General features: G+C 55.7%; 56 protein-coding genes and 2 riboswitches (1 of these 58 cut by a window edge). Of the genes, 25 read left to right on the top strand and 31 right to left on the bottom strand.

The genetic code is table 11. The annotated features are described in order from the left end of the window. Positions 1-111: 111 nt before the first annotated feature. From BLU89_RS09190 to glyA, 5 genes are all read right to left on the bottom strand, one after another. Positions 112-534 (bottom strand): universal stress protein, encoded by a 423-nt coding sequence (locus tag BLU89_RS09190; protein ID WP_074736540.1) that lies wholly within the window; start codon positions 532-534, stop codon positions 112-114. A gap of 78 nt (positions 535-612) precedes the next feature. Further along, on the bottom strand, positions 613-1,986 hold the full coding sequence (locus BLU89_RS09195; protein WP_074736542.1) for an alanine/glycine:cation symporter family protein: 1,374 nt from the start codon (positions 1,984-1,986) through the stop codon (positions 613-615). Between the two features lie 25 nt (positions 1,987-2,011). Next, on the bottom strand, positions 2,012-2,956 hold the full coding sequence (gene lipA, locus BLU89_RS09200) for a lipoyl synthase (protein ID WP_074736543.1): 945 nt from the start codon (positions 2,954-2,956) through the stop codon (positions 2,012-2,014). 13 nt (positions 2,957-2,969) lie between these two features. Then, positions 2,970-4,349: a dihydrolipoyl dehydrogenase gene (gene lpdA, locus BLU89_RS09205; protein ID WP_074736545.1), complete on the bottom strand. Its 1,380-nt coding sequence runs from the start codon at positions 4,347-4,349 to the stop codon at positions 2,970-2,972. Between the two features lie 11 nt (positions 4,350-4,360). Beyond that, positions 4,361-5,614, bottom strand: coding sequence for a serine hydroxymethyltransferase (gene glyA, locus BLU89_RS09210; protein ID WP_074736547.1), 1,254 nt, complete (start codon positions 5,612-5,614; stop codon positions 4,361-4,363). A gap of 147 nt (positions 5,615-5,761) precedes the next feature. Here glyA and BLU89_RS09215 point away from each other — a divergent pair, with 147 nt between their 5' ends. The 5 genes from BLU89_RS09215 (at position 5,762) to BLU89_RS09235 (ending at position 9,964) form a co-directional block, all read left to right on the top strand. Next, on the top strand, positions 5,762-6,364 hold the full coding sequence (locus BLU89_RS09215; RefSeq protein WP_074736548.1) for a helix-turn-helix domain-containing protein: 603 nt from the start codon (positions 5,762-5,764) through the stop codon (positions 6,362-6,364). 254 nt (positions 6,365-6,618) lie between these two features. Beyond that, positions 6,619-7,578, top strand: a complete 960-nt coding sequence (locus BLU89_RS09220) for a dihydrodipicolinate synthase family protein (RefSeq protein WP_074736549.1) — start codon at positions 6,619-6,621, stop codon at positions 7,576-7,578. After that, positions 7,569-8,501: a 4-hydroxyproline epimerase gene (locus BLU89_RS09225; protein ID WP_074736550.1), complete on the top strand. Its 933-nt coding sequence runs from the start codon at positions 7,569-7,571 to the stop codon at positions 8,499-8,501. Before BLU89_RS09220 ends, BLU89_RS09225 begins: the two co-directional genes overlap by 10 nt. 209 nt (positions 8,502-8,710) lie before the next feature. Further along, positions 8,711-9,394 carry a GntR family transcriptional regulator gene (locus BLU89_RS09230; protein WP_074736551.1) on the top strand — a complete coding sequence of 228 codons (684 nt, stop codon included), beginning with the start codon at positions 8,711-8,713 and terminating at the stop codon, positions 9,392-9,394. A 99-nt stretch (positions 9,395-9,493) separates the two neighbouring features. Further along, positions 9,494-9,964: a putative molybdenum carrier protein gene (locus BLU89_RS09235; RefSeq protein ID WP_074736552.1), complete on the top strand. Its 471-nt coding sequence runs from the start codon at positions 9,494-9,496 to the stop codon at positions 9,962-9,964. Here BLU89_RS09235 and BLU89_RS09240 read toward each other — a convergent pair. Genes BLU89_RS09240 through thiB form a run of 3 tightly spaced genes read right to left on the bottom strand, consistent with a single transcriptional unit; the run spans position 9,952 to position 13,134 of the window. After that, the gene (locus tag BLU89_RS09240) at positions 9,952-10,644 is read right to left on the bottom strand and encodes a thiamine ABC transporter ATP-binding protein (protein WP_074736553.1); all 693 of its coding nucleotides are present in this window, start codon (positions 10,642-10,644) and stop codon (positions 9,952-9,954) included. The genes BLU89_RS09235 and BLU89_RS09240 overlap by 13 nt on opposite strands. Then, positions 10,631-12,178, bottom strand: coding sequence for a thiamine/thiamine pyrophosphate ABC transporter permease ThiP (locus BLU89_RS09245; protein WP_074736554.1), 1,548 nt, complete (start codon positions 12,176-12,178; stop codon positions 10,631-10,633). The genes BLU89_RS09240 and BLU89_RS09245 overlap by 14 nt, the downstream gene beginning before the upstream one ends. Further along, complete coding sequence (gene thiB / locus BLU89_RS09250) at positions 12,154-13,134, bottom strand: thiamine ABC transporter substrate binding subunit (protein WP_074736555.1); 981 nt, start codon at positions 13,132-13,134, stop codon at positions 12,154-12,156. The genes BLU89_RS09245 and thiB overlap by 25 nt, the downstream gene beginning before the upstream one ends. Before the next feature lie 32 nt (positions 13,135-13,166). Then, positions 13,167-13,272, bottom strand: a riboswitch (TPP riboswitch). Positions 13,273-13,438: 166 nt separating this feature from the next. On the opposite strand from thiB, the gene BLU89_RS09255 reads away from it, so the two are divergent. Beyond that, positions 13,439-13,669: a type II toxin-antitoxin system CcdA family antitoxin gene (locus BLU89_RS09255; protein WP_074736556.1), complete on the top strand. Its 231-nt coding sequence runs from the start codon at positions 13,439-13,441 to the stop codon at positions 13,667-13,669. After that, positions 13,669-13,968, top strand: coding sequence for a CcdB family protein (locus tag BLU89_RS09260; protein WP_074736557.1), 300 nt, complete (start codon positions 13,669-13,671; stop codon positions 13,966-13,968). Before BLU89_RS09255 ends, BLU89_RS09260 begins: the two co-directional genes overlap by 1 nt. A gap of 73 nt (positions 13,969-14,041) precedes the next feature. Here BLU89_RS09260 and BLU89_RS09265 read toward each other — a convergent pair whose 3' ends face one another. The 4 genes from BLU89_RS09265 to BLU89_RS09280 form a co-directional block, all read right to left on the bottom strand. Next, complete coding sequence (locus BLU89_RS09265; protein ID WP_074736558.1) at positions 14,042-14,449, bottom strand: universal stress protein; 408 nt, start codon at positions 14,447-14,449, stop codon at positions 14,042-14,044. Positions 14,450-14,462: 13 nt separating this feature from the next. Continuing rightward, positions 14,463-15,770, bottom strand: coding sequence for a TRAP transporter large permease (locus BLU89_RS09270; RefSeq protein ID WP_074736559.1), 1,308 nt, complete (start codon positions 15,768-15,770; stop codon positions 14,463-14,465). Positions 15,771-15,930: 160 nt separating this feature from the next. Further along, complete coding sequence (locus BLU89_RS09275; RefSeq protein ID WP_083347716.1) at positions 15,931-16,980, bottom strand: TRAP transporter substrate-binding protein; 1,050 nt, start codon at positions 16,978-16,980, stop codon at positions 15,931-15,933. 67 nt (positions 16,981-17,047) lie between these two features. Continuing rightward, the gene (locus BLU89_RS09280; RefSeq protein WP_176797688.1) at positions 17,048-17,542 is read right to left on the bottom strand and encodes a TRAP transporter small permease subunit; all 495 of its coding nucleotides are present in this window, start codon (positions 17,540-17,542) and stop codon (positions 17,048-17,050) included. Between the two features lie 824 nt (positions 17,543-18,366). Here BLU89_RS09280 and BLU89_RS09285 point away from each other — a divergent pair. Beyond that, entirely contained in the window at positions 18,367-19,836 is a 1,470-nt protein-coding gene (locus BLU89_RS09285; RefSeq protein WP_245709724.1) for an aminotransferase-like domain-containing protein, read from the top strand. Between the two features lie 57 nt (positions 19,837-19,893). Here the strand turns inward: BLU89_RS09285 and BLU89_RS09290 are convergent, their stop codons facing one another. The 8 genes from BLU89_RS09290 to BLU89_RS09325 all read right to left on the bottom strand — a co-directional run bounded on the left by BLU89_RS09290 (position 19,894) and on the right by BLU89_RS09325 (position 27,071). Further along, positions 19,894-20,109: a hypothetical protein gene (locus BLU89_RS09290; RefSeq protein ID WP_074736562.1), complete on the bottom strand. Its 216-nt coding sequence runs from the start codon at positions 20,107-20,109 to the stop codon at positions 19,894-19,896. 34 nt (positions 20,110-20,143) lie between these two features. Beyond that, positions 20,144-21,418: a hypothetical protein gene (locus tag BLU89_RS09295; protein ID WP_074736563.1), complete on the bottom strand. Its 1,275-nt coding sequence runs from the start codon at positions 21,416-21,418 to the stop codon at positions 20,144-20,146. Between the two features lie 45 nt (positions 21,419-21,463). Further along, positions 21,464-21,706: a hypothetical protein gene (locus tag BLU89_RS09300; RefSeq protein ID WP_074736564.1), complete on the bottom strand. Its 243-nt coding sequence runs from the start codon at positions 21,704-21,706 to the stop codon at positions 21,464-21,466. Between the two features lie 145 nt (positions 21,707-21,851). Continuing rightward, the gene (locus BLU89_RS09305; RefSeq protein ID WP_074736565.1) at positions 21,852-23,084 is read right to left on the bottom strand and encodes an AGE family epimerase/isomerase; all 1,233 of its coding nucleotides are present in this window, start codon (positions 23,082-23,084) and stop codon (positions 21,852-21,854) included. 213 nt (positions 23,085-23,297) lie between these two features. Further along, positions 23,298-24,329: a YeiH family protein gene (locus tag BLU89_RS09310; protein WP_074736566.1), complete on the bottom strand. Its 1,032-nt coding sequence runs from the start codon at positions 24,327-24,329 to the stop codon at positions 23,298-23,300. Between the two features lie 70 nt (positions 24,330-24,399). Continuing rightward, positions 24,400-25,407, bottom strand: coding sequence for a phosphate acetyltransferase (gene pta, locus BLU89_RS09315; RefSeq protein ID WP_074736567.1), 1,008 nt, complete (start codon positions 25,405-25,407; stop codon positions 24,400-24,402). Positions 25,408-25,659: 252 nt separating this feature from the next. Then, entirely contained in the window at positions 25,660-26,370 is a 711-nt protein-coding gene (locus tag BLU89_RS09320; RefSeq protein ID WP_074736568.1) for an aspartate/glutamate racemase family protein, read from the bottom strand. Then, positions 26,367-27,071 carry a GntR family transcriptional regulator gene (locus BLU89_RS09325; RefSeq protein WP_074736569.1) on the bottom strand — a complete coding sequence of 235 codons (705 nt, stop codon included), beginning with the start codon at positions 27,069-27,071 and terminating at the stop codon, positions 26,367-26,369. The genes BLU89_RS09320 and BLU89_RS09325 overlap by 4 nt, the downstream gene beginning before the upstream one ends. Before the next feature lie 111 nt (positions 27,072-27,182). Between BLU89_RS09325 and BLU89_RS09330 the strand changes: the two genes are divergently transcribed. Beyond that, on the top strand, positions 27,183-28,877 hold the full coding sequence (locus tag BLU89_RS09330; protein WP_074736570.1) for a thiamine pyrophosphate-binding protein: 1,695 nt from the start codon (positions 27,183-27,185) through the stop codon (positions 28,875-28,877). Here BLU89_RS09330 and BLU89_RS09335 read toward each other — a convergent pair. Then, on the bottom strand, positions 28,838-29,758 hold the full coding sequence (locus tag BLU89_RS09335) for a LysR family transcriptional regulator (RefSeq protein WP_074736571.1): 921 nt from the start codon (positions 29,756-29,758) through the stop codon (positions 28,838-28,840). The two genes, BLU89_RS09330 and BLU89_RS09335, sit on opposite strands and share 40 nt — an antisense overlap. A gap of 97 nt (positions 29,759-29,855) precedes the next feature. On the opposite strand from BLU89_RS09335, the gene BLU89_RS09340 reads away from it, so the two are divergent. The 7 genes from BLU89_RS09340 (at position 29,856) to BLU89_RS09370 (ending at position 37,885) form a co-directional block, all read left to right on the top strand. Next, on the top strand, positions 29,856-30,989 hold the full coding sequence (locus tag BLU89_RS09340) for an enolase C-terminal domain-like protein (protein WP_083347717.1): 1,134 nt from the start codon (positions 29,856-29,858) through the stop codon (positions 30,987-30,989). Further along, entirely contained in the window at positions 30,986-32,236 is a 1,251-nt protein-coding gene (locus BLU89_RS09345; RefSeq protein ID WP_074736572.1) for an NAD(P)/FAD-dependent oxidoreductase, read from the top strand. Before BLU89_RS09340 ends, BLU89_RS09345 begins: the two co-directional genes overlap by 4 nt. 52 nt (positions 32,237-32,288) lie before the next feature. Then, positions 32,289-33,266: a TRAP transporter substrate-binding protein gene (locus BLU89_RS09350; protein WP_074736573.1), complete on the top strand. Its 978-nt coding sequence runs from the start codon at positions 32,289-32,291 to the stop codon at positions 33,264-33,266. Between the two features lie 71 nt (positions 33,267-33,337). Beyond that, the gene (locus tag BLU89_RS09355) at positions 33,338-33,871 is read left to right on the top strand and encodes a TRAP transporter small permease (protein ID WP_074736574.1); all 534 of its coding nucleotides are present in this window, start codon (positions 33,338-33,340) and stop codon (positions 33,869-33,871) included. 4 nt (positions 33,872-33,875) lie between these two features. Further along, on the top strand, positions 33,876-35,189 hold the full coding sequence (locus BLU89_RS09360; RefSeq protein ID WP_074736575.1) for a TRAP transporter large permease: 1,314 nt from the start codon (positions 33,876-33,878) through the stop codon (positions 35,187-35,189). Positions 35,190-35,195: 6 nt separating this feature from the next. Continuing rightward, positions 35,196-36,128, top strand: a complete 933-nt coding sequence (locus BLU89_RS09365; protein ID WP_074736576.1) for a hypothetical protein — start codon at positions 35,196-35,198, stop codon at positions 36,126-36,128. A gap of 170 nt (positions 36,129-36,298) precedes the next feature. After that, on the top strand, positions 36,299-37,885 hold the full coding sequence (locus BLU89_RS09370) for a BCCT family transporter (RefSeq protein ID WP_143030549.1): 1,587 nt from the start codon (positions 36,299-36,301) through the stop codon (positions 37,883-37,885). A 66-nt stretch (positions 37,886-37,951) separates the two neighbouring features. Here BLU89_RS09370 and BLU89_RS09375 read toward each other — a convergent pair whose 3' ends face one another. The 9 genes from BLU89_RS09375 to BLU89_RS09415 form a co-directional block, all read right to left on the bottom strand. After that, the gene (locus tag BLU89_RS09375; RefSeq protein WP_074736578.1) at positions 37,952-39,283 is read right to left on the bottom strand and encodes a UDP-glucose dehydrogenase family protein; all 1,332 of its coding nucleotides are present in this window, start codon (positions 39,281-39,283) and stop codon (positions 37,952-37,954) included. A 273-nt stretch (positions 39,284-39,556) separates the two neighbouring features. Next, positions 39,557-40,654, bottom strand: coding sequence for a M56 family metallopeptidase (locus tag BLU89_RS09380; RefSeq protein WP_074736579.1), 1,098 nt, complete (start codon positions 40,652-40,654; stop codon positions 39,557-39,559). Beyond that, the gene (locus BLU89_RS09385) at positions 40,641-41,036 is read right to left on the bottom strand and encodes a BlaI/MecI/CopY family transcriptional regulator (RefSeq protein ID WP_074736580.1); all 396 of its coding nucleotides are present in this window, start codon (positions 41,034-41,036) and stop codon (positions 40,641-40,643) included. Before BLU89_RS09385 ends, BLU89_RS09380 begins: the two co-directional genes overlap by 14 nt. A gap of 66 nt (positions 41,037-41,102) precedes the next feature. Continuing rightward, positions 41,103-41,504, bottom strand: a complete 402-nt coding sequence (locus tag BLU89_RS09390; RefSeq protein WP_074736581.1) for a DUF2160 domain-containing protein — start codon at positions 41,502-41,504, stop codon at positions 41,103-41,105. 8 nt (positions 41,505-41,512) lie between these two features. Beyond that, on the bottom strand, positions 41,513-42,310 hold the full coding sequence (locus tag BLU89_RS09395; protein WP_074736582.1) for a carbohydrate ABC transporter permease: 798 nt from the start codon (positions 42,308-42,310) through the stop codon (positions 41,513-41,515). After that, complete coding sequence (locus BLU89_RS09400; protein WP_074736583.1) at positions 42,307-43,170, bottom strand: carbohydrate ABC transporter permease; 864 nt, start codon at positions 43,168-43,170, stop codon at positions 42,307-42,309. The genes BLU89_RS09395 and BLU89_RS09400 overlap by 4 nt, the downstream gene beginning before the upstream one ends. Beyond that, positions 43,170-44,243, bottom strand: a complete 1,074-nt coding sequence (locus BLU89_RS09405) for an ABC transporter ATP-binding protein (protein ID WP_074736584.1) — start codon at positions 44,241-44,243, stop codon at positions 43,170-43,172. Before BLU89_RS09405 ends, BLU89_RS09400 begins: the two co-directional genes overlap by 1 nt. A 1-nt stretch (position 44,244) precedes the next feature. Then, on the bottom strand, positions 44,245-45,294 hold the full coding sequence (locus BLU89_RS09410) for an ABC transporter ATP-binding protein (RefSeq protein WP_425441376.1): 1,050 nt from the start codon (positions 45,292-45,294) through the stop codon (positions 44,245-44,247). Between the two features lie 60 nt (positions 45,295-45,354). Then, positions 45,355-47,094 carry an ABC transporter substrate-binding protein gene (locus tag BLU89_RS09415; protein ID WP_074736586.1) on the bottom strand — a complete coding sequence of 580 codons (1,740 nt, stop codon included), beginning with the start codon at positions 47,092-47,094 and terminating at the stop codon, positions 45,355-45,357. Positions 47,095-47,135: 41 nt separating this feature from the next. Between BLU89_RS09415 and BLU89_RS21245 the strand changes: the two genes are divergently transcribed. From BLU89_RS21245 to BLU89_RS09440, 6 genes are all read left to right on the top strand, one after another. Beyond that, entirely contained in the window at positions 47,136-47,372 is a 237-nt protein-coding gene (locus BLU89_RS21245; protein WP_143030550.1) for a hypothetical protein, read from the top strand. A gap of 64 nt (positions 47,373-47,436) precedes the next feature. After that, positions 47,437-47,958 carry a ClbS/DfsB family four-helix bundle protein gene (locus tag BLU89_RS09420; protein ID WP_074736587.1) on the top strand — a complete coding sequence of 174 codons (522 nt, stop codon included), beginning with the start codon at positions 47,437-47,439 and terminating at the stop codon, positions 47,956-47,958. 38 nt (positions 47,959-47,996) lie between these two features. Continuing rightward, positions 47,997-48,204, top strand: a riboswitch (cobalamin riboswitch). Between the two features lie 102 nt (positions 48,205-48,306). Then, positions 48,307-48,663 (top strand): DUF1636 family protein, encoded by a 357-nt coding sequence (locus BLU89_RS09425; protein ID WP_074736588.1) that lies wholly within the window; start codon positions 48,307-48,309, stop codon positions 48,661-48,663. Then, positions 48,660-49,445: an ABC transporter ATP-binding protein gene (locus BLU89_RS09430; protein ID WP_074736589.1), complete on the top strand. Its 786-nt coding sequence runs from the start codon at positions 48,660-48,662 to the stop codon at positions 49,443-49,445. The genes BLU89_RS09425 and BLU89_RS09430 overlap by 4 nt, the downstream gene beginning before the upstream one ends. Positions 49,446-49,463: 18 nt before the next feature. Further along, positions 49,464-50,411: an ABC transporter substrate-binding protein gene (locus BLU89_RS09435; protein WP_074736590.1), complete on the top strand. Its 948-nt coding sequence runs from the start codon at positions 49,464-49,466 to the stop codon at positions 50,409-50,411. 1 nt (position 50,412) lies between these two features. Further along, positions 50,413-51,426 (top strand): FecCD family ABC transporter permease, encoded by a 1,014-nt coding sequence (locus tag BLU89_RS09440; protein ID WP_074736591.1) that lies wholly within the window; start codon positions 50,413-50,415, stop codon positions 51,424-51,426. A gap of 63 nt (positions 51,427-51,489) precedes the next feature. On the opposite strand, the gene BLU89_RS09445 is transcribed toward BLU89_RS09440, so the two are convergent. Continuing rightward, positions 51,490-52,383 (bottom strand): LysR substrate-binding domain-containing protein, encoded by an 894-nt coding sequence (locus tag BLU89_RS09445; RefSeq protein ID WP_074736592.1) that lies wholly within the window; start codon positions 52,381-52,383, stop codon positions 51,490-51,492. Between the two features lie 270 nt (positions 52,384-52,653). Here BLU89_RS09445 and BLU89_RS09450 point away from each other — a divergent pair, with 270 nt between their 5' ends. From BLU89_RS09450 to BLU89_RS09460, 3 genes are all read left to right on the top strand, one after another. Beyond that, positions 52,654-55,107: a GcvT family protein gene (locus BLU89_RS09450; RefSeq protein WP_074736593.1), complete on the top strand. Its 2,454-nt coding sequence runs from the start codon at positions 52,654-52,656 to the stop codon at positions 55,105-55,107. Between the two features lie 15 nt (positions 55,108-55,122). Beyond that, positions 55,123-56,643, top strand: coding sequence for a trimethylamine methyltransferase family protein (locus BLU89_RS09455; protein WP_074736594.1), 1,521 nt, complete (start codon positions 55,123-55,125; stop codon positions 56,641-56,643). 61 nt (positions 56,644-56,704) lie between these two features. Further along, a protein-coding gene (locus BLU89_RS09460) for an Ldh family oxidoreductase (protein WP_083347730.1) crosses the window boundary here: on the top strand, positions 56,705-57,115 show its beginning. The gene runs 603 nt beyond the window's last position; only the first 411 of its 1,014 coding nucleotides appear in the window; it begins with the start codon at positions 56,705-56,707; its stop codon lies beyond the right edge, outside the window.

Raw genomic sequence — 57,115 nt, forward strand, 5'->3', positions numbered from 1 at the left:
TACTGCACAGGCATCTCCCAGCCCGCAAAATCAACCAACTTACCCCCCAACTCAACATGAAGGGAGTGCAACGGCGTGCGTTTTATGGATGTCATCAACTTAACCTTTCAATCAGCGGGATTGGTCGCGAACGACGGTCACGGTGCAATGTGCGTTACGCACGACACGTGACAGGTTCGGACCAATCTCATAATTCGGGAAGTCGCCCTTGGTCGAGGCCATCACGATCAGATCGAAGCCTTCCTTGTAGGCGAGCTTCAGGATTTCGCGGTAAACGCTGCCTTCTTCAATGTGAACCTGCACGTCACTGGCGTTACCGTGATCAAGAATGGCTTGAAGCGCGCTACGCACATGTTCCTTGGCACCCGCGCCGTAGTTGGCGGGCAGGTTGGGCAGTTGGATGATCTCGGGGATGACGGCGACTGCGTGCAGCTCAGCGCCATAGAACTTCGCTTGTTCTTGTGCAAGCGGCAGGGCGTTCTTCCACGAACGGTCGTCGGTGTGATCAATCGGCAGCAGGATTTTCGTGGCCATCACGTCTCTCCTCGAGATATGGAATTCTGTTTTGAAGTCGAGGGGCCAGGATGGCCCCCCGTATTTTTTTGATCGAGATTATTCGGCTGGTGTGCTGCCCGGTTCTTCGGACTTGCCACCCGATGCAAAGAACTCTTTCGTCAGCTTGAAGACGATCGGGCTCAGCAGTGCCAGGGCGATCAGGTTCGGAATGGCCATCATAGCGTTCAGCGTGTCAGCCAGCAGCCAGATGAAACCCAGATCCGCAGTTGCGCCGAAGTAGATCATGACGATCCACAGAACACGATAGGGGATCAAAGATTTGACGCCCAACAGGAACTCGACACATTTCTCGCCGTAGAACGACCAGCCCAGAATGGTGGTGAAGGCAAAGATCGACAGGGCGATAGCGATCAGGTAGCCACCGATACCCGGCAGCGACAGTTCGAACGCATGGCTGGTCAGTGCAGCGCCAGATTCACCCGAAGTCCAGGCACCCGACGAGATGATCGCCAGACCGGTGATCGAACACACGATGATGGTGTCAATGAACGTGCCCAGCATCGCGATCAGACCCTGGTTTACCGGGCCTTTGGTTTCGGCTGCTGCGTGTGCGATCGGAGCGGAGCCCAGACCGGCTTCGTTCGAGAACACGCCGCGCGCTACGCCGAAACGGATAGCGGCCCAGACAGCTGCACCCGCAAAACCACCTTCAGCGGCGGAGGGGGTGAAAGCGTAGGTGAAGACCAGCGACAGAGCAGAACCGATATTGCCGATATTGATCAGCAGAACCAGCAGGCCGGCGACGATGTAGGCAATTGCCATGAACGGAACCAGTTTACCGGCAACCGCACCGATGCGGGTAATGCCACCCAGAATAACGGCTGCAGTCAGAACCATCAGAACAACGCCGGTAACCGAAGTATTCAGACCGAAATTGGCTTCCAGAACCTGAGCGACACCATTCGCTTGCACACCGTTGCCGATGCCGAAGGCTGCAACCGCGCCGAATAGAGCGAACGCAATGCCCAGCCAGGCCCATTTCGCACCCAGACCGTTCTTGATGTAATACATCGGGCCGCCAACATAGTTGCCGAGCTCATCTTTTTCCCGATATTTCACGGCCAAAACAGCTTCGGCATATTTGGTGGCCATGCCCACCAGGGCGGTCATCCACATCCAGAACAATGCGCCCGGACCGCCCAGGAAGACAGCAGTGGCCACGCCGGCAATATTACCCGTACCGATGGTCGCCGACAGCGAGGTCATCAGCGCGTTGAATGGGCTGATCTGGCCATCACCCTGACCTTCACGTCCCGCAAACAACAGCTTGAAGCCGGTGCCTACTTTCAGGATCGGCATGAATTTCAAACCGACCTGCAAGAAGAAGCCGACGCCAAGAATGAGAACCAGCATCAGCGGCCCCCACACGACGCCATTGATGGCTCCTACGATTGAATTTAACGCTTCCATGGATTTCCTCCCAATTGCGTTTGGATTATGCCCCTTTGGCAATCGCCCGCTGGCGGGCTTGCTTAAGGGCGGCAAAGTCTTCGTCCGCGTGGAACGACGAACGGGTCAGCGGGGTTGCTGACACGTGCAAGAAGCCCTTGGAACGCGCGATCTGTTCCAGTTGGGCAAATTCTTCCGGTGTCCAGAAACGATCAATGGGGTGATGTTTCGGGGTCGGCTGCAGGTACTGACCAACGGTCAGGAAATCGACATTGGCGGCACGCAGATCATCCATCACCTGCCGCACATCGTTCAGGCTTTCGCCCAGACCAACCATCAGGCCGGATTTGGTAAATATCTCAGGGTCCGCGCGTTTGGCATCGTCCAGCAGGCGCAGAGATGTATAATACCGCGCACCCGGACGGACCGTCGGATATAGATGTGGCACAGTTTCTAGGTTGTGATTGAAAACATCCGGTGCCGCGTCAAATACGATATCTGAGGCAGCGCCTTTCCCAAGAAAGTCCGGCGTGAGAACTTCGATTGTAGTGCCTGGGTTCTGATGGCGCACGGCACGGATGGTCTGAGCGATATGCTCGGCCCCGCCATCTGCCAAATCATCACGGTCGACCGATGTGATCACAACATGACGCAGGCCCAGCTTATTGACCGCTGCCGCAACGCGGCCGGGTTCAAATACATCCAATGTATCGGGACGACCGGTCGATACATTGCAGAAGGAACAACCGCGCGTACAGACCTCACCCATGATCATCATGGTCGCGTGGCGCTTGGACCAGCATTCGCCAATATTAGGACAGGCAGCTTCTTCGCAAACAGTCGCCAGATTGTGGTCGCGCATCAAGCGGCGAGTTTCGTAATACTCTGGCCCTTCGACTTTTTTCTTCCGAATCCACTTGGGTTTACGCGGGATAACACTGTCGGTCTTTTTGGCCTTTTCCGGGTGACGAGGACGAAGCTGGATGGTCATCTGGCAGTTCCCCTTACGCGTGAATGGCGCGGCCCATGGCGTCGAGGCAGGCTTCTTTGACCGCCTCTCCCATCGCCGGGTGTGCATGACAGGTTCCTGCAACTTCGGATACAGTTGCGCCCTGGGTCAAGGCCAGAACCAGCTCGGCGATCAAATCACCGCCATGAGCACTGCAGATATGCGCGCCCAGAATTTTTCCGTCCGGGTCTGCAAGAACCTTGACCGCGCCGTCGGTTTCCCCCGTCGAGCGTGCACGGGAGTTTGCCATAAAGGCGAACTTGCCGACGGAATATTCGGTTCCGGCTTCTTTTAGCGCTTCTTCTGTCTGACCGACCGAGGCGACTTCGGGATCTGTGTACACCACGCCGGGAACGCTATTGTAATCGACATGTCCGGCCTCGCCTGCCAGCAATTCCACACATGCCACGCCGTCTTCTTCGGCTTTGTGTGCCAGCATCGGTCCGGGAACGCAATCGCCGATAGCATAAACACCGGGAACGGATGTTTGGAACGTGCCATCAACTTCGATGAACCCGCGCGGGTTCACGACGACGCCTAGTTCTTCCAGACCCAGACCACGTGTGACAGGGCGGCGGCCAACGGCGATCAATACCTTGTCGGCCTCGATCACTTCTTCTTTGTCCTTACCGACCCGATCCACAGTTAGCGCCAGACCGGCATCAGTTTTGTCGACAGATTTCAACGCCCGGCCTAGCTGGAATTTCAGGCCACGCTTTGACAGCGCACGTTGCGCCAGCTTGGCGATCTCTCCGTCGATGCCCGGCAGCACACGGTCCAGATATTCGACAACGGTAACCTTGGCCCCGAGACGAGCCCAGACCTGCCCGAGTTCCAGCCCGATGACCCCGGCGCCGATGACCACCAGATGCTCAGGCACGCTTTCGAGTGCAATCGCCCCGGTCGAGCTCAGGATATTCTGCTCGTCAATCTCGATCCCCGGCAACGGGGTAGGCTCGGAACCGGTAGCGATCAGGATGTTCTTCGCCTGGTGGATCTCGTCCCCGACTTTGACTTGACCGGCAGCAGGGATGCTTGCCCAACCTTCGATCAGATCAATACCGTTTTTCTTAAACAGAAAGGCGATGCCCTTGGTCAGGTCACCCACGATCTTGTCCTTACGACCCATCATCGCGCCCAGATCGATGCTGGCCCCCTCGACCGCAATACCGTGGGAGGAGAGATGTGCAAGTTCGGCATATTTGGCCGAGGAGGTCAGCAACGCTTTGGAGGGTATGCACCCCACATTCAGGCAAGTTCCGCCAAGGGCGCTACGGCCTTCAACGCAAGCGACTTTCATGCCCAGCTGGGCAGCGCGGATTGCGGCGACATAGCCGCCCGGTCCACCGCCGATAACAATGAGATCGTAAGTCATTTGGGCTTCTCTCAGTAGATCGGGCAGCTTGCGCACATGGCACGAACTTTTTCGCGGGTTTCTTTCTCGATTGTCTCATCGCCTTCGGGCGATTGTGCCAGCGCGTCCAGAACATCACCAATCATGTGGCCGATCTGCTTGAACTCTTCCGGACCGAAGCCACGGCTGCATCCTGCGGCGGTGCCCAAACGGATGCCGCTGGTGATGGTCGGTTTCTCCGGGTCACCCGGCACGCTGTTTTTGTTGCAGGTAAATCCTGCACGTTCCAGCGCGGCGGCGGCATCCTTGCCGGTCACACCGATCGGGCGCAGGTCAACCAGCATCAGGTGGTTCTCGGTGCCCCCAGAAACGATGTCGCATCCGCGTGCCATCATCACGTTTGCCAAGGCCGAGGCGCTGTCGACGACGCGCTGCATGTAGTCCTTGAATTCGGGTTTCAGCGCCTCACCAAATGCAACGGCCTTGCCTGCGATCACGTGCATCAAAGGGCCACCCTGCAAGCCAGGGAAGACTGCCGAATTGATCTTTTTTGCAAGCGCTTCGTCATTGGTCAGAATGACCCCGCCGCGCGGTCCACGAAGGGTCTTGTGCGTGGTTGAGGTGACAACATGCGCGTGCCCAATGGGGGACGGGTGCAGGCCGGTCGCAACCAGTCCAGCGATATGAGCCATGTCGGCCAACAGCCAGGCTCCGACCTCATCCGCGATCTGGCGGAAACGGGCAAAATCGATCTTCTGAGAATACGCTGATGCGCCCGCGATAATCATCTTTGGTTTTTCGGCTTTCGCCAGCTCTTCAACCTGATCATAGTCGATCAGCCCGGCATCGGTCAGACCATACTGGATCGGGCGGAACCACTTGCCGGACTGGGCAGGCTTGGCGCCGTGGGTCAGGTGACCACCGGCATCCAGCGACATCCCAAGGATCGTGTCACCGGGGCTGAGTAGCGCCAGCTTAACCGCGCCGTTTGCCTGCGCACCGGAATGCGGTTGAACGTTTGCAAATTCACAGCCGAATAGTTTTTTCAGCCGGTCAATGGCTTCGGCCTCGACTTCATCCACATATTCGCAGCCACCATAATAGCGGCGACCGGGATAGCCTTCGGCGTATTTGTTCGTAAGTACGGAACCTTGTGCATCGATCACGGCCTGCGAGACAATGTTCTCGGACGCAATGAGTTCGATCTGCTCCGCCTGACGCTTGCCTTCACGTGCAATCGACGCAGCGATAATTGGATCAGCTTCTATGAGCGACTTAGTAAACATTGTATCCTCCAGTAATCTCGAATCCTGAGAACGAAACTTTGTTTCCTATAGTGGAAATAGTGCGCACATGGCAACAAAAATCTTGAAACAGCGAAGTTGTTTAACTCAGGGGAAACCGGTAACCTCTCATAAAACAAGGAGATTCCCATGTCTGATGATAGCCGGAATGATGGTGGCGGGCCGGAAGATCAGGGCGAAGGGGCGGCACTGGGCCGTTCAATCCGGGATGCGCGCCGCGTAAAAGGCTGGACTTTGGAAGAGGCTGGGCGCGCTGCGGGAATCGGTCGCTCCACGCTTTCGAAGATCGAAAACAATCAGTCACGCCCAAGTTTCGAGATCGTTCGCCGCCTAACGCAAGCATTGGACATGAACACACCGCAGCTGTTCTTGCAGTCGGCCCAGTCCGGGGTTTCGGGGCGCCGCGACTTCACTCCAAAAGGAACAGGCGAGATCAGAAATACGCCGACCTATATGCACGAGCTGTTGTGTTCGGAACTGACAAGCAAGCGGATGCTGCCCTATATCGCAACGATCAAAGCACGAGACATATCAGAGTATGACAACTGGATCAGGCATTCCGGCGAAGAGTTTATGTATGTGATCAGCGGAGAGCTGATTTTTGTTTCCGAACATTACCGTCCATTATCCATGAAGACTGGGGACTCGCTGTATTATGACAGTGGTATGGGGCATGGTTGCGTCTCAACCAGCGAGGAAGATGCCAAGGTGCTATGGGTCTCGCTTGAATAGGGCCGGGCTGCGCACCGTTTGAAATTGTTATCTCGATTGGGCGACTGACGCCGACGCGGGCAGGCGGATCATCAGTTGAGTTCGAGATGGATATTGGATACAAAATTTGTTATACCGGTTTCCAACACAATCTCAGGGAAGGTGATCTGATGTAGTGAAGGGCTCTTCCGCGGACTTTTATGCGCAGTGCTCCCTTCTTGGCAGAGCAAGGCGGACACTCATCAAGCAGCAAATGGCAACAACAGTAGTACCCCATGACACAAAACATTTTCACAGGCACGATGCCCGCCCTAATGACACCCTGCAAGACTGACCGGACACCGGATTACGATGCTTTGGTGAGGAAAGGCAAAGAGATGATCGCGGCCGGCATGACCGCTGTTGTCTATTGTGGCTCGATGGGTGATTGGCCGCTTTTGACGGATGCCGAACGGATGAAGGGCGTGGAAAGGCTGATCGCGGCTGGACTGCCGGTGATCGTTGGCACAGGGGCTATCAATTCGAAATCCGCTGTGGCCCATGCGACCCACGCGCAAAAGGTTGGCGCATCCGGTCTGATGGTCATACCTCGGGTTCTGTCGCGCGGCTCATCTATCGCAGCCCAGAAAAATCACTTCAAAGCGATCCTGTCGGCAGCACCGGACGTGCCCGCTATCATTTACAACAGTCCCGTTTATGGTTTTGCCACGCGCGCGGATTTGTTCTTTGCACTGCGCGCCGAGCATCCGAACCTGGTCGGTTTCAAAGAATTCGGCGGCAAAGCCGATCTGCGCTACGCCGCAGAACACATCACGTCACAGGATGATCAGGTCACGTTGATGGTTGGTGTCGATACCGAGGTTTATCATGGTTTTGTGAACTGCGGGGCCACGGGCTCGATAACCGGGATCGGGACGGCGCTTCCAAAAGAGGCGTTGCTGCTTGCGGCGCTGGCACAAAAGGCGGCAGAGGGAAACGCCGAGGCACGCCTGCGCGTTCGCGAACTGGACGAGGCAATCAGTATCCTTGCCAGCTTTGACGAGGGCACGGATCTGGTTCTTTACTACAAGCATTTGCTGGTGCTGAACGGAGAGGAAGAATACCGCCTACATTTCAACGAAACCGATGAGTTGACCGATGCCCAGCGAAACTATTGCGAGCAACAATACAGCCTGTTCCGATCCTGGTTCGCAGACTGGGCCGGTCAAGGCGGGGTCATTGCGGAATGCATGTGATTGACAGCCATACCGGCGGAATGCCTACGCGGGTCATTCTGGACGGAGGGCCTGATCTGGGGACTGGGTCGCTGGCAGAACGTGCGCAGCTTTTGGCAACCGCGCACGAGCAATTCTACAAATCGGTCCTGCTGGAGCCACGCGGCCAGCCCGGCATGGTGGTCGCCCTTCTTGTAGAGCCAGACAATGCCGCCTGCACGACAGGTGTCATCTATTTCGACGCGGACGCGGTGTTAGGTATGTGCGGTCATGCGACGATCGGGCTTGGTGTGACACTTGCACATCTGGGTCGGATTGATTCTGGTGTGAACCGGATCGATACCCCAGTGGGTCTGGTCACGATTGACCTTAAGGATGCCAACACGGTTCAGGTTACCAATATCGAAAGCCGCTGCGTTCACCATGCTCTGACGATTGAAACAGCAGAGTTTGGCCCGGTCACTGGTGATGTGGCTTATGGCGGGAACTGGTTCTTTATCATCGAACCAAGCCCGATCCTGGTTGTGCCTGAGAACATCCGCGCTCTGACCGATATGGCGATTGTTATTCGCGAAGCCTGCATTGCACAGAAAGTTGGCGGTGAAAACGGCGAGCCGGTTGATCATGTCATCTTTCAGTGTGCTTCGCCGAATGACGGGGTTCATAGCCGGAATTTTGTTCTGTGCCCGGACAACGACTATGATCGCTCTCCTTGCGGCACCGGCAGTTCGGCGCGATTGGCCTGTCTGGCCGCAAGCGGGCGGCTGCCTGCCGGAGAGGAAATCATACAGGAAAGCGTAATTGGAAGCAGATACCGGTTGTCTTATCAGACTAGTCAAGGCAAAGGCATCATCCCACGATTGACTGGTCAGGCGCACATCATGTCAGAGAGCAGGTTGATCTTTGCCGAAAATGATCCGTTTCGAATGGGCATCCGGCGGTGATGCGCGCGGATAGAAAGATTCATACCCGCAACTGGCGGTTCGGTTCGCTTTGGTTGCAAGGTAATCTCACGCACGGCAGTGAACCGTTCATGTGATCTCGGCCCATCCCGAGGGTAGCGAGGTTGCCGAAGTAGGTGTGACGCCACAGGCAAGAGAAACAGTGCACAAGAGACGTTTATATCCAACTTCCAGCAGAGGTTCAGCCTGACATGGCAACCAATCGTGCGATAAAAAAGCAAAGTCTGCCCGATGTCATCGCCGATGATCTTCGTGAGCGTATTCTGAGTGGTGAACTCGCCGAAGGGGAAACGATCCGACAGGAGGCGTTGGCAGATGAGTATGATGTCTCTCGTATGCCGATACGCGAAGCGTTGAAACGCCTCAGTGCTGAAGGTCTGGTGCAGTGGGCCAATAATCGCGGAGGTTCTGTAATCAAACACTCGCTGTCCGAGATCGGTGAGATATTTGATCTTCGGATGTTGATCGAGGTGGATCTGTTTCGCAGGGCGATACCCGAGATGACCTCTGGCGACTTCGCCCGGTGCGAGGACATATTGCAGCAGATGGAAGTCTCTTATGACAAGGATGATGTCGGCCGATGGGGCGCGCTCAATCATGCATTTCACTCGGCACTTTATGCGGCGTCCCGGCGCAACCTTACCCATGAACTGCTGGATCGCGTAAGCCTGCAAGCCGACCGCTACATTCGTATGCATTTGAGTGTGATGAAGCAGCGTGAGCCTGCCAGAAAAGAGCATCGGCAGTTGCTGGAGTTGGCGCAAATCGGTGATGCAGATGCAGCGTGTGAGTTGTTGTCGCGGCATATCCGGCGGTCGAAAGAGCAGTTGCTTGAAATGATTGCCGCTAAGAGGTTGGGGGAAGGAACGTCGTGAGTTCCACCAGCGCGAACGGGGCTTTCGGTTTGCGGAAACGCTGCGTTGAAGTTAGAAATTAGGCCGTGCAAATCACCAATTGCGATCGGGTGCCCGGATATGAAAATTGTGACTGGCGGACAAACTGGCGTCGACATGGCTGCGTTGGAATTTGCGCACAGGAACGGTATCCTCTATGGCGGTTGGGTGCCGAAGGGCAGAACCAATGAGGCCGGTCTTATCCCCGACCACTTTGGTGGGCTGATTGAAACGAATTCCGAAGATGTGGCGGAACGAACAAGGCTTAATGTCAATTCCAGTGACGCCACGCTTGTTATTGTGGACGGATCATCCAGCCCCGGAACGCGGCAAACGGTTGCTTTTGCCGCCGAGGCCAAAAAGCCGCATCTGGTGCTCGATATCAGACAAGGTGTGGCCACGAGCGCGCTGCAGGTAGTGGCGTGGTTGGAGGTGAATCCTGTTTCCGTGCTGAATATTGCCGGCCCGCGCGCCTCCGAAGCCCCGGGGCTTGCTCCTCAGGTGCAACAGGTGCTTGAGGTCTGTCGGAATCAGTTCATTCAACCCAGATAGTCGCGCAATGCTGGCGGCGGGTTTTCGAACAGCTGCGCTGTAGAGACAGGCGGATGTGCGATTTGATCCGCAACCAATACCGTCTGTCGGGTTATGCGAAGCGCATCCTGAGGATCGTGGCTGACCATGAGCAACGTGGTTCCAGACTCTGCCACCAGGCTCGCAACCAGATCCAGCATCTCAGCCTTCAATGCCGGGCCCAATGCAGCGAAGGGTTCGTCCAGCAACAGGACCTGCCGCTTTTGTACAAGAATTCTGGCCAGCGCCACTCGACTTTGTTGTCCCCCCGACAACTCGGCCGGTTTTCTGGCCCCCAAATCCGGCAGGCCGACGCGGACAAGTGCGGATTGTACGTGTTGGTGTTCGTCCTGAGACAGACCTCCGTTCGGGCGCAGTCCCAACGCGACATTCTGCGCAGCACTCAGGTGAGGAAACAGGTTCCCATCTTGAAACAGCATCGCCAGAGGTCTTTTGCCCGGTGGCAAGGTCGTCAGGTTTTTACCCTTCCAGAATATCTGCCCGCCTTTCAGATCCCGAAAACCGGCGATGGTTTCCAGAAGTGTGGATTTTCCGGCGCCAGATGGGCCAATGATCGCAATACTGGACCCGGCTTCGATTTCAAGATCGGCACGGAGCAGGAAGTCGCCGCTTGAAATGGTGCAGTCGTCAAGCTTCAACATGCCAGCGGCCTCCGCGATCCAGAATCCAGAATACACCCATCGACAGTATCAATAACAACAATGCGCCACCCGCCGCCGCTTGCATCTGATAGGCTCCCATCAAGCGGTAGATCTGTAGCGGAAGTGTTGCGATCTGAGCATCCGCAAAAAGGGCGATCACCCCAAGATCTCCCATGGAAAGAGCCGCCGTCAGACCTGCCGAAAAGCCGATCTGGGGGCGGAGGCGTGGAAGCATCACGCGCAGGAAGAAAGACCAGTTGTTCATGTTCAGCGACAGCGCCAGACGCCCGTGCCGCTCCAGCGTATCGCGTGCCGCCGGGACCAGGATCCGAAGCGCGAATGGCAGCGCCATGATCGCGTTGACAAGTGCCGTCACTGGCAGTGCGAGTGTTGTGGGATTTGCCAGCGGCCGGATCAGAATAAACAGGCCCGTACCAATGACCAGAGGCGAGGCCGCCAACCCAAGTAGGCCGCCCAGCTCTACGATCCCGTATCGTCCGGTTGCGATGGCAGTGGCCATAGGCAGCGCAAGCAGCAGAAGGACTACGGTACTGGCCGCAGCAACAAAGATGGAGATTACTGCCGCGCGGAACACCAATGCGGGCATTTCGAAAAGCCCCGCGATACCTGAAATTGTGACCGAAGCCAGGGGTAAAAGCAGGAAAGCGGCCGCGGCGATGATCCAAAATGCATCCAGCACAGGGGTCCCACCGTCCCAGCGCCGGATTGCCCGGTTCAGTCCGGTCCCGAAACCTTCGCCTTGTGAGAACCGCAGTGCAGCCAATGCGGCGGTTGCGGTCAAGACCAGCTGTAGCGCAGACAAAAGAGCAGCACGCCCGAGATCGAAATCGTATGTAAATGCCTGATAGATGGCGAGCTCGATCGTGGTTGCACGAGGGCCACCGCCCAGAGTCAGGGCCACGGCAAAGCTGGTCAGGCAGATGGCAAAAATCACGGCCAGAACGCCGGGCAGGATACGGCGCAGCATTGGCAATTCGATCAGCCGAAACATTGCCAGCCCCTCGCACCCGAGCTGCGCGGCCAGCCGAAACCGCTCGGCAGGGATTTCCTGCCATCCTTGCAGGATCAGGCGCGTTGCCAGGGGCAGGTTGAAGAAGACATGGGCCAGAACCACTCCGTGCAGGCCATAGATCTGAATGGGTGGGAGGCCAAGAATACCCAATGCCTCTGATACCCATCCCGCGCGACCAAAGACGTGCAGAAGCCCGAGAATGGCAACGATGACCGGGAGGATGAACGGTGCACCCAAAAGCGCGATCAAGGCTCGTCTGCCGGGGAATCTGCGACGGGCCAATGCTCGGGCAACCGGTATGGCAAGGCCTGCGCTGAGCAACGCGGACAGCGTGGCCTGCAACAGCGTAAATCGCAGGGCGGACCAGTCTGCGGGGCCAAATCCGCCGCCCGCTTCTGCGCGCAGCGCCACCATGAACAGCGTGCCCAAAATCAGCGCGGCCACGAGAACTGCCGCGCTGACTCCGGGGAGTGGGTTTATTGGCTGAGTGTGCCCAGCCATTCCGCAAGTGCCTGTTCCCGCGCTGCCGCGGCTTTGTCTTGATCAAAAAGCAGGGCTTTCTGAGGGGTAATGAGGGTTTCGAAACCTTCTGGCAGGCCGGAAGACGGTGTTACGGCCGGGTACATCCAGTTGGTCGTTGGAATGATCGTCTGGAATGCGTCAGACACCATGAAGTTCAGAAATTGATCGGCCAGCTCGGGCTGATCTGTATTGGCCAGCTTGGCAGCCACTTCGACCTGCATGTAGTGACCTTCGTCAAAGGGTGCCGCTGCTTTGCTGGCATCTTCCTCGGCGATCAAGTGATAGGCCGGTGAAGTCGTATAGCTGAGAACCATGTCAGCCTCACCTTCCAGGAACAGCCCATAGGCCTCGGACCAGCCCTTGGTCACCGTCACGATGTTGTCCGCAAGGTCTGCCCAGATACTCGGCGCATCATCGCCATAGGAAGCCTTGACCCATAACAGGAGACCCAGGCCCGGAGTTGACGAACGCGGGTCCTGTATGATGATCTTGGCGTCCCCATCCGCAAGTTCACGGAAACTGGTGGGCGCAGGGGCATCGGCGTTGTGCACAAAGGCAAAGTAACCCCAGTCATAGGGGACAAAAACTGTATCTGTCCATTCAACTGGCAACGCGTAGTCGGCAGTAATGGAATGCGGGCCGAACAGGCCGGTTTCCTTGGCTGCTGAGATCAGATTGGTGTCCAGCCCCAACACAATGTCGGCCTCGGTGTTTTCGCCTTCAAGCCGAACACGCGACAACAGCGCGGCACCGTCTTCGACACCGACCAGGTTCAGGGTGCAGTCACACTCTGCCTCGAACGCCTCTTTGACTTTCGGGCCTGGCCCCCAGTCCGAGACAAAGCTGTCATAGGTGTAAACGGTCAGTTCGGGTTTATCGGCGGCCACAGCCGATGTAGCAGTCAATATTCCCGCAGCAATTGCCAGATGCTTCATTTCATCCTCCAATGCGGCGAGAGGGCAAGGATGGATGAAACCGTTACCTTTCCCTCCGCCGGTTCTAGCCGGTTCAGGTTCAACGGGTTTGCCAGTTGGCATCTCAGCGCAGTCTTGAGCGCACCCCGAGGTAAAACTGTGATTAGGGAGGTGCGAGGATAATTTCAACCGAAATCCTGCAAATACAGAGGTGATCGGCAATCAAATGACATTTGCTGATATGGCAGGAACATTGCTGTGAAACATGCGCATGTTTGACGCGCATGGAATGTGTGACTATTCTTACCTAAACGGAGGCGCCCGAATGAACGCACAACCACGGAAACCGACCAATCTGTCGCTTGACAGCGCTTTGCTTACCGAGGCGAGGGCGCTGAATGTAAATCTTTCCCGCGCTGCTGAGGAAGGGGTGCGCGCAGCTGTTGCTGCGGCCAAGGCCGAGCAGTGGAAGGCCGAAAATGCTGAGGCGCTGCAAAGTTCTAACTCTTATGTTGAACAGCACGGGTTGCCTCTTGAAGGTTTTCGCCAGTTCTGATGCCGAAATACGATGTCTTTCCCAATCCATCCGGTGACGGCTACCTGCTGGATGTTCAGACCGATCTTCTGAGCGATCTGAACACTCGTGTTGTCGCACCCTTGTTGCCGAAGGCACACGCTCCAAAGCCTGCAGCCCGGCTGAACCCAGAGTTTCGGATCGAAGGCGAACAGGTTGTAATGGTGACACAGTTTCTGGCTGCAGTTCCCACAGGGATTCTCAAATCTCCGGTATGCAATCTGAAGGGTGATTTTGAACGGATCACGGTCGCCGTCGATATGCTGATGCAGGGCTTTTGAAAGAAAATGGCCAGCCCGCAGGGCCAGCCATCAGTTGCATCAAAATCGAGTCAGGGGTTGAGTTCGATTTCTACTATCCCCGAAGCACCACAACACTGCACTGCGCGTGCCTGACAACGCGCGCCGCAGTCGAGCCGATCAGATAGTCCGAAAGGCCCGGCTGGTGTGACGCGACGATGATGCAATCCGCCTTGTGCTTTTCTGCCCAGTCCAGGATCGAATTCGTCGGATGCCCGGTGACCACATGGGTGCTGATTTTCGCGGACCCCATGACGCTGCTCAGCCGTTCTTCAAATTCGGAAACGCTTTTCTGCACCTGATCGGGCGGAAAATACGAACCGATATACGAGGGAAGTTCTTCCAGAACGGATAGAACCGACACTGTACCACCTTCCGCCAGCAGGCGGCTTGCGGCATCCAGAGATGTGGAGCAGTCGTTGATGTGATCAGGGGCGACTGGAACGAGAATATGGTTGTACATCTGTACCTCCGGATTATTTTAGGATGCTGGGCAACCAAGTGGCGATCTGCGGGAAGATGAAGATCAGAGTCAGACCCACGAACTGGAGCACCACGAACGGCCCGACTGAATTGTAGACATCTCCCATGCTGACATCTTTGGGCAACACCCCTTTGATCCAGAACAGAACGAAGCCGAACGGAGGTGTCAGATAAGCGATCTGGATGTTCACGATGAACAGTGCGCCAAACCACAGCTTGTCGATGCCCAGTTCGTCCACGATCGGAATGAACAGCGGCGTACACAGCATGATGATAGCCCAATCGTCCATCACCATACCCAGCACCAGGATGATCAGCATCATCATCAGCAGGATGCCGGTGCTGCCGCCTGGCATGGAAAGAACCAGATTGGTCAGCAGGTCCTGGCTGCCCAGAGTGTTGAACACATTCAGGTAGACGGTCGCGCCTATCAGGATCCACAAGCCCATGCCGCTGAGTTTAAGCGTGGAAACGAGCGACTCGCGCAACACGCCCCAGGTGAGCTTTCCGTAAATCAGGTTGATGACAAATGCGCCTGCAGCACCAAATGCAGCAGCCTCCGCCGGAGTTGCAATGCCGCCCCAGATGACTCCCAGCACAATGGTGATAAGCAAAGCGAACGGCCAGATGCTGAGAACAGCGGTCAGTTTTTCAGCGCGGGTGAATTTCTGATCTGCCGGAAGGGCAGGGCCCAGTTCAGGCTGAATCCTACAGCGAACGCCGATGTAGATTGTGTAGAACGTTGCCAGCATCAGTCCCGGCAACAGGCCCGCCATGAACAGATCACCAATCGAAACCTTGGCCAGCAGTCCATAGAAGATGAAGGGAACGCTTGGCGGGATCAGAGCGCCCAAGGCGCCGCCTGCCGCAATACAGCCAATCGCGATACGGCGATCATATTTATAGCGCATCATCGAGGGGTAGGCGATCTGCCCCATGGTAGTGGTCGCCGGAGGTGTGATGCCAGTGATGGCAGCAAACACAGTACAAACTTGAACTGTTCCCATGGCAAGACCGCCATGAATGTGGCCAATTAGTTTGTAGACCGCGTCATAGGCGGTCTCTGCTATCCCGGAAAATCGTATGAGTGATCCCATGAACAGGAACAAGGGCACCGTCACCAGAACCGAGTTCCAAGGTGTTGAATAGAAGGCGCTTGGTACCGAAAGCAGTGCGCGCGGTTCAAAAATCAGTGCAAACAACACCGCTGTTCCACCCAGACCGAACGCTACTGGTAGCCCCATGAAAAGGATACCAAAAAGTATTAAGAAATACAGCGCTGTAATAAGTTCGAGGCTCATGATCTTCAGTTTCCTTACCTAGTGGCCGTTCGCGCGGTCTTTTCGGGTTGCCTGTCAACGGTCTTGAGAATGCTCACATGCGCCCATCTGATCCACTGGCCCGAATGTCGGGCCAGTGGAGGTATCGTTGGCAATGCGTAAAGCTTCACGCGGCGCGGAATTATTGCGCGCTTGCCTTGTCTTCCAGGAACTTCTTGAAGATTTCTACGCCCTTGGCATTGCCATCGGATGCGGCTGCAACCTGAGGCCACACATCGGCAATGGACTTCTCACGCATACGTGCAACTTCTTCGTCGCTAAGCATGATCACTTCACCACCGGCATCCCGCAGGATCTGCAGTGCCTCTTCAACACCTTCCGCATGCAAGCGGCTGGTTTCAAAGTAGGTCTCTTCAAAAACACCATCAATCTTTTCACGCTGCCAGTCGGTCAGAGCGTTCCAGCTTTGCAGGTTGATAAAGATCTCCTGGTGCTGAGCAGGGTTCCAGCCGGGCATGATCGCATAGTCGATCACTTCGTGGAACGACATGTCGTCGATGCCACCGGTATCCCAGTAGGTGCCTTCGATCGTGCCCAGTTTGATGGCTGTATAGATTTCACCGCCATTCATCGAAACCGGTGCACCGCCCATGGTCGAATGGAAGATGGCCTGAGGTCCACCAGCACGCATTTTGTGCCCTTCGAGATCTTCCATCTTTTCGACGCGGAACTTGGTGAACATCGCGTTCGGGCCCTGGTTGGTCCAGCCAGCCCAGTGCAGGTTGCGCGCATGTGCCGCTTCCTGAACGATGTCACCTACGCGGTAGTCCGGGTTGCCCCACATGACTTCCCAGGCTTCGTCAGTGTTGTTGGCACCCATGGCCATACCGAATGCCAGCATGCCTTCTGGCATATCGCCACCATATACCGATCCCCAACCGGCATAGCCGTCGGTCAGGCCAGCTGCAGCAGCACCAAAAGCTTCTGCACCGCTGACCAGTGCCCCGGCGGGTTCAACGCGGATTTTCACAGTGCCTTCGGTCGCTTTTTCAACGGCTTCAACCCATGGGATCAGGCCGTTGTCCCAACCGGCATCTGTCTGGTCAAACGCGGGCTGGAAAGTCCACTCGGTAACCTCATCCGGCGGGCCATCCTGGGCGACGGCAATGCTCGCGGTCACTGCGATGGCGCCTGCCCACATAGTTGTGTGCATAAACCTGTTTGGTTTCATGTTAGTTCCTCCTCGTTAGTGGATAAGTTTATGTTCGTAAGAGTTTGAGGTGGTCAGGCCGCTTGACCTAGCTGCCCCCAAAAACGGTTTTCAGATCGCGGAGCAAGTGCTTCAGGACAACCAAAAGAACCATGAAACCGCTCAGCGGAATGGCAAACTTGATCGGATAGATCGGAATAGGAATGGACGTTGGCGTTTTCTGGTTGAGCATCAGGGAAAGCGAAGCCGCCTCGTAACCTTTCCAGATCAGCGCACCTAAGAACAAGATTGCGATGGGGGCTGTCAGCACGTCCAGAATTGCTTTTGATCGCTTGCTTGCGCTGGCATAGAACAGGTCAAGCTTGACAAAACTGTCATGCTGCAGCGCGTAGACGCCGCCGGTACAGGCCAGCAACACCATTGCAGCCTGAAGCGTCGTACCAATCCATTGGGACGGCGCATTCATCACGTAGCGCAAGAACACATCCGACACACCAAATGCCATGCAATACAAAATCAGGAACCAGCCGATACGGCCCATGACCTCGGAAATTGCGCTTGTCAACTTTTCCAACCCGCGCATCACCATCCTGCCCTCACTGTGTTCTTCATGGACCCAAGTTCTCCCTTAAGTTGTCTGTGCGCCAAGTAGGATTTACCGTTTCTGCAGAAGCAGAGATTTGGCCGGGCATCAGAGATCATTCGATGAAATACGTTCCGCTGCAATCACAACGGTCTGAATCCGCTTTGCTTTTGGGTGCCGTCGATCCGGCACCGGTTCAGCATAGCCTATTCTTTCCGCGTCGTGCAAAAACTGTTCGGAAGCTGCGCAAAACGAGGTTTTGACTATCGCAGCCGGACTGGATGTAACAGCGAACGAACGCGTAGACCAAATAGCCCTCGCAAAAGATCGACGCGAATGTAACTCCTCCAAAACCATGCGAATGGTCTCCCTCCCTAATCGCATCGAACGATCCGGGTGATCCATTGATGAGCATGGACCGTTCCGGATCGCTACAGCAAACGCTAACAAATTCGACTGAGAAAGATACAGTTGCCTGAAACAATGGGTACAGATTCTTTTCCATCGAAAATCTGACTGACCTCCCAATCTGATCCGGGCAGGGTCAGTGTAGCCGCGGAAGCGCTCAAAGCCGCGCGGTGACGCTGTGCATCTCAAACTCATAGAAAGCGCGTAATTACAGGTAGTTAAGTAGATTTCAGACGGTGCTGAAATTACTGGCTGAACCAGTCATGGTTCCTGCGTGAAACCTGTCGGTGCCAATGGGCTTTTTCTGGTATTTGGCTTTTTGTCGCCTATACTCGGACCACTTGAAAACAAGGATACAGTTTGCAATTCGCGCCACAGAATTTGCGATCAGGGCTCGCCACAGTATGACACAAAGATTGAGTATCGATAAATCTCTATCGAGCGGCCTGCGCGACCAGATTGTCTCGCAGATATCGCGACTCATTTTTGAAGGGTTGATGCCGTCTGGATTGAAGCTGTCTTCGTGCAGGGAACTGGCAAAGGATCTTGATGTTTCGATCAATACGGTTGTAGCGGCGTATCGCAAGCTTGAGGAAGAACAACTGATCGAGGCCAGACCGCGCTCGGGTTACTTTGTCTGTTCCGATGTGGGTGTGCGTACCGACAGCGATGCGGCCGGCAGATCCGACATCAAGCTACGCGCGCCGATCAGCATGAAGCTAAACAAGCTGCGCCGCACTGAAGAGATTGAGACCATCTCTCGCCCCAACGACTGGTACAGGTACGACTATCCATTTGTTTGCAACCAAATCGATGATGGCGCATTTCCGGTTGCGGACTGGCGCGAATGCACACGGTTGGCCCTGAACCGGAAAGACCTAAAGATATGGTCTGCGGATGGGCTGTATTCCGACAGCTTCGAATTGATCGAGCAGGTTCGGCAACGTATTCTGCCGCGTCGTGGCATTTTCGAACCCAATGAGTCGATTCTGATTACTCTGGGTTCGCAAAACGGGTTGTTCATCACCAGCCTGCTGTTTGGTGGCCGCGACCGAACTGCCCTAATGGAAGACCCGGGATATCCGGATGCCCGCAAAATTCTCCAGGCAAATTTTGGTAACGTGAACTTTCAACCCATTGATGAAGAGGGTCTGATTGTAGACGAACGTTTGCGCGATGTTGATCTAGTTTTCGTAACCCCCAATCGTCATCATCCCACGACTGTCACGATGTCCGAGCGGCGTCGACGCGCGTTGCTGCAGGCTGCAGAAGAGTATGATTTCTACATTGTCGAAGATGACTACGAATGTGATGTGGATTATCGGCACTCGCCATTGCTGCCGCTTCGCAGCCTGGATGACACCGACCGTTTGATTTATCTGGGGAGCCTCTCCAAGGGGCTCTCACCGGGTTTGCGCCTTGGATATATGGCTGCTGCACCTGAATTTATTGATGCTGCGCGCGACTGCCGGGGCATGATGATGCGCCACCCGCCGATGATCTTGCAGCACACGGCTGCCGCTTTTATCAGATTGGGATATTATGATGGATTGTTGCGCAGGGTGCGCCAGAACTATGAGCAGCGCTGGCATTTGGCTGACACCACAATTCGCGAGAAACTGCCCGGCTTTCTGAGTGCCGGAGAATTTGGCGGAACGGTTTTTGTCCTTGCCGATCCCGAAGCCCAGCTGGATGCGTTGACCATCTGTCAAGCAGCCCTGAAGCGCGGCGTTATTGTGGAGCCCATCAGGCCCTGTTTCTCCGATGCGGTTGAGGGAAAGTTTCACTTCCGTCTTGGTGTCTCGTCAATTCAACCGGGTTTGATCCGGCAGGGAATAGAGGTGTTGTCCGACGTTGTTTCAGAATTGCGCGCTGCACATCTTTAGGGAGTTAAATCAGGGTGCGAACGGACCATGTTCTAGTCCGTGACCATGTGCCGTGGGTTAGTCATTGAGCGCCGATTTTTGCTCACCCAACAGGCGTGAGATCAGACTAGATAACAGGCTCAGGACATACCAGGTCAGCAGAAAGCCGACACATTCCAGGGCAAATGAACCCCATTTGTAGAACAGGTCAGCAATGACAAAGGAAATCAATAGCCACGGCCCTTCCTGACGTACGAATGCTTTGACACCTTGTGACTTAATGGCTCTGTGCATGATGCTGATCCTCGATTTCTAGTAATGTAATGGGTTAAACAATAACAAGGGGATGACGCCGCGGTACGTCATAACGCTGCTGCGCGAACCAGGTCATCGTCGGTTCAATATCGCTTTGGGTGTTTCCACCTTGCAGCGTGTAACCGGCGGCCAGCCAGGTGAAGCCGTCATCGGTTACCTCAGCGCAGTTCGTGTAATCGCCCCATTTCCCCAAGCCAGGGGTATCGGTGCCCTGTCGTGCCAGGGCCAACCGCCAAATCTGATCAATGTCGTCATACGATCCGACAACATGGCTCGGGTGCAGATTGCCTCCGCCCGCGAAGACCGACAGGCCGACATCGCCAAACCGGTTGACCGCAGTCGATGGGTAGGCAAACGCAATCTGGTTGTTCCAGATATCGGGCTCGTCGATCAGTGACATGGTAGTTTCGTCAATGCGCACGGTTCGAATAAATGGGCGAGGCCTGTTCGCCTGTCGGTTGGCCGTCCACATGAAACCCAGCACACCGCGCCCCAGCCATCCGGCGGTTATGCGTGGGTCGGTGCGTGACATCCAGTCCCCGGTGGTGGTTTGTGAAGAGTAATTGCCAGCAAACCAGGGTGTGATTTCAATGTCGAACTCGTCAACGTCCGGAGAGTTTTCGGGCCATCTAAAAATGCGAATCTGCGAGTTCGTGTTGTGACTGGCAAAATACATAGCATTGCGCGCGCCCTGAACACAGCGCAGGGAAAAGTTGTCTTCCGTTTCGAATATGTCGAAGGATAACGCGGCTGCGGCTGCGAGTTCGTCCAGTGAAATCCGCAGGATGACCGAACGCGCAAAAAGGTTGCTTCCGGCCGAGAACACGTTTGTGCCCGCGTACACATAGTTCTCGGACAGTGACACGTGGTTGTAATCGAACCACTCATTGCTCCACGTTGGATCGATCCCTGCGGGTGTGAAATCCCAAAGGTTCCATGTGTCGTTGCCAAGGGTGCGACCTTGCTTGACGGCGACCCTCAGCGTGTTGGTGCCGCCCTGTTCAATATATTGAAGCAGCCAGATCAACAGATCCCGGCTTGGGTCGTAGATCGTGGTCTGATCGCAGCAGAATCCTCCGTCCACAGGTGGAAATAATGTAAACGGGCTCATATGAGACCAGCTTTGGCCACCGTCCAAAGACCGGCTTGCATACCAGTTGCCTGTGGCCAAAATCTGATTGCCATTGTTGGATACCGTCGGCTCGCCCACGGTTGAAGTTTGGCCGTTGGTATCGAAATCCGTCAGGTTTACCGTGTTAAATATTCTTGGCTGATGGGTCGAGGGCATGGCAGCCTCCGTAAATTTTTCCTGTCAAAAAATGCAAACAATTGATTAGTAATCCAGTTCGGTCGAACCCGCGTCGCTACCGGAACGATCCGAGTTGTCTTCTTCCAGGTCGGGCCCACCCTTTTTGCGGACCTTTGAAACGCGCTCGTCACGTTCGCTCAGCATCTGGGGCGTCATGAGGCCGGGTGCCCCGGCTCGTTCATCCAATGCGGAATGGGCCGAAGGCTGTGGCCGCATTTCGACCTTGCCTTTGCGGGTTGCTCTCTTTCCACGTGCTTGATTTGCCATTCAACTCTCCTATCCGTTCGTCAATAAACGCATCCGAATTGGCAGATTGTCAGATGGTGTTGAATGCAACAAATATAGCAGGTTTTGCCCGGTTTTTCAATTGAACGGGTTGAATGAGGTTCTCACCTTGCTTGCATTTGCCCCGCTAAAGCGGAACCATCCTTGACAGGCGGCCCGATGCCGGGAACAGGCAGGCCTGCAGCGAATGGTAGATGTCTGGCTTGCCGTCAAAGATCGAGGTCACGATCTGCCCAGTTTCATCCACTGCTGGGTACCAGCCACCATGTTGATGATCCACAAGTGTTTCATTCGCATAGGTCCAGAGTTTTCTGTACCAGATTTCATCTTCCGGCCGCTTATCCAGTGCAATCAATGCGGCAACCGCACCGATCGCTTCGGAGACCGGCCACCAGAATCGTGATGCATTGGCGATCTGACCTCCGAAATCCAGCGTGTAGGCCAAGCCGCCGCTGGGCAGCCATGCATCGTCCAGAGCCTGCTCAATCAAACGGCGCGCTGTATCAGGCGCATCCGAGTCTGGCCGACCAGATAAGTCCCAATGCTGCAGCTGAAGCCGTCCAAGTTCGAACGAGTGGCCCGGTGTCGTGCCAGCAGGTCGGAACATCGGATCGCCCGCGTATTCACGATCGATCTGCCAGTCGGATGTGTAATGCTCGGGCAACCGCCAGTTTTCTCCAGCGGCAACTTTACCGATGAAGAAGTCCAGAATTCGACCAGCGCGCGCGCGGTAGATTTCATCGCCTGTCGCCTCATATGCCGCAAGCAGCGCCTCAACGCCGTGCATATTCGCATTCATTCCGCGATATGAGGAAAATGGGGTCCAATCTCGGTTCCACTCGTCGCAGAACACCCCTGTGTCTTCCTGCCAAAAATGCGTGTCCAAGATGTCTCGGACCTCGGTCAAGAGTCTGTCTGCATCTGGATGACCCGCCTGTTTCGCGCTTGAGGCTGCGAGCAGAACAAAGACATGTCCGTAAGCAAGCTTGCGATCATCCCTGATCTGGTCTTCTTCCAGCGCCCAGAGAAACCCGGCATGATCCCGATCTTTGTGGTGGCTGTTCAAATAAGCCATGCCGTGATCAATGATCCCCTCGGCACCCTGAAACCCGGACAGATGCCCCAGAGCATAGGAATGAATCAGACGCGTGGTCGTGTGCAGTTCCTGAAGCTTGCCGGGTAGCGGGGTGCCGTCAAATCCAAGGATGTAAAAACCCGGCCCGTTTCGACAGCTTGCGCTGAAAAATTCGAGCTGACGAAAGGCCTGTTTCTTCAACCATGCGCGGTGCTCGGTTGTATCAAGCCAGAACCCCGGTTCGGATTGCGGGCCCGGCGGTTGAGCGTTGTCTGTTTTCGTCATCCCCAAAAGGTCCTGTGCTGCGCTCTGGCATCAGCGCCGTTCTGCGTGCAGAAATCCATCCGCATCAATGATGTACGGATGAGAGGTATCTTTTTCTGGCTCGGCTTGGATTGATGTTCAACCCCTGAAACGCAAAATCAGCACCCTCGGCATTGTTCAGACGGGGATGCTGATCGTAGACATGATTGGGGTCTTTGCCATGCGGCAGGTGTGTCAGTTTAGAAGAGTGATCCCCGCCAGTATGAATCCGGCAATAAACAGCGTTTCCACAACAATCAGTGCGATGGCAGCACCGCCGACAGACAGAATCTGTTTCAGGTTCGTCTTCATCCCAACAGCCGCAATCGCAACAAGCAACAGCCAGCGGGACGATTGGCTGAGAAATTCGGAAAGTGCAGCAGGAATCAATCCAAACGAGGAAGCAGTAGCCAGGACCAGAAACCCCAAAACAAAGCCCGGCAACAACGGTGGACGCTTGCCGTCTTTGTCCATTTCAGCAAAGCCACGGATGATCAGAGAGGCGACCAGAACCACAGGCGCAAGCATCGCTACGCGGAATAGTTTGACCAGCGTCGCCGTGTCTCCGGTTTGCTCCGAGATTGAGAACCCAGCACCCACCACCTGAGCGACGTCATGAATGGTGCCGCCCAGAAACACGCCACCTGCAATCTCGTTCATGCCCAAAGTGCGCACGAGGATCGGATAGGCAATCATCGCGATGGTGGACAGCACGGTCACGCCCAATACGGTGAAAATCAGCCGCTCTTCCGAGCGTTCGTCTTTTGGCAGAATAGCACTGATCGCCATAGCAGCCGACGCGCCGCAGATCGCCACCGACCCAGCGGTCAGAAATGCAAAACGCCATTTGTGGCCAAAGAATCGGGCTACGGAGAGGCCGAAACCGATGGTCAACAACACCCCGGCGATCACGAGGATGATCAGGTCCCACCCCAGACCCAGCATTAACGTCATCGAGACGCGCACCCCCAGCAAAGCCACTCCGAGGCGCAGGAGCGTCCGTGCAGCAAAGCCGATCCCTTCAACGGTCTTTCCTTCTTCGCCCAGAAAGCTGACCGCGATGCCCAGAAGCAGGGCCAGCAACATCGCCGGGGTTGCATAGTGCTCGGACAGGAACTTGGCCGCGACAGCAACGGTCACCGCAATCATGATGCCGGGAAAGAGCGTACGAACGCGGTCTTTGGCCCGTTCGGTGAGAGACAGGGATGCGGGATTGGCGGACGCCATGATCAATGGTCCTTTGGTCAGAGTGAATGGGTCGCGGGCCTGTGTGCTGTGTCAGGCTGGCTGCCGTTTGTCAGGGTTCGCGCGCCTGCAGAATGGTGACGGCGATGATCTGGGTCACATCTTCGGCGCTGCATCCGCGCGACAGGTCGTTGGCCGGTTTGGCAAGTCCCTGCAGAACTGGGCCGATCGCCAGATACCCACCCAGTCTTTGCGTCATCTTGTAGCCGATGTTCCCGGCGTCCAGATTGGGAAAGATCTTGACGTTGGCCTGACCAGCGACAGAAGACCCGGGTGATTTGCGTTCTCCGATCGAAGGGACAAACGCAGCATCGAACTGCAATTCGCCATCCACATTTAGCTCTGGATGCTTATCCCGCAGAATTTTGGTAGCATTGATCACTTTGTCCACTGCTGGGTGCCGTGCGCTGCCCTTGGTTGAAAAGCTCAGCATGGCTATTTTCGGTTCATCCTGCAGCAATGCGCGCGCGGAAACCGCTGATGCGGCTGCGATACTTGCCAGCTCCTCTGATGTCGGGTCGATCACCAGCCCGCAGTCGGAATAGAGCATCGCCCGGGCGTCAGCTTGTTTGGTCTCGGGCGGGTACATTAGAAAAAAGGATGACACCATACCAGCATCAGGCTTCATGCCGATGACCTGGATTGCGGTCCTGACGACATCGCCTGTTGTATGCACCGCGCCGCCTACGGTTCCGGTGGCATGTCCCAGCCGAACCAGCATCGCGGCATAGACCAGCGGTGTTTCAGCGGCCTTGCGCGCCTTGGCTTCATCGACGCCTTTATGCTTGCGCAGATCAAGATACTCGGCTGCGAATGTATCCGTTAGGGCAGACTGCGAGGGGTCGTGGATGGCGATACCGTCCCCGGCTGAGGCACCTTCGGCTTGCAACGCAGCCTCAACCTCGGCCTGTGGTCCTATGAGAATGATATCGGCCAGACCGGCTCCGCAGGCGGCCAGTGCCCCAGCGACGATGCGGGGATCGGAGCCCTCGCTCAGCGCGACAACAGGGCGGGTGTCCGGGGCGCTTGCAGCCAACAACTCGATCGGTGTTTTCGTCATACGCCACGATTCCTGCACTGAAGTTAATGGGATCAGAGCAGAACAACCGGATCAATGGTTGATCATCGCGATAGCACTGCCCTGAATGTGCCTTTTGATTGCTTGGTTCTATGTCTCCGTCAAGCCGTTGCCGATAGGTCCAGATTCGCCATCTGGCTATAAGCGGTGCATGTTTTGGACTTATGGGCGCATCGAACCAGGCCGGTCGTCATTGGCGTAAAGGTCGAACTGCAGGTAATCACCGCCGCAAAGTCAGTGTCTTGGTGGATACAGTCCGGCCTGAAACCAACTTATGAAAGTAACTATGGAGAATACTGGCAAACCGGTCGCCTGTTGTATATCCGCCGCGTAGGGGCACATGTTTGTGCATTCCAGTATCATTGCACCCAGGTCCGGATTGTCTGCTTGCAGGGCAAGCGCAGCTTCAACATTGTCGGCTCGGGCTTTATCCACATCCAATTCCAGATTGTTCCCAAGGATGGCGCTGGTGAATTCGCTTCCGCCCTCGGTCGTACCGATTGGAGTGCCTGCAGGGACCTTGGCGCGCGTCAGGTGCTGTTCGGTGAGCGTCGATGCTGAAATGGTCAGGATTCCGGCGCGTTTACCGGCGGGAAGAACGCGGTTCACCATATCGACCTGCATCATGGAGGAGGTTGCAACCGGGACGGGCACCGCCTCGGCCAGTTCTTCCTGAAACAGTGAGAGAAAACCACAATTGGTGGTGATCCCATCCGCACCGTCTCTGACCAGATCCCGGGCGGCATCGATAAAGGCGCCCAGCATCCCTTCGGCCCTTTGTCGGACCACCAGATCGGGCGAGGCATCCCGCACGATCCGATAGAGCACGGGAAACGGCCAGGTCAGCGCGTTCCCCATATCGCCAGGAATTCGCGGAAACTGTGCGTCCAGCATGAGAATGCCGACAGATGCGCCGTAAATGGATTTCCCGCCCCGCGCGATCATGGCTGCGCCTCCTGAATTATGCGGGCCGAGATATCATCGGACCCTTCCATGTAGATGCTGGATATTCCGTGGCGCACGGCGTCCTGAACCTGGTCCATCCGCTTGTTGATGTGCGCACCCAGAACCCGCGCGGCCTCATCCGCGTCGCGATCCATCAAGGCTTGCATGACGCACTTGTGCTCGTCTTTTGAGCGTTGCACCCGGTCAAGACTCATGGAAATCCAGCGGATGTATCGAATACGCTCGTTAATCCGCGTCAGGGTTTGCAACAATTCCATATTGCCGGATAGCTTTGCAATACCCAGATGGAATGCCTCATCCCGGGTAACGGCCTCTTCTATGGTCAGCCCGGTGATATCGATGCCCGTTGTGTGAAGTTCATCGTGAAGCGCCTGCAGTTCATCGCCCGTGGCCTTGCTGCAAGCAGCAGGTACAGCGGCAACCTCGATAATCTGGCGCAACTCAAACAGATCAAACACGCTTTGGGCATCCAGTGGGCGGCAGAAGAAACCTTGCCCTGGGCGAAAGTCGAACAACCGTTCAGCGACCAGCCGATTCAGCGCCTCACGCAAGGGGGTGCGGCTGACGCCCAGATCTTTCGACAGGGCTACCTCGTTCAAGCGATCACCGGGGCGCAGACGGAATGAGACCGCCATCGCCTTCACCTGATCATAGATGTCATCAACGCGTGGACCCGCCATGAGTTCTGCCTTTTGCCTATTGAAACACAGGTGCCACAGGCCGTTCTTGAAATCAATATACAAAACTGTATACAGTACTGTGTGCAGATAGAATCGAAGGAGCGACCGACCATGACGGGAACGAACTACCTGACCGGAGCCGAGGCTATGGTCCGTATGCTTGAAGCGCATGGTGTGAAACACATGTTCGGTCTTTGTGGTGATACAACCCTGCCATTCTATGATGCACTGTCCCAGATGGATCATGGTATTCAGCACATTCTGACTCGGGATGAGCGTCATGCAGCCTATATGGCCGATGGTTACGCCCGGGTGACAGGAAAGCCCGGCGTGTGCGAAGGCCCGTCCGGGGGAGGGGCGACCTACATTCTGCCTGGTGTGGTCGAGGCGAATGAAAGCTCGGTTCCGATATTGGCGATTACCTCGGATGTGGCAACGACCAGCCGTGGAAAGTACCCTTTAACCGAACTTGACCAACCTGCGCTGTTCAAGCCATTGGCCAAATGGAACGCGTCTTTGGACGATGCGACGCGGCTGCCTGCCATGGTGCGCGAAGCGTTTCGTGCGATGACAACCGGCACACCCGGAGCGACACATCTTGCGCTGCCATTTGACACTCAAAAAGCGCAGGTCGACGAGGCCGAGATTTGGGCGGATGCCCGGCATCGCAGCTATCCGGCGGAACGCGCGGGGCCGGATCTGGACGCAATCGAGGCAGCGGCAGAAATACTCGCGAGATCAAAATCCGCAGTGGCGGTCTGTGGCGGAGGGCCTGTATTGTCCGGAGCCAGCGACGCGTTGCGCCGTGTCGCGGAGTTGTTAGATATGCCCGTTGCCACAACCGTGTCGGGACAAGGCTCCATCGCCGAAACAGAATCTCTTGCCCTTGGTGTCGTCGGATCGAACGGCGGGATACCTGCAACCCGCTCGGTGGTGGACGCAGCCGATGTCGTTCTGTTCATCGGCTGCCGCGCCGGCTCGGTCACAACCGAGCGTTGGAGAAGTCCTGCGCGCAATGCCACCATCATTCATATCGACAGTGACCCTATGGTGATCGGGGCCAATTATCCGACCGAAGTAGCGATTTGCGCCGACGCGCGCTTAGCACTCGAAGCATTAGCAGAGGCGCTGGATGCAAGGAATGATCTGCCGAAGCTTGGTGGCGCTGCCAAAGCCAGTGCCGCATGGGTGGCTAAGTGGGCTGCCTTCAACCCACTGGCAGCAAGCCGCGAAACGCCGATCCGTCCCGAAGCAGTGATGGCCTCGCTGATGGATATTCTGGATGACGACGCGATTGTGGTCGCTGATCCGGGCACGCCATGTCCCTATTTCAGCGCGCATTACCGTTGGCGGAAACCTGGGCGACATTTCATCACCAATCGGGCTCATGGGGCACTGGGATATTCTCTGGGCGCTGCGATGGGCGCACATGTTGGGCGGCCTTCAGTTAAAACACTGTCTGTGATGGGCGACGGTTCTTTTGGGTTTACCTGCGGAGAGTTCGAAACGATGGTGCGGCACAATATGCCGATTACTTCGATTGTGTTTTCAAACGCGGTCTTTGGCTGGATCAAAGCCGGGCAGAAGGCAGGATTTGGTCAGAGGTACTATAATGTCGACTTCAATCGGACCGATCACGCCGCCGTTGCACGTGCTTTTGGTGTCAAATCATGGACGGTCAAAGACCCCGAAGACCTATCCCGAGTTCTGAAACAGGCTATTGAGCATGATGGACCGACATTGGTCGACATCCATTCGCAACCGCTTCACGAAGCAGCGGCACCGGTTTCGGAATGGGTCGCGTAAGAAGCGATTGAAGGGGTCAGCTGGGCCAGAAAATCCTGAGCAATCGTTGAAAGGGGACGACCTTTGGCGGTGATGATTGCCAGATCCAGCACCACGGCTGGTCGGAATGGGCGGGTTTGATACCCGCTCTCATCATCAAAGGTGACAGTGAAGGGGTCGATCATCGCGACACCCATGCCTTGTTTGACGAAACTCAGCAGGTTTTCTGACAAATGGGTGTGAATCTGAGTCCGCCATGTGCGCCCTTCAGATTGGAAAATGTCCCGAGTCCGCCGGTGTGTTTGATGCTCTGGCCCCATCACGATGAACGGTTCGTTTTCGAGTATCTCGGGTGTGAGCACTTCATGGGAGGCCAAAGGACTGTCATTTGGAAAGGTCGCCAAAGTTTCGAATTGAAAGACCTGATAGTCCAGCGTGTCGTGCAGAATGGGCATCTCAACGATGCCAATCTCAAAAAGGCCTGAAATCACCCACTCTTGAATCTTGGATGAGTATTGCGATTGAAAACTGACCGATAGATTTGGTCGGCTCTTGGCAAAGCGCGCTATCTCACGCGGCATGAAGCCAAAGGATAACAGATGCGGTGCGGCAACTTGCAATTGGCCGGGATGTTTGTTCTGCAGGTCCGTCACTGCCTGCGCCACGTGATCAAGCCCACGAACGACGGTATCAACCTCGCGATACAGCAACTCGGCTTCTGGTGTCGGAAGAAGGCGCCCTTTGTTGCGTTCAAATAGTGGCAACCGTGCTTCGCGTTCGAGCTGAGAAAGAAGGTTGCTGATACCCGGCTGTGAAATTCCCAGAACCGAGGCCGCGCCCGTTACGGTTCCAGTCTCCATTATCGCGTGAAAAGCCTGTAGCTGACGAAATCGAAGGGACATATTTTACAGTATCATTTTTTCTGATGATCTCTGGATAATATAGTATTTGAAATGATAGCCCGGTCAAGGCAGGCTCTGGCCATTGGTTGGGGGTGCAATGGGCAATCTGACACAGAAAATTATTGGCTACGATCTTTGGCATCTTGAGTTGCCAGTTACCTCGCGCCGAGATCACGGTATCGGGTCTGTTGAGGGCGTCTGTGAAGTCGTTGTTCTGCGGCTCAAGTCTGAGGACGGCAGCGAAGGTTTTGGTGAAGCTTCCCCCTGGTCCGTGTTCACAGGTACACCCGAAGCCACATATGCGGCCCTTGATCGTTACTTGCGCCCCCTCGTCGTCGGAGCCAGGGTTGGTGATCGGTCAGCGATCATGGCGCGGGCGGCCTATGCCGTGGCTCATTGCACCGAAGCGAAGGCCGCCTTGGAAACTGCTTTACTGGATCTAGCAGGCAGGATTAGCGAAGTTCCGGTCTGGTCCCTCTTAGGGGGGCGGTGCCGCGAGGCCATCCCACTTAGTTGCTCGATTGCGAATCCAGATTTTGCTCAGGATATTGACTTGTTGGCCCGATTGCAGGCGGATGGTGTTCGCATTGTGAAGCTCAAAACCGGGTTCAAGGATCACGCTTTCGATATTATGCGATTAGAGTATCTCGCTCAGAACCATCCGGAAATTTCAGTCCGCGTGGACTATAATCAGGGGCTCAGCGTTGAGGAGGCTCCCGCACAGGTTCGGGATGTGGCGCAGTTTGCCCCGGATTTCATCGAGCAACCTGTCCGCGCTCATCAATTCAGCATGATGAGCAGGTTGAGACGAATGATCGACGTGCCGCTTCTGGCTGATGAGAGTGTCTTTGGCCCCGAAGACATGGAACGCGCGGCGCGCGAAGGTATTTGTGATGGGGTGTCGGTGAAAATCATGAAATCGGGTGGCCTGGCCCGGGGGCAGACCGTTGCCCGTATCGCTGCTGCGCATGGTCTGACAGCCTATGGCGGGGATATGTTCGAAGCCGGATTGGCGCATTTGGCGGGTACGCATATGATTGCAGCGACGCCTGAAATTACGTTGGGCTGCGAGTTTTATCAGGCCTCCTATTTCCTGAAAGAAGATATTTTAGAGAACCCCTTCCAAGTAAGCGATGGTCAGGTTGTAGTCCCTGATGGGCCCGGCCTCGGCAACCGGCCCGATGTAAACAAGCTGGAGCATTATGCAGTAGCCAAGGCGGTGGCAGCGTGAGCGAAAAGAAGACCATTGCCATTATCGGGGCCGGGATTGTCGGCGTATCAGCAGCAGTTTGGTTGCAACGTGACGGTCACGATGTGATCCTTATCGACAAGGCTGGCCCGGGTGAAGGCACCTCGCATGGTAATGGGGGTGTGTTAGCTTCCTGCTCAATTGTTCCGGTGACTGTTCCGGGGCTGCTCAGGAAAGCGCCCAAAATGCTGCTCAGCCCATCGCAGCCGCTGTTTCTGAAATGGGGGTATCTTCCAAAGCTGATCCCATGGATGACACGCTATCTGAGCCATGCAAATGTATCTGATGTTGAACGCATAGCCGCGGCACTGACACCTATTGTTGGTGATAGCCTGAATGACCACAAGGCACTGGCCGAGGGCACAGGAGCCGAAAAATGGATCGTGCCGTCTGACTACCTGTTCTTATACAAAGACAAGGCGCATTACGAAGACGATGCGTTCGGATGGGAAATCCGGCGTCGGAATGGTTTTACCTGGGACGAATTAGAAGGCCCTGCCTTTCATGCTTACGATCCGGTCTACAGCAAAGACATCGGTTTTGCGGCGAAGCTTTCAGATCATGGCCATATCACGGATCCGGGTCGCTACGTCAAAGATCTGGCGGCATATGTCGAAGCTAAAGGAGGCACCATTCTGTGCGCGGCGGTCGATGACGTGGTTCAGGAAAACGGTTGCGTAACCGGTGTACGCGCGGATGGTGAAACTATTGCGTGCGATACTGCGATTGTAACCGCGGGTGTTTGGTCAGGGCCATTGGCCAAGCGTTTGGGCATTTCTGTTCCCCTTGAAAGTGAACGCGGTTATCATCTTGAATTGGTGGGGCCTTCTGCCATGCCGCGCAGTCCGGTCATGGTGGTTTCTGGCAAGTTCGTTGCCACACCAATGGACGGGCGCATTCGGCTGGCAGGCATTGTGGAATTTGGCGGGCTTGATGCGCCGCCATCGCGCGCGCCGTTTGAATTGATGCGCAAGAACGCCCGGATGGCCTTCCCGGGTCTGACATGGAAGGAGGAAGTGGAATGGATGGGGCACCGCCCCGCGCCAACGGACTCGATCCCGATCATTGGTGAGGCTCCGGCCATCAGCGGTGCATATATGGGCTTTGGCCACCACCATATCGGCCTGACAGGCGGGCCAAAAACGGGACGATTACTGGCGCAGATGATTGCGGGCAGAACCCCGAATACGGACATGAGCGTCTACGCACCCTCGCGTTTCGCAACATAGAAATGACTGGCGAAGAACGCCGGCATCTAAAAACTCAACTGGGAGAAACATGATGAAAAAACTGACAAGCCTTCTGGCGGCAACCGCGCTGACAGCTGCCGCAGCCGCACCGGCGATGGCTGAAAAATGGGATATGCCGATGGCTTATTCGGCATCGAATTTCCACTCGGCCACGGGCGCAGAATTTGCCAAATGCGTGACCACCGGTACAGGTGGTGAGATTGAAATCGTCACCCACCCCTCGGGCTCGCTGTTCAAAGGGGGCGATATAAAGCGCGCGATCCAGACCGGGCAGGCCCCTATTGGTGAGCGTCTGCTTTCTGGTCACCAGAACGAAAACGCGTTGTTCGGGTTCGACTCGATCCCGTTTCTGGCAACGTCATTTGATGATAGCGCCAAGCTTTGGGACGCCGCCAAACCTTCGATCGAAAAGCTGTTGGCTGAACAGAACCTGACGCTGCTTTATGCTGTGCCGTGGCCGCCTCAGGGCCTTTACTTCAAGGACGAGGTGAATTCGGTCGCTGAAATGGAAGGCATCAAGTTCCGGTCCTACAACAACGCCACGTCGCGGTTGGCCGAACTTACAGGGATGTTGCCCGTAACTATCGAGGCGGCTGAAATCAGCCAGGCGTTTGCAACCGGTGTGGCGGATTCCATGGTGTCGTCCGGTTCAACCGGGTATGACCGCAAGGTTTGGGAAAGCCTGAACTACTTCTATGAAGTAGATGCATGGCTGCCGCGCAACTACGTGATGGTGAATTCGGATGTCTGGGCTGGCGTTTCGGATGCCAGCAAGAACGTCATCAAAGGCTGTGCAGAACTGGCCGAGTATGCCGGAAACTGGCGAGCCAAGGAATACACCGGCTTCACCCTGCAAGGTCTGCGCGATGGCGGTATGAATGTAGGTCCGGCGTCCGAGCAGATGACGAATGAGCTGAAAGAGATCGGCGTCACCATGACGAATGAATGGCTTGAAGCGGCTGGTGACGAAGGCAAAGCTATCGTCGATGCGTTCAATTCTTCTCAGTAACGGCTGAGTAACGGGCGGCGGGCACATCTGCCGCCCATTCTGCACTCGATCAAAACCCAAGCGGGGACGGTATGGCGGCATTACGTGGGCTTCGGTCCGTACTGGATTTCATCTATCAGGCAGCGGGTGTTCTGGCCGCGCTTAGCCTGATTGCTATTCTATTGCTCATCGTGGTCCAGATGCTGGCCCGCTGGACAGGAGAGGTCTTTCCCGGAGCGCCCGACTACGCCGGTTATGCGATGGCCGCAGCATCCTTTATGGCGTTTGCAAATGCCCTGAACCGGGGCAGCCACATCCGGGTTTCCATCCTTTTGAATTCAGTCCCCGATGGATTTCGCCGAATTCTTGAAATCTGGTGCTTTGCCATCGGTTCTGCTGTCATGTGGTATTTCTGCTGGTACGCCTATCGCTTTGTGTACTGGAGCTGGAAGTTCAACGACATAAGCCAAGGGCAGGATAAAACTGCCCTTTGGATACCGCAATCAACCATGCTGATCGGCGCGATAATCCTCGCAATCGCGCTGACGGATCATCTGTTCCACGTCCTGTTCAAAGGTGACCATCGTATCACCCGCGATCTGGCCGATCAAAGCCACGGAGAGTAAGAGCATGGAAAACATATCCGTCATCATCCTCTTTCTCTTCGTCCTATTCACCCTTTTGGGCTCTGGCGTTTGGGTCGGGTTGGCCCTGATGGGCGTCGCCTGGGTCGGGATGGAGCTGTTCACGACGCGCCCGGTGGGTGATGTAATGATCACAACCATCTGGTCGTCGTCCTCTTCCTGGACTTTGACCGCCCTGCCGATGTTCATTTGGATGGGCGAGATCTTGTACAGAACACGATTATCCGAGGACATGTTCAAAGGCTTGTCCCCTTGGATGGCACCACTGCCCGGAGGGTTGGTTCATACAAATATTGTGGGTTGCACAGTGTTTGCCGCGGTCTCGGGATCTTCAGCGGCCACCCTGACCACCGTTGGCAAGATGTCGATCCCGGAATTGCGCAAACGCAATTACCCCGAACGCATGATCATTGGCACGCTGACTGGCGCGGCCACGCTTGGCCTGATGATCCCGCCGTCACTGACGTTGATCGTCTATGGGGTGACGATCAATGAATCTATCACCAAACTGTTCTTTGCGGGCATACTGCCAGGCCTCGTGCTGGCGGTGATGTTCATGGGATATGTCGCGATCTATTCCAAGGTCGGCAAAGACTGGAACCCAAACGATGAGGGTAAGCTGACCTTTGCAGAGAAGGTCAGAAACTCTCGGTTCCTTTTGCCCGTTATCCTGCTGATTACGGTTGTGATCGGATCAATGTATCTGGGCTATGCCACAGCGACCGAAGCCGCCGCCTTCGGCGTGATCGGGAGCCTGTTGCTGGCAGCGGGGCAGGGGTCATTGAATTGGAAGACATTCACCGAGAGCCTGATGGGTGCGACCCGTACCAGTGCCATGATCGCGCTAATCCTGGCAGGTGCTGCATTCCTTTCACTGTCGATGGGCTTCACCGGATTGCCGCGCGGGCTTGCGGACCTGATAGCAGGTTGGGATCTGACACGGTTCGAACTGCTGATGGTTCTGCTGGTCTTCTATGTCGTCCTAGGATGTTTCCTTGACGGAATTTCCTCGGTTGTGCTGACCATGGCGGTTGTTGAACCGATGATCCGCGACGCCGGGATCGACCTGATCTGGTTCGGTATCTTCATCGTGGTCGTCGTCGAGATGGCGCAAATCACACCGCCTATCGGTTTCAACCTGTTCGTGATGCAGGGGATGACCAATCATGAGATGAGCTATATTGCGCGCGCCGCAATTCCGATGTTTCTGATCATGGTGCTGATGGTGTTCGTTCTGATCTGGTTCCCCGAATTGGCCACATGGTTGCCCGAAAACCTGCGTCAGAGCCCTGGCGGGTAGAGCGAAGTGAACCCGCTTCACCTGGCGGCACGTCACGGCCCATATGTATTAGTATCGGGACTTGCTGCAGGCCTTCTATTGCCAGGGCTGGCCGAGCCGATGCGGCCTCTACTACCGCCCTTGGTCATGGTCTTGCTGTTTTTAACGCTGCTTCGGATGAAACCGGGTGCCATTTTGGGATCGCTGGCTGATCTGAGGCAGGTCGCTGGAACGATTGTTGCCTTTCAACTCGCCATGCCATTGATGGTGGCTGTGCTAGGTTTTGTTGGTGGGTGGACCGGTACGCCGGTGTTTCTGTCTTTGCTGATCATGGCATCGGCTCCGTCAATTTCCGGCAGCCCAAATATGTGCTTGATGATGGGGCATCCTGCGGAACACGCGATGCGGCTGGTTGTAGTCGGAACCGCAGCATTGCCATTGACCGCACTGCCGATTTTCTGGCTGATGCCGGAATTGGGTGACATTCAGGCGGTCCTTAAGATCACTCTACGCCTGTTTTTTACAATCGTTATTGCTATTCTTGCAGCGGTCGTATTGCGCCGGACGGTTCTTCGCACACCATCAAAGAGCACACTTCTAAACCTAGAAGGCGCGGCGACGATCACTCTTGCGGTATTTGTGGTCGGCCTGATGCCATCTGTAAGTGCGACCGCGCTGGTAGACCCAAGCGTTGCACTGTTCTGGATCGTGTTTGCCTGCCTGATTAATTTTGGCGCGCAGGCTGTCTCATTCCAACTGACGCAGGCCAGACTACCGGCTGCCGAGGCAACAGCAGTTTCTTTAATCGCCGGAAATCGGAACATCGCAATTTTCTTTGTTGCACTGCCACCTGAAGTGACCGCACCCACTATGGTGTTTATCGGAGCCTATCAGATCCCGATGTATCTGACGCCTCTGGTAATGCGTCGACTTTATCAACGGACAACTTCGGCCCGTTAGGTTGATTGCTCAAGTTGCCGGCATACCAATGTTTGTGCCAATGTACTCATCCAACCGACGCAGATTAGAAAGTCGATTTCCACTCAAGTAACGTCGTCCATAACACGACTAAACTTTGCGGTCTGTCTGATGTACGGGACATTCGGAGAGTAGCAAGTAAAGGGAAACATATGTCCGACAATTCGGAAACCGACTATGAGGTTGGTCAGGACAATGTTCAGATCATGGGTCTGGACGTCCATAATCCGGTCTTTGCTGTTTCGGGTCTTACCATCATTGCATTCGTGTTCTTCTCGCTCGTGTTTCGCGAGCAGGCGGCCGAGTTCTTTGGTTGGCTCCGTCCAGCACTGACCAGCAAATTTGACTGGGTGTTCATGCTTGCATGTAACATCTTTGTCGTCTTTTCGATCTTGTTGATCGTGACACCTTATGGGTCCATCCGTTTGGGTGGAGATGACGCTAAACCTGATTACAGCTACGCTGGATGGTTTTCGATGCTGTTTGCGGCCGGTATGGGTATCGGCTTGGTTTTCTGGGGCGTGGCAGAACCGATCTCGCATTACGGAGCATCTCTGGGTGGTGTTGCCGTCGGCGAAGATGGCGTTCGGACTGACTGGGCACCGTTGGGGGCCGGTCTTGAAGACCCAGAAGCGTCACGCAAGTTGGCTATGGCCGCGACTATATTCCATTGGGGTGCGCATCCTTGGGCAATCTATGCGGTTGTAGCGCTGGCACTGGCGTTCTTCAGCTTTAACCGGGGTTTGCCGCTGACCATGCGTTCAGTTTTCTATCCTATCTTTGGTGAGGCCACATGGGGTCCGCTGGGGCATATCATTGATGTGCTTGCCGTTTTTGCAACGATCTTTGGTCTGGCAACTTCACTGGGGTTGGGTGCGACACAGGCGCTGGCCGGCCTGAACTACTTGTTCGATGTGCCCGTTACCGACGGCATGAAGGTGCTGCTGATCGGCCTGATCACTGCCTTCGCGCTGATTTCGGTCGTTGCTGGTCTGGACAAAGGCGTTAAACGTCTTTCTGAGGCCAACATGATCTTGGCCGCTGCGTTGCTTTTGCTGGTACTGATTGTCGGACCGACTGTTGCAATCCTGACCGGATTCTTTGACAGCCTGTTTGAATATGTGGTTGCTTTGCCGACGCTGTCCAATTGGGTTGGTCGTGAAGACACCAACTTTATGCAAGGTTGGACCACATTCTACTGGGCCTGGTGGATTTCCTGGTCGCCTTTTGTGGGCATGTTCATCGCTCGAATTTCGAAGGGCCGGACTGTTCGTGAATTCGTCATTTGTGTCATCCTTATCCCGACAGTCGTCGGGGCGCTTTGGATGAGCGTATTTGGCGGAGCGGCTTTGGATCAGGTGATGTCCGGTAATGGTCAAGAGCTGTCAGACGCCGCGTTGGAACTGAAGATGTTCACCATGTTCGAAGCTTTTCCGATGACTGGATTGCTGTCCTTTATCGGCATCATTCTTGTGGTGGTGTTTTTCGTGACCAGCTCGGATTCCGGTTCGTTGGTGATTGATACGATTACAGCCGGTGGAAAAACCGATGCTCCGACTGCGCAGCGTGTATTCTGGTGCATTCTGGAAGGTGCAATTGCGATTGTGCTGTTGTTGGGTGGCGGGCTTGGCGCATTACAGGCGGCGGCCGTTGCGACAGGCTTCCCGTTTGCGCTTGTTCTGATGCTGATGTGCGTGTCGATCTTCATAGGTCTGGAAAACGAACGGCGCCGTCGCTAGCTCATAACATATAACTGCCCGGCTTTGTGCCGGGCAGTTCTCACTGAAACACATACATTCGCATTTTCAAGCTGATCGGCTTTGCTGTTGATCACCGACCCCTACGCCGACATAGGCCTCAAACCCTGAGCCTAGCACCATCGCGGATGGGTAGATATTGCGGAGATCAACCATACGGGCCGATTTCATAGTCTCTGCCAACTCATTCAGGTTCAGGGCGCGGAATTCGTTCCATTCGGTCAGCAAGACAACAGCATCAGCATCTGCAGCAGCAGTATATGGGTCGTCCAACCATTCGACACCCGGCAATAACGCTTCGCCTTCGGCACGACCCTGCGGATCAACCACGCGTACACGGGCACCGCCACCAATCAGGGCCGGTACGATGGTCAAAGATGGTGCATCGCGCATGTCATCGGTATTGGGTTTGAACGTAACACCCAACACTGCAACTGTTTTGCCATTAAAGCTGTCATCACAGGCATCGCGGATTTTTTCGATCATCCGCTTCTTCACTTCGTCATTGACGCGAATGACGGTTTCGGTGATCTGCATCGGATGCGCATGATCCTGGCCGATCCTGGCAAGTGCCGCCGTGTCTTTGGGGAAACATGAACCACCATAGCCCGGACCTGCGTGGAGGAACTTGTTGCCGATCCGCCCATCAAGCCCGATGCCACGTGCGACTTCTTTGACATCACCACCGGCACGCTCGCACAAACCAGCGATTTCGTTGATGAAAGTGATCTTGGTCGCCAGAAATGCATTTGCGGCGTATTTAATCATTTCAGCACTTTCCAGATCGGTGGTCAGGATCGGGAAGTCACGCAAATAAAGCGGCCTGTAGATTCCGGCCATGACTTCTGTAGCGCGTTCGCTTTCAACGCCAACGACCACACGATCTGGGCGCATGAAATCATCGATCGCGGCCCCCTCGCGTAAGAACTCGGGGTTCGAGGCGACGTCGAATTCCGCTTGGGGATTGGCTGCCGAGACCACCGAATGGACCTTGCGGTTGGTGCCAACCGGCACCGTCGATTTTGTAACAACAACCGTATAGGCGGTGATGGCCCGGGCAATTTCATCCGCAGCCGCCATCACATAGGTCAGGTCGGCGTGCCCGTCGCCACGCCGCGTTGGTGTGCCAACCGCAATGAACACAGCATCCGCTCCATCGACCGCTGCGGTCAGATCGGTGGTAAAGGTCAGTCGACCGGCGGCCACATTCTTAGCCATGAGCACATCAAGACCTGGCTCATAGATCGGCACTTCACCATCCTGAAGCATCTTGATCTTGCGTTCGGATTTGTCGACACAGATCACGTCATGACCAAAATCCGAAAAGCAGACCCCAGATACCAAGCCGACATATCCGGTGCCAATCATTGCAATGCGCATTTATCGAATTCCTTCCTTTGGTTTTCGCCAGTGGCGCATGTATTGTTTTCTGTCGACCGTTAACCTGAGAACTGTAGACACTCGGTAGAAATTCGCTCGAAATTCACAAGTGTTGTTCGGTTTGCACGACAATTCCCAATGGGCTGTATTCTTGCGACCGAATATGCTGGTTGTGGTGGAATGTTCAAGTGCTGTTAGGTCGTGTCATGACCATCAGATCAGGTCGATTTCACAACCCGACCTGATCGTACGCTGATCCTTGGACTGGCCTCGTCAGTTTCCCTGGTTTCTTTCTGCCAATCGTTCCAGATTTACGACCGTAGACAGCATGAGCCTGTCGTGGCTCCACCCATCGGCTTGGCGCACGGATGCTGAACCGAAGGCCAGAACCCCAACAAATACCAATGCGCATCCGCAAACCATAGCATTGAACGGACGGTACCGTCGCGGGGCATCGGACAGGGCAAGAACCCGTTGCCGAAGCACGCGTTTGGCCCGGCCGCCACTGACCAGCGCAACGTTGAGAACATGGGCGCCATCGCGGGAAACGATCCGACCGCAATAGTTCAGCAGGCAGTTAGCATAGTCAGAAGCATTCAGGCGGCGCCTGGAGACGATAGACTGATCGCACCCGAGCTCTCGCAGGCGCTCGAAATCGTATTTCAGGGCGATATAGGCGGGGTTCCAGAACAAAAGCGGGCGTAGTAGTTCCAGCATCAACTGCCACTCCACATCTCCGGCGCGTACATGCTGAAACTCGTGTGCAATTGCGAAACGCAGTTCCTCTGGCTTGTCGAGGAGATAGGTGGGCAGCACCACATGCCGCCGCCAGAGGCCACGCACGGCGAATGGCACCGAAATTCGGTCCGACAGGCGGATATCAACCTTGGCGGAACGCCGCCACAGAAAGCTTGAGTTGACCGTTTCGCGGACCCGGATCGCCGCATATGCAACGCGCAAGACCAATCCGGTCGCCCCAACTGCCAACATTGCCAGGACCAATGTTGCACTGAGGGAGCCGCCATTCAGGACATTTTCTGCCCAACGTTCCCGTGCATTCAACAGGCTTTCGAATTGGGTCGCGGGCAGGGCAATGTCCCCGCGCAAAAAGGCGGCAACCGCTATATCACCAAGGGCGACAGGTCGGCCCGGAAGCGCAAATTCAAACATTTCGGACAGTCCGATCGCAAGTATCGGGCTTAACACGATGCACAGCAACAGTGCCTTGAGCACACGCAACTGAGCAAAATATGCAAAGCGAAGAGACGTGAGTTTCATAGCGAAACGTACCCCAAGCCAGACCAACAAAGACAAAACGATGATCAGATTGAGCTCGAGATACACATCGAGAACCGGTTTAACTGCTGTCATTTTGCAGTCTCCTTTCTACCAGTGCCCGAATTTCCTCAAGATCGGTTTCCGTCAGTCCCGCATCATCGACCAAACGTGCCACCAGCGTGGCGGGCGTGTCATCGAACAATGTGCGGGACAGGTTCTGAAGCGACCGCGCCTGATACCTGTCTTTTTCCAGAAGCGGTTTGTAGATCAACGTCTTGCCATCCTTACGGCTTTCGACAAATCCTTTCTCGTCAAGAATGCGTAGGATGGTCGCGCCGGATGTATAGGCCAGATTACGCTCAGGCGGCAGTTGATCAAGAACGTCACGGACCGAGCCCTCACCAAGGGCCCAGAGTTCGTTCATGAACTCAAGCTCCACCTCGGTCAGCAGATTGGATGTCTTTTTCTTTCGCATCAGTCCCGGTGTCGCCGTTTCTTAGTATGCCTGCCAGACAAGCATCGTTTTGTTATTTCTCAAAGCTTAAACTTTCCGGAACACGAAAATGCCCCAGCCGATGGACAGGAAAAGCGGCGTCCAAACCGGTTGACCCATCAGCCCGAGCCAGGCAAGGAAGATGTACGCCGAACCCAGAAGGGTAATGAACAGGCGATCCCCAAGCGTTGTGGTCAGGCCCAGAACACCCCGTCGTTCGATACCGTCCCGGTACTTTAACCCCTCAAGGATGCCGATCAGGGCGATAGCCGAAAAGATGCCGACGAACACCGCCAGCGTTGCGGGCGTCCAGGCCATCCAGAAATCGGGCCACAAAGGGGCGGTCCAAGAGAAACCTTTTTCCTCCTGCTGACCGACGCTTCCCCAACCGGCCTGCTGGGCAAAAGCGGTAGTTGGCAGAAAGGGAAGGGCGAGAAGAAGTTTGCGCATATTGAACCTCACACACGTCCCATCGCGAAACCGCGCGCGATGTAGTTGCGGACAAACCAGATGACAATGGCTCCGGGGATGATGGTCAGGGTTCCGGCGGCGGCCAGCAACCCAAGTTCGTACCCGGCACTGGAGGCTGTCCGTGTCATCACGGCCGCGATGGGTTTGGCCTCGACCGCGGTCAGTGTTTTGGCCAGCAACATTTCGACCCACGAGAACATGAAACAGAAGAACGCGGCCACGCCCACACCCGCTTTGATATTGGGCAGGAAGATTGTCACGAAAAAACGCGGGAAAGAATAGCCGTCGACGTAAGCTGTTTCGTCCAACTCTTTAGGGATGCCGCGCATGAAGCCTTCGAGAATCCACACAGCCAATGGCACGTTGAACAGCGTATGCGCCAAAGCCACAGCCAGATAGGTGTCGAACAGTTGGATCGAAGAGTAGAGCTGAAAGAACGGCAGCGCGAACACCGCTGCCGGGGCCATCCGATTGGTCAGCAGCCAGAAGAACAACTGCTTGTCACCCAAAAACCGATAGCGCGAAAACGCATAGGCTGCAGGCAGCGCTACACAAACCGAAAGTACTGTGTTCAGCGTCACATAGGTAATCGAGTTGATGTAACCCCAGTACCATGTCGGGTCGGTGAATATGGTGATATAGTTATCTAACGTAAAGGTCTGGGGAAACAGGGAAAACCCCGAAAGGATCTCGTTTGTGGTTTTGAAGGACATCGCCACCAGCCAATAGATCGGCAGCATTAAGAACGCGATATAGAGGATTGGGATAAGGGAACGCTTTTTCATGGCGCATCATCCTTCGTCATCAGAGTGTAGAATACCCAGGAAACCAGTAGTGTGATGGCGAAGTAAATCAGGCTCATCGCGGCGGCGGGGCCAAGATCGAATTGTCCCAGCGCTATTTTCACAAGGTCGATCGACAGCAGTGTGGTCGAATTTCCGGGACCTCCACCTGTTAAAACAAAGGGTTCCGTATAGATGTTAAAGCTGTCCATGAAGCGCAGCAGAACGGCGATGGTCAGAACCGTTTTCATCTTCGGCAGCTGGATATAGCGGAACACAGACCACGGGCTGGCACCGTCGATCTTGGCAGCCTGATAATAGGCGTCCGGGATCGATACGAGCCCCGCATAGCACAGCAGAACGACCAGAGAGGTCCAATGCCAGACGTCCATGACTACGACAGTGATCCACGCCGAAATCGGCTGTTGCGTCATGTCATAGTTGATACCCAGAACGTCATTCAGAAAGTATCCCAGCAGACCAATCTGGGGCAGGGTGAAGATGTTCCACATCGAACCGACGACATTCCACGGTATCAGCATTGGCAGGGCCATCAGCACCAGGCAGACCGGTACCCAGAAGCCTTTGCGAGGCATCGACAACGCCACGATGATGCCCAGCGGTACCTCGATCATCAAGATCAGCGCGGTGAACAGGAACTGCCGTCCCAATGCGGCCTGAAACCGGTCGGACCGCAGGATTTGCTCGAACCAACCCAGGCCTTCCCAGAAGAACTGGTTGTTGCCGAAGGTTTCCTGCACCGAATAATTCACTACTGTCATCATCGGGATCAGAGCGTTGAAGGCCACCAGCGCCAGCACCGGCAGGACAAAGAACCATGCTTTTTGGTTTTCCGTTCTCATTACGCCCGCTCCTCGGTAGCGATCCAGCCGTCGCGGTAGACGCGAGATTGTTCAGGTTTGAATTGCAGGAAGATCTGCGAACCCGGCTCGGGAACGTTGTGTTCGGTAACGGCCTTCAGAGCTGTGTTGCCAACCATCGCGCTGACCACGTAGTGGCGGCCGATATCCGAAACCTTGGTGACATGTGCAGGTATCCCGGTGTTGCCAAAGCCCACATATTCGGGTCGTATGCCCAGATCGGTGCGGCCTCCTGCACCGGTGGTAGGACCCTCTAGCATCACGTCGTGCCCTTCGAATATGGCGCGGTCACCTTTTGCCTCGCAAGGCAGTACATTCATGCCGGGTGAGCCGATGAAGTGACCGACGAAAGTGTGCTGAGGCCGCTCGAACAGCTCAACGGGGGTGCCGATCTGCACCACTTCGCCTTCTTGCATCACTACAACCTCATCGGCAAATGTCAGCGCCTCGGTCTGGTCATGGGTCACGTAGATCATCGTGGCTTTGACACGCTGGTGCAGCTCTTTCAGCTTGGATCGCAGTTTCCATTTCAGGTGAGGGTCAATCACCGTCAGCGGTTCATCAAACATCACCGCATTCACGTCGTCACGCACCAGACCGCGACCCATCGAAATCTTCTGTTTGTTGTCCGGGCTCAGACCAGACGCCTTGGTTCTCAGCATATCCGTGACGTCCAGCATCTCGGCGATCTCATCAACGCGGCGCTTGATGGTGGCGGCATCGACGCCCCGGTTTTTCAACGGAAAAGCCAGGTTTTCACCCACGGTCATCGTGTCGTAAATCACCGGAAACTGGAACACCTGCGCGATGTTGCGCTGATCTGGGGGCAAGGCGGTGACGTCTTGGCCGTCGAATAGAATCTGCCCCTCAGAGGGCATCAGCAGGCCTGAGATGATGTTCAACAACGTGGATTTGCCGCAACCTGACGGTCCGAGCAGCGCATAGGCTCCACCGTCACGCCAGGTCACGTCGATTTCCTTTAGCGCATAATCTTCCGGGCTTTTCGGAGTCGGAAAATAACTGTGGCGAAGGTTGGAAAGTTTGATCTGTGCCATGTCAGGCCACCCTTTTGCCATCTTGGCTGAAATACCGGCAATGGGCCGGGTTCATATAGAAACTGTGATCCTCGCCGACCTGATAGGCGTGCACACCGGAAGCAAGCGAGACCCAGGCGTCCTCGCCGTGTTGGAAATGCGCGCTGGAATCTGAGCCTGATAATTCAGTTACGATCACCCGGCCTGTCAGTTCCACGTCAGCCTCCGAGGTGCGGTAGGGTGTCACGCGATGCGGGCGCACAGCAACCGTGTATTCACCATCGGCCATGCCTGTGACGGTCCAGCCGCCTCCGCCCACCAGCTGCGCCTGAGCGCCAGAAACCGAGATATGTGCCACGTTTATAGGCGGGTCCGAGAACACGCGCGCGGCGGCGATGTTTTCTGGATTGCGGTAGATGCTGGAGGTTGGGCCGAATTGGGTGACGCGGCCATCTTCCATCAAGGCGGTGTAACCACCCAACAACAGGGCTTCTTCGGGTTCCGAGGTGGCATAAACCACAACAGCACCGCGGCCGGCGAACAAATCGGGCAATTGCTCACGCAGTTCTTCGCGCAACTTGTAATCCAGATTGGCCAGCGGCTCATCAAGAAACACGGCGCAACTTTCCTTCGCAATCGCGCGGGCGAGTGCGGTGCGTTGTTGCTGTCCACCAGACAGTTCGTGCGGGCGGCGGTGCAGCATCGGTCGCAGTTGCAATAGGTCTGCGGCCTCTTCGACGCGACCTTCGACCTCGCTTTTCGCCATACCAGCCACGCGCAGGGGTGAGGCGATGTTGTCGAACACGGTCATATGTGGGTAGTTCACGAAGAACTGATGCACCAGGCTGATCTGCCGCTTTTGCGTGTTCAGCCGGGTCACATCCTGTCCGTCCATCAGGACCTTGCCCGAAGCGATCGGATCCAGCCCGGCCATCATTTTGATCAGAGAAGTTTTGCCTGATCCGGTTGCGCCCAGCAGCACGTTGAAATGCCCGGTTTGCAGCGTCAGGTTTGTCGGTTTGATGTGGTTGACGTTACCGACCCGTTTGGTCGCGTCCTGAAGTTCGATCATCAGAATGTCTCGAGGGAATTGAGGGTAAGCCGGGCTTAAGCCCGGCCTACGTTGTCGTTGTTACTGAGACTGCCAGCGCTGAACCAGTTCGTCATAGTTGACGGTCTGGCCTTGCGGCTTTTCGTTCTCAAGCTTGGCCTTGGGCGAACCCTCTTGTTCCAGCCAGAAAGAGGCATCCTGAGGCTCGTTCAGGCGGGGACCACAGCCACCGTAGACACCGGCGCTTTCATCCGCGGCCTGCATGCGGCCCATGGTGATGTCCATCTCTTCGGCCAGACGATCCATCGCCTCTTGCGGGGTGAAGGCACCCGAGTTCACGTCACCAATCTGCTGCCACCAGATCTGGGCCAGCTTCGGATAGTCCGGTACGTTGATGCCGGTCGGTGACCATGCCACACGGTCAGGTGAGCGGTAGAACTCGACCAGGCCACCCAGTTTGGGTGCGCGTTCCGTGAACGACTCGTGGTTGACCGAGCTGTCGCGGATGAAGGTCAGACCCACATGGGACTTCTTCACATCAACAGTTTTGGAGGTCACGAATTGAGCATATAGCCAGGCCGCCTGAGCACGATCTGCAGGCGTCGATTTCAGGAAGGTCCAGGACCCCACATCCTGATAGCCAACCTTCTGGCCATCTTCCCAATAAGGGCCGTGCGGGCTGGGTGCCATCCGCCACAGCGGCGTACCTTCGTCATCAACGGTGTTGTTGCCTTCGGACTTCGGCTTCACCATGTCAGCGGTAAAGGCGGTGTACCAGAATATCTGCTGGGCCACGTTGCCCTGGCTGAGCGCCGGCAGCGACTGGTAGAAGTCATAAGAAGCCGCACCCGGAGGCGCATAGTTCCGCAGCCACTCGTCCCACTTGCGGATCGCATAGACCGCAGCCGGACCGTTCGCAGCACCACCGCGTGACACCGAAGCACCAACAGGGTTACAGGTGCCTGCTTCCATGCGGATGCCCCATTCGTCGACGGGGATACCGTTCGGCTCGCCCTTGTCGCCAGCGCCGGCCATAGACAGCCAGGCGTCGGTCATGCGCCAACCAAGGTCAGGCGCACGCTTGCCATAATCCATGTGGCCATAGATTGCAGTGCCGTCGACTTCTTTCACGTCATTGGTAAAGAAATCGGCGATGTCTTCATACGCGGACCAGTTGACCGGAACGCCCAGATCATAGCCATACTTCTCTTTGAACGCCGCCTTGTTGGCTTCGTCATCGAACCAGTCCTTGCGGAACCAATAGAGGTTCGCGAACTGCTGATCAGGCAGCTGGTACAGCTTGCCGTCTGGACCGGTGGTGAACTGAATACCCATGAAGTCATCCAGATCCAGCGTCGGCGAAGTCGTGCCCGCCCAATCACCGCCCATCATATCGGTCAGCGGATAGGCCAATTGCAGACGTGAATGAGTACCGATCAGGTCGCTGTCATTGACATAGCCGTCATACAAGTTTCGACCTGTTTGCAACTGTGTTTGAACGGCCTGGACCACTTCGCCCTCACCAAGGATCTGATGATTGACCTTGATGCCGGTGATTTCCTCGAACGCTTTGGTCAGAACCTCGGATTCGTAAGAATGTGTCGGAATGCCTTCGGACAGGACGTTGATTTCCATGCCAGCATAAGGCTGTGCAGCGTCGATGAACCATTGCATCTCGGCCATCTGTTCGTCTTTCGACAGGGTTGATGGCTGGAATTCGTCGTCGATCCAACGTTGTGCTGCGGCTTCGTCGGCCCAAACGGGACCGTGCCCCGCAATGACGGCAGCCGCCGCCACTGCGGAAAGTAGATGTCTCCGCATCTCTTTCCTCCCAAAAATTTTGCTTGCCCGGTGGTAACCGGATGGAGATTACCATCAGCGATTTGCCGCCGTTCTGTCAAACTAAAAATTTAGTATTAGAGTTAGCCTTTGAAAACAAAGCACTTAATGACCGCAGCGTACCTATGGCTGCACCCTCGATCGTTCGACCGAGGAACGGACTCGATTTGTGGACAATGACATTTGCAATGAGATCATGGGGCAAGGCGTTTGGTGAAACATTTGCGGTTGCGAAAGTGCCATTGTCGAATTCTCATTGACCTGGCGCAAAGCGATGCCGCGTAGTTTGAATTAGTCTGGCGAGATGCAAATGAGGCGAAACCGGTGCCGGTAACCAATAAATCTCTACTGATCAAAATCACCGAGAAAGAGTTTGGAAAGCTACTCAAACTTATTGGTGATCTGGATGCACACGTTGCGATGAAAAGGCGAGAAGATGAGATATCGATCAAGGATGTGATCGCCCATCGCGCGCACTGGATTGATCTGTTTCTGGGATGGTATGCGGATGGTCTTGCTGGCAACGATGTCTGTTTTCCAGCTAAGGGTTACAAATGGAATGAACTGAAACACTACAATGCGGATCTGAGGGAATCTCAGTCCGGACTTGAGTGGCCCGCTGCGGTGACCCTGTTAGAGGATGGCTATCAGAAACTGATTGAGTTTATTCAAAATACTTCGAATGTTGCGTTGTATGGCGCACCCATGAAGGGTGCAAAAAATGCCTGGACGACTGGTCGTTGGGCTGAGGCCGCCGGGGCAAGCCACTTTCGCTCGGCGTCAAAGTACATTCGATCTGTGCTCAGGGCCTCGACTAGCTGCACGGTGTCCGCCGACCAGGGTTGAGCCACAAGGACTTTAACATTGACGTACCCCGCGATCTCGGGCAGTCAGACTCAGATGGTTCCCGATGGTACGCCCACGGGATGAAAAGGGAATACGGTGAGGTTCGCTAGCGCGCGCCAAGTCCGCAACTGCCCCCGCAACTGTAAGCGGTGAGCGAGGCCAAACAGCCACTGATCTGGAGGATCGGGAAGGTTGGCCGAGCTGCGACCCGCAAGTCAGGAGACCTGCCATCAGATGTTCAACCAACCCAGGGCGGGGCGTCCTGGAAGGAGGCTTTGATGACACGTTTTGCAAGTGTTCACATGACCGACAGCTTCCGCTTGCGCTTGGAAACAGGCGGGGTGGAAAATGCAAGATATGGCTGATCATTTCATCCTTGTCTGCGAAAGCTGCATTGGCGGGCAGACGACTGATGACATGCGCAATGCGCTGGCTGACAAGCTCCCTAGCGGTTTTGTAATCCGCACCGCGTCCTGTATGGCCGGTTGTGACCATCCAAGAACAGTCGGGTTTCAGGCAATTGGCAAGGCGCAGTACCTGTTTGGCGACATCCAGACTGCGCATGAGGTGCAGGCCTTGGCCGAGTTTGCGATGCAATACCGCCAAAGCCCGGACGGGTGGACGAACGCTACCGATCGCCCTCGGGCGTTGATCAATAAGACTCTCTCACGTATGCCGCGGATCGAGAACGGGGTCAGGTTATGACAACGCCAAGCTTTCTGGTCGCCGAAGACCTTGAATACTTTGCGCTCAACGGGGATGTCCTGTTGCAAGACGTGTCGTTCGAATTGGCTGAGGGATCCATCCTTGCCATTGCTGGTCCGAACGGGGCAGGAAAAACAACCCTCCTGAATTTGTTATGCGGTGCCGAGACGCTGGCTCTGGGTGATGTTCTGGTCAAGGGGCACAGCCTCAAACGGCTTTCTGCAAAGGAACGCGCACGGATCATAGCGGTGGTCGGTCAACAGGAACTGCCTGATGGGCGTTTGGCATTGCGGGATTATGTGGCCTTGGGACAGATACCCATCCGCGCGGACCGTTCGGCCGACGCCCACGCCAAAGAGCTGAACCGGATTATGGATCTGACCAGCCTGGCCGCCCTGGCGGATAAACGGATGGCTCAGCTGTCCGGAGGTGAGCGTCAGCGTGCCCATATCGCACGGGCTCTGGCGCAGAATCCATCCCTGCTGTTTCTGGATGAACCGACCAATCATCTGGACCCGGACGCAAAGGGACGAATGCTGTCTCTGGTTGCCGAACTTGGCATCACCGTCGTGATGATCGTCCACGATCTGGTCATGATCCCCGAATTCGCTACCCATGTTGCACTGATGAAATCCACCCGTGTGACCGGCTTTGGCCGCGTGGACGAGGTGCTGACACCCGAACGGGTGCGCGAAACATTTGGTGTTGACTACCTCTGCTTTCACCACGAGGGCCGTGTAATCCCGGCGCTGGATATTCGAAGAACTACAGTTTCAACTTAACCAAAGGAACACTCTGAAATGAAACACATCTGGTCCGTGGCGCTGCTTACAGCCATGGCGAGCAGCGCTGCTGCGCAAGAGTTGACGGTCGACAATTGCGGCGAACCGCTGGTTTTTGAAACGCTGCCCGAGCGTCTGGTCGTGCATGACATGAACATGACCGATATGGTCTTTGCCCTGGGCTTGCAGGACAAGGTTATCGGCCTGACCGGCATCACCGGATGGTATAAGACCAGCCCCGAATTCGATACGTTGCGCGGTGATATCCCTGAGCTTGCGCCCAAATACCCTACGGTTGAAAATCTGGTGGCGGTCGAGCCCGATCTGTTCTTTGCGGGCTGGTATTACGGCATGAAGCCCGGTGGCGATGTGACGCCGGATACGCTTGAGCCGTTCGGTATCAAGACCATGGTTCTGACCGAAAGCTGCGTGCATCTGGATAAAGATCGCCCCGAGGCCAGCATGAACCTGCTGTTTGACGACATGCTGAGGCTGGGCAAAGTCATGCAGGTCGAAGACAAGGCCGAGGCGCTGGTGAATGGCTGGAAAGAAGAACTGGCTGTACTCGAAGCTCAGACAACCGATCTGGCTAAGCCGCGTGTATTCTTGTTGGATGGCCCGGCGGATGCTCCGTTTACGGCTGGCAAGTTTGCCATTCCCGACGCGATGATTGCTGCCGCCGGTGGCGAGAATGTAACCCACGATATGGACACAAGCTGGGGCCGCACCTCGTGGGAGGTCGTTGCTGCATCCAACCCCGAATTCCTGGTTCTTCTGGATTATCAGACAGGCAATGGCGCCGAGGATACCTTCAAGTTCCTGCAGGAACATCCCGTCATGTCGCAGACAGATGCGGTCAAAAACGAGCGCTGGATCGGGTTGCGCTACGAAGAGCTGACACCGGGACCGGCAAATATCGAAGCCATCTCGAAGATGGCTCAAGCGATGCATCCGGGTCTGAACTGATATGGGCCGATTGGGCCTGACACTCTTGCTGGGGGCGGTCGTTCTGGCCGCCCTTTTGCTGGTTTCGACGATCTATGGCACGACCTCGATCCCGTTATCCGAAACTCTCACCGCGATAATGCGAGGTTCGGGTCTGGATGACGGAGAGATGTCGCCCCTGCATCGGATTGTGTTCGACCTCCGGCTACCGCGCGCGCTGTTTGCCGCCGTTATCGGTGCCGGGCTTGGTATCGTCGGAGTGGTACTGCAAACCACGACACGCAACGATCTTGCTGATCCATTCCTCTTCGGCCTGTCTTCCGGCGCCGCGGCCGGGGCTGTATTCGTCATTACTGTGACGGGTGATATTCTTGGGTTCTGGACCCTGCCATTGGCTGCCTTTTGCGGCGGGCTAGTCGCCTCGGGCATTGTGCTGGCTTTGGTCCACGGATTGCGCACAAGCGCACCCGAGAAGCTTATCCTTGCGGGCCTTGCGGTTTCGTTCCTGTTCTCCGCTATTACCAACTATCTGATTTTCGCTGGCGACAGCCGCGCTGCCCACTCGGTTATCTTCTGGATGTTGGGCGGTTTGGGGCTGGCCCGCTGGGAAACATTCCCGCTTGTCTGCGTCGGGTTGCTGCTGATCCTGAGTTATTCGCTGTATCGCAGCCGCTGGCTGGATGCGTTGTTGACCGGGGACCTGACCGCTGCCACTTTGGGTGTCCCGGTTCAGGGCCTGCGGTTTAGCATGTTCTTCACCGCAGCGCTGGCGACGGCGGTGTTCGTTTCGGTGGCCGGTGTGATCGGCTTTGTTGGCCTGATGGTGCCTCACATTGCGCGTGGGATCGCTGGCCCCTTGCATAAGCACCTGCTGCCGACTGCGGCAATCGTTGGCGCAGCCTTGTTGACTGGTTCCGATATCATAAGCAGGCTTCTGCTTGCGCCGCAGGAATTGCCGGTCGGGATTGTCACCACCTCGATCGGGTCGGTGTTCGTATTTCTGCTTCTGTTCAGAACGGCAAAAAAACGGCGATAGGATCATGGCTCTGGCTTTGATCCGCGCCCTATGATTTCAGTGCAGGTCAGGTGCAAACTGCCATCAGATATTCCCATCCGCCGCCTCACCCAGCCACTTGAAGACAAGCTTCGCGCGGTCGGATGATGTATTGTGCAGCTTTACGTAAAAGTCCAACTGCGATGAGATGGTCTGCGGCAACAACTGAACAAGTTTACCAGAGGCGATCAGTCCCGAAGTCAAACCTTCCCACCCTAATACCGCGCCCATATCGTCCTGCGCGGCCTGAAGGGCGATCGTGTAATTATTAACCCGATGTGCAGAATTCAACGGACCATCATATCCCAGCTTGCGGGTCCATGCACGCCAGTCGGTCCAGCCGGTATCCGGGGCGTCGAGATGGATAAGAGGCACCTTTGCGATTTCCTCGACACGTCCAATGGGGTTGTGTTCGGCAAATCGGGGACTGCACAGAGCCATGATGTTGTCATGGAACAATGTTTTGAAAATTCCCGTTTCACGGCAGGTATCACCGTAATGAATGCTCAGATCGCATCTGGACGTATCGATACCGAGATCTGTTACAACCTGAGTCACCGAGACATGTCCGTATTGCTTCCAGAACTGGGCAAGGCGTGGAGTGAGCCAGAGCGAACTGACCGCTGTTGTCGAGCGGATGGTCACACCTTTCTGGTCATACCGGCGCCTCAACTGTCCAAGGGCTTCACTGATATCCTCGAACCCACGTTGAAGCGCAACAAGCAAATAGGCACCGCTTTCGGTCAGCTCCACGCCGCGGTGATGGCGCAGAAACAGTGTGCATTGCAATTCATTCTCCAGCGCCTTGACCTGATGGCTGATCGCGGCAGGCGTAACGTTGAGTTCTTCTGCTGCGGTCTTGAAGCTCACATGCCGGGCGGCAGCTTCGAAGCTAATCAGAGAGCTTACTGGCGGAAGGTCATATGGTCGGTTGGACAAGATGGTTTGACCTGTAACGGTGAGGTTGATCTACAAAACAAAGCCAACTGTATCAGTTTGGCTTAGGTCATCTTATGCAGAGTGAATATTTTTGCAATTGCCTGCCAGCAGTTTGCGGTGACAATTCCCCCCAACCGTTCTGAGACGCGTACACTAAGTGACCGAAACGCCGATCTGTCAGCGCTGGATCATCCATGTCGTGCGCGTCGGTCTACCGTCATGCAATGCGATCCCCGGAGTGGTCGCGACACAAGTTGGAGGAGTTGCAATATGCAGTCACATGCAAAAGTGGTGGTTGTCGGGGGCGGCTGCGTTGGGGCGTCGATCCTGTACGGGCTGACCGAACATGGGTGTTCGGATGCAGTTATGCTGGAACGCACCACATTGACCTCGGGTTCGACTTGGCACGCCGCGGGGCTGTTGGTGACCTTTGTGCGTTCGTACAACGTTTCCAAGATGACGATGGAAACCATCCGCATTTATTCCGAAGTAGAGAAAAAGATGGGTGCTTCGGTTGGCCTGCGCAAAGTTGGCCAACTGCGTGTGGCCAATACAGAAAAGCGCTGGGATGAGTTCCAGTCCTATGTCTCGATTGCCGAAGCGGCGGGTGTGCCCTGTCAACTGCTGACACCGGAGGAGATTGCCGAAGTCCACCCACTGTTGAACCAAAGCCCGGATATTCGGGGCGGTATCTTGCACACCGAAGACGGTTACGTAAACCCGGCCGATATTACTATGGCGCTGGCCAAACTGGCACGCGATGCGGGGGCCAAGGTCTACCAAAACACAGAAGCTCAGGCATATGAAAAGCTGGACAACGGTCATTGGAAAGTGACCACTAATCAAGGTGAAATCACCTGTGAGCACCTGATCTTCGCCACTGGAAACTATGCCCGCGAAAACGCGCGCCGCGTAGGGTTGGACTTACCCTGCATACCAATTGTTCACCAATACTGGACGACCGAGACTGTGCCGCTTCTGAAAGAACGCCGGGCGCAAGGTCTGTCCGAGTTCCCGATTTTGCGGGACGAAGATTACGGTGCCTATCTGCGCGAAGATGTAGGCGGCATCCAGTTCGGACCCTACGAATTCACCAAAGACCTCAAACTGTTCGCCGAAGATTGCGTGCCACCGGAATTCGGGGCTGATCTGCTGCCCGAGGATTTCGATGCAGTGGAAACCCAGTGGGAGCGTGCCATTGAACGGGTGCCAACATTGGGAGAGGTCGGAATCAAGGCCAACACTCGCGGGCCGTTCCAGATGACCCCTGACGAGCTGCCTTTGGCAGGTCCCGCGCCGGGGCATGAGAATTTGTGGCTGGCAGAGGGAATGCCCGGCGGCATTCTGTGGGGCGGCACCGTAGGCAATCGTCTGGCGAAATGGATCGTCGATGGCAATCCGGGCATGGATATGTCGGAACTCGACCCGCGCCGGTTCTCGGATTACGCATCCAAACGCTGGACTATGGACAAGGTACGCGAAACCTGGGGTACTCACATGGACGCGCATGTGCCGGGTGAAGATTTCCCGGAAGCGCGCCCGATGAAGACTGTTGGGTCATATGACCTGCTGACCGCCCAAGGCGCGGTCTGGACCAGCTTCAATGGCTACGAATTCCCGCGCTGGTTTACCAAATCACCTGAAGAGGCGATCCCTGAACACAGCTTCCGCCGCACCAATCACATGGAACTGGTGCAGGAAGAGGTGCGCACAACCCGCGAAGAGGCCGGCTTTATCGAGATGTCGCCGATGACCAAATTCGTGGTGCGCGGGCCGGGGGCTGCACGGTGGCTGGACAGTATCATGGCCAACAAGCTGCCCAAGTTGGGCCGCATGACCCTGTCGCTGATGCTGAACGACAAGGGTGGCATGGATGCGGAATACACCATCGTGCGTTATGCTGAGGATGATTTCTACCTGATCTCGACCCCGAATTGGCGGGCCTATAATTGGGATCAACTGCAGCGCGTTCTGCCGCGCGACGGGTCGGTGGTGATCGAGGATATCTCAGAGCAACTGGGCGTGATCGCGCTGGCTGGACCCAAGGCACGCGAAATCCTGCAACCGCTCACTGACAATGATCTGTCGAATGAAGCTTTCCCGTGGCTTTCGGCGCAGATGGGTGAGGTGGGCTATGCCAAAGGTGTGCACCTGCTGCGTGTCTCTTATACCGGAGAGCTTGGATGGGAATTGCACCACCCGATCGGGTATAACCGCCATCTTGTCGATCTTCTGCTAAAGGCTGGAGTCAAACCTTTCGGCCTAGAGGCGCTGGAATCGATGCGGCTTGAAAAATCCTATCGCGCCATCAATCGCGAGATTTGCAAAGACTTGACCCCTTATGAGGTTGATCTCGACCGCTTCGTTGCCATGACCGAAAAGATTGGTGGGCAAGTGGCCGAGCGTGAGTTTGTTGGCAAAGCAGCACTTCTGAAGCAGAGGGAAGAGGGCAACTATAACCGTTTGGTTACGCTGAAACTGCCGTTCTGCGATACTTCGGTGATGTTCGACGAGGGCGTTTATGCTGACGGCAAGCTGATCGGAAGGGTCACCTCGGGCGGGTTCTCTTACTACTGCAACCACGACATCGCGATGGCACTGGTGCCGCAGGATATGACGGCATCCGGCACCAAGATGCAGGTGATGGTTCACAATGAATTGCGCGAAGCCGAAGTGATCAATGTCTGCGCCGTTGACCCAACCAGCGCCCGTGCGCGTGCCTGATCCGGAGGAATTGAGATGGCAGAAATCAAAGCACGCTCAGGCCGAAGCGGTGGACGCGCGGCACGGGTTCAGGCCCGCACCAACCCGCCCCCGGTCTACCTGTCGACGCTGAATCGCAAGATTGGCCCGATTGATCTGCTCGGCCCTGAGGGTGTCGATAAGATCCACAACGCGGCAATGACGATCCTGGAAACCACTGGCATTGAATTTCGTGATCCTGTCGCTTTGGCGGACTGGAAGAAACATGGCGCGGATGTGCAGGGTGAACGGGTCCGCATCGGTCGCGAGATGCTGATGGATCTGATCTCGGCTGTGCCGTCGGAATGGGGCTATGCCGCGCGCAACCCCGATCGCTCGCTACGGGTTGGCAACCAACATTCGGTGTTTGCCAATGCTTATGGTGCGCCATTTGTCTATGGTCTGGATGGGGTACGCCGCCCATCGATGCTGGAAGATGCCCATAATTTCTTCAAACTCAGCCAGATGAGTCAGTCGATGATGGTACCCGGCATCCTGCCGGTGGAGCCACAGGATGTCCCAGTACCTCAACGCCATTTGGAGTTGGTTCATGCCGCACTGACTCTGACGGACAAGCCGATCAAAGGCTCGGTCCTATCGGAACAGGCGGCCCGGGACTCGGTTGAGATGACCCGCATCGTATTTGGAGAGGAATTTGTCGACAACAACGTCGTGATGGCGGCTTTGCTTAACTGCAACACGCCTTTGGTCTGGGACGAGACGATGCTGCAAAGCTTGCGTGTCTATGCGTCGGCCAACCAGCCCTGCTTGTTATCGCCCTTTGTTCTCGCAGGGGCCAGTACACCTGCCAGCCCGCAGGGTGGAGTCGCGTTGCTGATTGCCGAGAGTCTTGCTGGAATGGCATACAGCCAGATCATCCGCCGTGGAGCACCCATGGTGTTGGGGGTGGCAATCATGGGTGTATCGATGAAGACAGGTGCGCCGATGATGGGCTCTCCGGAACCCGGTCTGATGAACCTTCTGGTGGGTCAGATGGCGCGATTCTACGGCGTGCCTTGGCGGACCTGCACAATGTGGACCGGTTCAAAAACCCCGGATATGCAGGCTGCATTCGACACTGCAAACACCATGTGGCCGGTGTTGCTGGGTGGTGCGAACTACATTGTGCACTCGGCGGGCTTCCTTGAAGGCGCACTGGGGGTCAGCTATTCGAAATGGGTGCAGGACGCACTGCAGTTGGAGAACTTCCACCGTTTCTTCAGCGGCCTGCAAGAAGAAAACCTGGACGCGTTGCTGGGCGACATAAAAGACATCGGCCCCGGTGGGCATTTCTTGGGTACTGACCACACACGCGAAAACCCGATGCATATGAACCACTTGCAAAACAATGACAGTTTTGAACAGTGGGAAGCAGAAGGCTCGAAAACCGCGGAAGTCGTTGGCACGGAAGAGGCGCAGCGTATGCTAAACACCTATGTGCAGCCGCCAATGCCGGACGATCAGCGCGGCGCGTTGGATGAATTCGTCGCCAAAAAGCGGGTGGATTACAGCGCTTGAATAGATCGGAAAGCGGGTGAAGACGCGCCCGATTTCACAACCCAAGGACAGGATCAAGCATATGACTGATGACTCAACGACAACGCTCTCGCTCGACGAGGTAAGAGAGTTGGCCAGATCTGTCCTTGTGGCTTCGGGTATGGATGAACGCGGTAGTGCGGTGTTGGCCGATCTAGTGCAGATGAGCGAACGCGACGGGCCGCGCAGCCATGGGTTACGGATGCTGCCAGTTTATGCGCAAAGTTTTTCTTCGGGCTATGCCAACCCTGTCTCTAGCCCGCGCGTCGAGCGGACCGCGCCGGGCGTTCTGCGTGGGGATGGTGACAACGGCTATTATCAGATCGTGGCGGCCAAAGCGCGGGAAGAGTTGATTGAGATGGCGCGCGAGAACGGAATTGCCGCGTTCACTTGTTCTAATTGCCACCATCTCGGGGCGTTACGGTTTGATACCGGTCCGTTGGCTGAGGCTGGG

The organism is Ruegeria halocynthiae (assembly GCF_900106805.1).
Lineage (GTDB): Bacteria > Pseudomonadota > Alphaproteobacteria > Rhodobacterales > Rhodobacteraceae > Ruegeria > Ruegeria halocynthiae.

Bases quoted from the DNA above. Each gene is read 5' to 3' on its own strand.
- BLU89_RS09260 (WP_074736557.1), top strand. From the start codon at position 13,669: ATGCCGAAATACGATGTCTTTCCCAATCCATCCGGTGACGGCTACCTG.
- BLU89_RS09440 (WP_074736591.1), top strand. From the start codon at position 50,413: ATGGGCCGATTGGGCCTGACACTCTTGCTGGGGGCGGTCGTTCTGGCC.
- BLU89_RS09295 (WP_074736563.1), bottom strand. From the start codon at position 21,418: ATGCCCTCGACCCATCAGCCAAGAATATTTAACACGGTAAACCTGACG.
- BLU89_RS09320 (WP_074736568.1), bottom strand. From the start codon at position 26,370: ATGATCGCGCGGGGCGGGAAATCCATTTACGGCGCATCTGTCGGCATT.
- BLU89_RS09225 (WP_074736550.1), top strand. From the start codon at position 7,569: ATGCATGTGATTGACAGCCATACCGGCGGAATGCCTACGCGGGTCATT.
- BLU89_RS09360 (WP_074736575.1), top strand. From the start codon at position 33,876: ATGGAAAACATATCCGTCATCATCCTCTTTCTCTTCGTCCTATTCACC.
- BLU89_RS09375 (WP_074736578.1), bottom strand. From the start codon at position 39,283: ATGCGCATTGCAATGATTGGCACCGGATATGTCGGCTTGGTATCTGGG.
- BLU89_RS09215 (WP_074736548.1), top strand. From the start codon at position 5,762: ATGTCTGATGATAGCCGGAATGATGGTGGCGGGCCGGAAGATCAGGGC.
- pta (WP_074736567.1), bottom strand. From the start codon at position 25,407: ATGACGAAAACACCGATCGAGTTGTTGGCTGCAAGCGCCCCGGACACC.
- BLU89_RS09395 (WP_074736582.1), bottom strand. From the start codon at position 42,310: ATGAAAAAGCGTTCCCTTATCCCAATCCTCTATATCGCGTTCTTAATG.
- BLU89_RS09335 (WP_074736571.1), bottom strand. From the start codon at position 29,758: ATGTCCCTTCGATTTCGTCAGCTACAGGCTTTTCACGCGATAATGGAG.
- BLU89_RS09240 (WP_074736553.1), bottom strand. From the start codon at position 10,644: ATGTTGAAGCTTGACGACTGCACCATTTCAAGCGGCGACTTCCTGCTC.
- BLU89_RS09380 (WP_074736579.1), bottom strand. From the start codon at position 40,654: ATGACAGCAGTTAAACCGGTTCTCGATGTGTATCTCGAGCTCAATCTG.
- BLU89_RS09410 (WP_425441376.1), bottom strand. From the start codon at position 45,294: ATGATCGAACTTCAGGACGCGACCAAACGGGTCGGTAACGTCAACCAC.
- BLU89_RS09405 (WP_074736584.1), bottom strand. From the start codon at position 44,243: ATGGCACAGATCAAACTTTCCAACCTTCGCCACAGTTATTTTCCGACT.
- BLU89_RS09305 (WP_074736565.1), bottom strand. From the start codon at position 23,084: ATGACGAAAACAGACAACGCTCAACCGCCGGGCCCGCAATCCGAACCG.
- BLU89_RS09235 (WP_074736552.1), top strand. From the start codon at position 9,494: ATGAAAATTGTGACTGGCGGACAAACTGGCGTCGACATGGCTGCGTTG.
- BLU89_RS09400 (WP_074736583.1), bottom strand. From the start codon at position 43,170: ATGAGAACGGAAAACCAAAAAGCATGGTTCTTTGTCCTGCCGGTGCTG.
- BLU89_RS09450 (WP_074736593.1), top strand. From the start codon at position 52,654: ATGCAGTCACATGCAAAAGTGGTGGTTGTCGGGGGCGGCTGCGTTGGG.
- BLU89_RS09415 (WP_074736586.1), bottom strand. From the start codon at position 47,094: ATGCGGAGACATCTACTTTCCGCAGTGGCGGCGGCTGCCGTCATTGCG.
- BLU89_RS21245 (WP_143030550.1), top strand. From the start codon at position 47,136: ATGGAGATTACCATCAGCGATTTGCCGCCGTTCTGTCAAACTAAAAAT.
- lipA (WP_074736543.1), bottom strand. From the start codon at position 2,956: ATGACCATCCAGCTTCGTCCTCGTCACCCGGAAAAGGCCAAAAAGACC.
- BLU89_RS09350 (WP_074736573.1), top strand. From the start codon at position 32,289: ATGAAAAAACTGACAAGCCTTCTGGCGGCAACCGCGCTGACAGCTGCC.
- BLU89_RS09435 (WP_074736590.1), top strand. From the start codon at position 49,464: ATGAAACACATCTGGTCCGTGGCGCTGCTTACAGCCATGGCGAGCAGC.
- BLU89_RS09310 (WP_074736566.1), bottom strand. From the start codon at position 24,329: ATGGCGTCCGCCAATCCCGCATCCCTGTCTCTCACCGAACGGGCCAAA.
- BLU89_RS09280 (WP_176797688.1), bottom strand. From the start codon at position 17,542: ATGCGCGGGTTGGAAAAGTTGACAAGCGCAATTTCCGAGGTCATGGGC.
- BLU89_RS09190 (WP_074736540.1), bottom strand. From the start codon at position 534: ATGGCCACGAAAATCCTGCTGCCGATTGATCACACCGACGACCGTTCG.
- BLU89_RS09245 (WP_074736554.1), bottom strand. From the start codon at position 12,178: ATGGCTGGGCACACTCAGCCAATAAACCCACTCCCCGGAGTCAGCGCG.
- BLU89_RS09325 (WP_074736569.1), bottom strand. From the start codon at position 27,071: ATGGCGGGTCCACGCGTTGATGACATCTATGATCAGGTGAAGGCGATG.
- BLU89_RS09195 (WP_074736542.1), bottom strand. From the start codon at position 1,986: ATGGAAGCGTTAAATTCAATCGTAGGAGCCATCAATGGCGTCGTGTGG.
- lpdA (WP_074736545.1), bottom strand. From the start codon at position 4,349: ATGACTTACGATCTCATTGTTATCGGCGGTGGACCGGGCGGCTATGTC.
- BLU89_RS09275 (WP_083347716.1), bottom strand. From the start codon at position 16,980: ATGAAACCAAACAGGTTTATGCACACAACTATGTGGGCAGGCGCCATC.
- BLU89_RS09455 (WP_074736594.1), top strand. From the start codon at position 55,123: ATGGCAGAAATCAAAGCACGCTCAGGCCGAAGCGGTGGACGCGCGGCA.
- BLU89_RS09390 (WP_074736581.1), bottom strand. From the start codon at position 41,504: ATGCGCAAACTTCTTCTCGCCCTTCCCTTTCTGCCAACTACCGCTTTT.
- BLU89_RS09220 (WP_074736549.1), top strand. From the start codon at position 6,619: ATGACACAAAACATTTTCACAGGCACGATGCCCGCCCTAATGACACCC.
- BLU89_RS09425 (WP_074736588.1), top strand. From the start codon at position 48,307: ATGCAAGATATGGCTGATCATTTCATCCTTGTCTGCGAAAGCTGCATT.
- BLU89_RS09265 (WP_074736558.1), bottom strand. From the start codon at position 14,449: ATGTACAACCATATTCTCGTTCCAGTCGCCCCTGATCACATCAACGAC.
- BLU89_RS09385 (WP_074736580.1), bottom strand. From the start codon at position 41,036: ATGCGAAAGAAAAAGACATCCAATCTGCTGACCGAGGTGGAGCTTGAG.
- BLU89_RS09270 (WP_074736559.1), bottom strand. From the start codon at position 15,770: ATGAGCCTCGAACTTATTACAGCGCTGTATTTCTTAATACTTTTTGGT.
- BLU89_RS09370 (WP_143030549.1), top strand. From the start codon at position 36,299: ATGTCCGACAATTCGGAAACCGACTATGAGGTTGGTCAGGACAATGTT.
- BLU89_RS09230 (WP_074736551.1), top strand. From the start codon at position 8,711: ATGGCAACCAATCGTGCGATAAAAAAGCAAAGTCTGCCCGATGTCATC.
- BLU89_RS09290 (WP_074736562.1), bottom strand. From the start codon at position 20,109: ATGCACAGAGCCATTAAGTCACAAGGTGTCAAAGCATTCGTACGTCAG.
- thiB (WP_074736555.1), bottom strand. From the start codon at position 13,134: ATGAAGCATCTGGCAATTGCTGCGGGAATATTGACTGCTACATCGGCT.
- glyA (WP_074736547.1), bottom strand. From the start codon at position 5,614: ATGTTTACTAAGTCGCTCATAGAAGCTGATCCAATTATCGCTGCGTCG.
- BLU89_RS09340 (WP_083347717.1), top strand. From the start codon at position 29,856: ATGGGCAATCTGACACAGAAAATTATTGGCTACGATCTTTGGCATCTT.
- BLU89_RS09255 (WP_074736556.1), top strand. From the start codon at position 13,439: ATGAACGCACAACCACGGAAACCGACCAATCTGTCGCTTGACAGCGCT.
- BLU89_RS09430 (WP_074736589.1), top strand. From the start codon at position 48,660: ATGACAACGCCAAGCTTTCTGGTCGCCGAAGACCTTGAATACTTTGCG.
- BLU89_RS09300 (WP_074736564.1), bottom strand. From the start codon at position 21,706: ATGGCAAATCAAGCACGTGGAAAGAGAGCAACCCGCAAAGGCAAGGTC.
- BLU89_RS09330 (WP_074736570.1), top strand. From the start codon at position 27,183: ATGACGGGAACGAACTACCTGACCGGAGCCGAGGCTATGGTCCGTATG.
- BLU89_RS09355 (WP_074736574.1), top strand. From the start codon at position 33,338: ATGGCGGCATTACGTGGGCTTCGGTCCGTACTGGATTTCATCTATCAG.